Below are 51,391 nucleotides of genomic sequence, written 5' to 3' on the forward strand. Positions count from 1 at the left end.
GACGCCGGTTTCCCCCTGGATGAGTATAGGCAGGGTTCGGTCATCATGGTACCGCCTGGCTTGCGCGACAACATGCCACATAGCGTCGGAAAAAAAGCCGACATTGTCCAACCCCGCCTGTTTGGCAAGCAGACCGCGGAGTCTGGAGAGTTCGGCCTGGACATCGTGTGTTGCCGCAGCGACTTCTTCATCAAATTGTTTCGTCAGGCGGTCGTTTTCAGCCAAGAGCGACTGATGTTCGGCCACACGGTTCAATACGGCGCCAAGCTCTTCCAGGTTGATCGGTTTGGTCAAGTAGTCATAGGCACCGGCACGCAAGGCTCCAATGGCAAGTTCAAGATCGGCGTGACCGGTATAGAGGACGACATCCGGCGATGTCGGACCGGGAAGCGCCGTAATGTCGCGCACCAACTCGATACCGGTTCGACCCGGCATAGAAATATCGGATAGGACCATATCAAAGCCGTGGTTGCGGCACAGATTCAAGGCACGCATCGCATCGGAACAGGAAGAGACGGCATGGCCGAGCAATGTGAGATATTCGGCCAACGCGGAACGCGTTGCGTCGTCATCATCAACAAGAAGAATACGCATGATGGTCTCCGCCTTCTCTACCACGCTGCTGGCAGCACAACGCGTAACAGCGCGCCGCCTTCGGGACGATTTTCACAGGTGATGGAACCACCTGCCGCCTGAACAATTGTCTGAGCGATGGATAGGCCTAGCCCCATGGACGTCCCCGTTGATTTCGTGGAAAAAAAGGGTTCAAACACGCGATCTGTAAGTTTAGGATCAAATCCGGGGCCATTGTCGGCTACTGTCAATTCCACACGGTCCGCTTCCACGGGAATCACTCGAAGAGAAATGAATTTATGCGCGACAGAGGTATCGTCCAGGGCTTGCATAGCATTCGCCACAAGGTTTGCGACGAGTTCTTCGAATCGAATGCACGTGCCGATCACTGGTGGAAGATGTGGAGCAATGTCGAGTTCGAGGGCGATGTCGCGGGCTCGAATCTGGTTGTTCATTAAAGATAGAGCAGCCTTGACGGCATCTCCAAGGTCGCACGGGTCGGAGGAACTTGCCTGGTTATGACGTAGATGTTCGCGCAAGTGGTTGACGATGGCGTCTATCCGGTCGACCTGCGCGGCAACATCACGCAACATACGGGCAATTTCATTTCTTGGTGCATCAGGACGTTCGTCAAGGAGCAGTGCCGAGGCAACGAGTAGCCGGATAGCACTGAGCGGTTGATTGATCTCGTGCGCAATCCCGCCGCCGATTACGGCCAGGGTCGTCACACGGCTGGCGCGTTCCATGGCTGCGCGGGCTTCGGCCAGTGTGGCTTCGGCCTGTCGTTGCGCGGTGATATCTCGTCCAACAGACTGATATTCTAATACATTCCCGTTGTCGTCGAAAATGGCTCGTGTGACATATTGCACATATCGCGTTCGTCCGTCCGGGCCGGTATAACTGGGTTCTGTGATGGCTTCCGGGTGTTCGGGAGACAGGGCAAAAACCTGACGAACGATATCATCACGTTCTTCAGGCAACAATAAGTCCTGAAAAGACGTGTTGAGCAATTCGTCACGGCTTATGTCGTAGAATCGGCAGAAGGCACTGTTCACGAAAGTTAACCGACCATCGGGACGAAATCGGCGGATAAGTTCGGTTTGATCTTCGACAACCGCACGATAAATGGCATCCGAGGGTGTCATCCGTTATGTCTCCCTGGAATATCCGGGTTCTGCCAATTGGCGTGCACTCTGTTGCCGTCGTGACCCGGCGACATGTTGCAGGTTTTCCTTGGTGAATACGCGTAGTGCGTCAGCGGGACAAACCGCAACACATGCCGGCGTGTCATGTCCGGAACACAGGTCACACTTATATGCAACGGGGAGCGCGTGCTCTCCGGCAACGAGTCCGATCTGCATTGCTCCTACGGGACAAACGGCCAAACAGGCTTTACAACCACAACACAATGTACTGGTAATAGTGACGACGCGGCCATTCGAGGTCACCGCTCCGGTGGGACAGGCTGCGGCACAAGGAGCGTCTTCGCATTGCCGACATTGAATGGGGGCGGTGACACCAGCTTCCCGTATCAATGTGAGGCGTGGAGAAAATGGCAGGCTGTCTTCCATGGCCTGTCCCATGTCGTGCTTCATATGCGCGGCCACACAGGCGATTTCGCACGCCCGGCATCCGATACAGCGTGCTGGATCAGCCAGGACAAAGACATGCATTATTCGTGACCCTCCGTGTCGTCGCCATAATGGGTATGCAACAACGTATGGGGACGATGCCCCAAGGGTTTCTCCAGAAAGTTTTCATAGAGCGCGACAACGGCCGGGTTTTTGTGGGAGGCGCGAACGGGCAATTCTTTGTCGTGTCGTTGCAGGCTCGCTCGTCGGCGCGCGATGGCGTCGGCTTTGTCGAGACCTGGCAACAATTTGGGTTGCCCTCCTCCGGCAACACATCCTCCGGTGCAGCACATCACTTCCATGAAATCGAAATCTGCCGTGCCGGTACGGACGGCTTCAAGCAACGGCCGTGCGTGGGCCAAGCCCGAAACAATTACGGCACGAATGGGCTTTCCGGCAATCTCCACCGTGGCACGGACCACTCCTTCGCCGGCTGGTGTAAATTTCACGCCGCTTTCACAGACGTCGTTACCGCTGGTCACAGCAATGGCCGTACGAAGTGCCGCTTCTGTGACACCGCCAGTGGCGCCGAAAATGGCTCCAGCACCGGAATAGAGTCCCATGGGGACATCAAAGGTTTCATCGGGAAGTGTTGTCAGATCAATACCGCGTTGTTTGAGCATGGCCGCGAGTTCGGTCACCGTCAAGACGGCGTCCACATCGCGTTCACCACTGGCATTCATCTCCGGGCGAGCGGCTTCAAATTTTTTGGCCGTGCATGGCATAATCGAGATGCTGGCAATATCTTTCGCGTCGATTCCGGCGAGTTGTGCACCGTAGGTCTTAAATAGTGCGCCAGCCATTTGTTGCGGAGATTTGCAACTTGAAAGGTGTGGCAAGAGATCGGGCCAGGTTGTTTCCACGGAGCGCACCCATCCGGGACAACATGAGGTGAACATGGGGAGTGGACCGCCCGATGCAACGCGCTCCAATAATTCGGTGGATTCTTCCATAATGGTGACGTCAGCGGCAAAGACCGTATCATACACGGCGTCGAATCCCAGGCGTCGTAATGCCGCGGCTAACTGACCCGGCGTCAGCGTTCCGGGAGCCAGTCCGAATTCTTCGGCAATCGATGCGCGAACGGCGGGAGCGCACTGGACCATGGTCGTTTTCGATGGATCGGCGAGCATAGCGGCAACATCTTCTCGGTGGCTTTGGAAATGCGCTGCGAAAAGTGGAGAGGGGTCGTTCTCCGGCACACCTCTCGTACGACGTATGGTCGCCGGATCGAGGTCGATATCGTCAAAGGGCGAGAGAAATGCCGAACACATTTGTACGCATTGTCCACATATGACACATCGTGCCGTATCGATGCTCTGTGGTTCATGTTCATAACCGATAATCGCATCGACTGGGCAGACGGACGCACAGCGGCGGCATCCTGTACACAGTGCGGGATCGATGGAAATGATGGGGGTGGACGTCATGACCATTCCTCTCCTGGTCTCGCGCCAGCTCCGGCTAAAGCCAAAGCTGCTTCGAGATTACGACGTTTCTTAATTTTTATAGGATCGACCAGGGTTAACGCCTGATTCGGGCACGCTGCCACACATGCCGGACCGGCTTCACGTTCATTGCACAGGTCGCATTTGCTTGCCAGGAGGGCTGGTTCGATAGAAAATTTTTCCGGATCGTCCGGATCAACAACACGCCGCATAGACGGCTGACCATTCTTCCAGACCGTCGCCATTTCCATGGCACCAACGGGACAGGCGGCAATACAGGTCTTGCATCCCACACAACGGTTTGCGTCAACGAGAACACCCGCGTCCGTGCGGCGTATGGCTGCATTGGGACAGACCGTAATGCAGGGGGCGTCTTCGCAATGTCGGCAGCCGACGGGAACACAGACATGCTCGGCGCGAGTCAGGTAGAGGCGAGGCACCAGTGGGCCACGCAGGCTTCCCACTGTGGAGCCACTCGGAACATGGGCAGCGGCACAGGCCAATTCACAGGCTCGACAACCGATACATTTGGCGGCAGTTGCCAGGATGAAGGGATTCAAACGTGGAGACATGACGTCTTCTCCTTGGCAGATGATGACGTTACCGTTTCGGCATCGTCGATTGGACGGAGTGCCACGGCGCAGACTTTAAACTGTGGCGTTCCGGCTAAGGGGTCGGCAGCGGACGTCGTGAGGATATTGGCCGAGCTTTCCGTAAAATGAAAGGACATGAAGACCAACCCTGGACGCACGCGACGCGTGACCCAGGCCCTGGCACGAACAGCGCCTCGGCGGGTACGAATCTCAACACGGTCTTCGTCGATAATACCGTACGTTGCAGCATCGTTGGGATGGATTTCCACGCGCTCTTCGGGCCAGGTGCCGTCCAGGCCGAAACATCGTCGCGTCATGGTTCCGGTATGGTAATGCGCAACCACACGGCCCGTCGTGAGGGTCAACGGATACTCCGCATCGGGGAGTTCTGCTGGTTCCCGATACAAAAGCGGAACAAACCGTCCTCGCCCACGGGCACAACTTCCTACATGGAGAATCGGCGTTCCTGGATGAGATTCGCTCGGACATGGCCACTGTATGCCGTCCGATTCAAGCCGTTCATAGGTGATACCGGCGTGAGAGGGCGTGAGCAGGCGCATTTCGTTAAAGATATCCTCGGGCGTAGCATAGCGTTCGGAGCGACCGCGGCGGGCAAGCAGATCAGCCAGAATTTGCCAGTCAGGACGACTGTTTCCCACAGGAGAAATAGCTTGTCGAATGCGTTGCACGCGGCGTTCCGTACTCGTGAACGTTCCATCTTTTTCGGCGAAACTTGCGCCGGGTAAGACGACATCGGCAAGCTGCGCTGTTTCGGTGAGAAAGAGGTCTTGTACCACAAGAAAATCGAGATGTTTCAGGCAATGTTCCACATGAGAGACATCGGGGTCGCTCCGCATGGGATTTTCGCCAAAAACGAACAGTCCTTTAAGGGTGCCTTGCGCCATGGCATCCAGCATTCTGGGAATAGTCATACCGGGCGTTTTTGAAAGCGGAACACCCCATGCCGTTTCAAATGTCTTGCGGACAGCATCGTCTGTCACTGGCCGATAGCCGGTGAAGATATGGGGGAGCGTCCCCATATCGCACGACCCCTGTACGTTGTTCTGGCCGCGCAAAGGATTCACGCCGGTTTTCGGGCGACCGAGATTTCCGGTCAATAACGCCAGATTGGAAATAGACAACACATTGTTTGTCCCGGCGGTATGCTGGGTGATGCCCATGGTATAATAAAACGCCGTATTGGCGGATTTGCCAATAATCCGTGCAGCCTTGCGGATGTCATCTGCGGGAACATCGGCGATGGACGCGACAACATCGGGATCGAATTCCGACAGGCTTTCGCTAAAGGCGTCGAAATCTTCGGTCATCGCAGCAATTGCAGCAACATCGACCATACCGTCATCATACAGAACGCGCGCCATAGCAGAGAACACGGCGGTATCCGTTCCTGGGCGTAAACGCAACCAGACATCGGCATGACGAGCAAGATCGATTTCGCGAGGATCAATGACGATAAGTGATGCACCGTTGCGTTTCGCTTCCATCATGGCCAACCCGATGACGGGGTGGCATTCGGTCGTGTTGGAGCCCGTGACACACATGCAATCACCGTGGCCCATATCTTCTATCTCCCGAATGGAATTCGTCATGGAGCCGCTTCCCAATGAGATGACCAGACCAGCCATCGTGGGGGCGTGTCAGAGCCTGGCACAGTGATCAATATTATTCGTTCCGAAACCGGCGCGAAGTAGTTTTTGAAAGAGGTAGTTTTCCTCGTTCGTACAACGGGCGCTGCTCAATCCGGCGACTGCATCGGAACCGTTTTGTGCGACAATGGAGGACAGCTTGTGGATTACAAGGTCCATTGCATCGTCCCATGAAGCAGGAAGGAGATGTCCATTATGGCGAATAAGGGGTGTTTTCAGCCGGTCGGCATGGTGGACAAAATCAAATCCATATCGGCCTTTGGAGCAGAGGGCGCCGTGGTTCACCGACGATTCCGGCCCAGGAGAAACACTCACAATGCGGTCGTTCTCAACATGTAATGAAAGGGAGCATCCGACACCGCAGTACGGACAGATTGTGGTGATTTGTTGCATGACCACCTCCAAGCATAGGATATGCCACATTCTCGTAGATGTGTATGGTTTTTTATTTTGTAAAAGCAGTATGATATGGGATTGAGATGCGGAGTATGGACATCGTTGCCAAGAATTGCACGCAATGATTGCGTGCAATAGGAGTATTTGCGTGCAATAAAATTGATGTTTGCGAATATCTCAGGATTGTGTGCATTCCGACTTTTTACGCACTCAAATTTCTTATTACCATCGTTGTAGAATTATTGTGTCGTCCTACACCGTCTTTTTTTGCATATCGTGAACGATTTTCATACTATCATAAGAGACTTTGTGTGCGAAAGCTCATGAGAATTATTCGTTTGAAAGATTGTCTTGTGATACTCCAGAACTGCCTTTGCGTTTTATACCGTTGAAGAAATTGTTCATTGTGACATTTGGCGTGGAGTATGTTATTTTCCCATCCTCTGAGGTCCTCGTTTTTTCATGGAGGGACAAATGGACGTGCAAAAACGATTTTCGTTGCAATGTGCTGGATTGCCAGAGGATACGTTTTCCGTCATCAGCTTCACAGGAACGGAAGGACTCTCGCGTCCTTATGCATTCACTCTTGAGCTGGCCTCTGAGGCACGCGACGTGGCCATGCATGATATCCTTGAAGAACGTTCAACACTGCGTATTGGTGGTGGGTTTCGTCCTGATATCTCTATCCATGGTGTGTTGGCTCGTTTTGAAGAACAACATGCTGTTCGGCAGCATACATTTTATCGAGCGGTACTTGTACCACGTCTGTGGTGCTTGGGGCTTACCTGTCATAATCAGATTTTTCTTAATAAAACCGTTCCGGAAATCGTTGCCGCAACACTCACCGATATTGGTGTGTTGACGGATAACGATTTTGAATTTCGTTTGTCTCGCACATACCCACAACGTGAATATGTTTGTCAGTACCGGGAAAGCCACCTCAATTTTCTTTCGCGATGGCTCGAACGTGACGGGTTGTATTATTTTTTTGAGCAGACGGATTCCGGTGAAAAAATGATCATCACGGACAATCGCATCGCTCACGTTCGTTCGCCGGAAAGCATTCCTCTGCGCTATGTCAAACAACAGGGGTTGGATGTTGGATCGCATGACGACTGGGTGATGAATTTTGTGTGTGAAGAATGCCTGGTTCCCAAACGGGTTTTGCTCAAAGATTACAACTATCGCATCCCCAACGTGGACCTTTCCAGCACCGCACCGATTACGGAGCAGGGACACGGCCAGTTCTATATGTATGGCGATAATTTTAAAGACCAAGAAGAAGGGGAATATCTCGCTGAAGTTCGGGCTGAACAGATTCGCAGCAAGCAGAAGATGTTTTCCGGACATAGTTCGGCATCGTTTCTTCGGCCCGGTTATTTGTTCTCGTTGATCAATCACTATCGCGATGATTTCAATACAACGTATTTGGTCGAGGAACTGCGCCATGAGGGGAATCAGACCAAAGCGCTCCTGTCGGGGCTTGGCCCGTCGTTATCCGATCATGAATCCAAGATGTTCTATACGAATGCGCTTCGCGCCATTCCCGCCGATACGCAATTTCGACCCGAGCAACGTGCTGTCAAGCCGCGGTGTTACGGAACGCTGAATGCCAACGTGGAGGCCGACGGCGATACGGATTATGCGTTTCTTGACGAGCACGGCCGGTACAAGGTGCGTCTTCCGTTCGATATCGGTGGCGAACCCGAGGGGAAAGCATCGTCCTGGCTTCGTATGGCCCAACCGTATGGAGGCGCAGGGCATGGTATGCACTTCCCGTTGCTGAAAGGAACGGAAGTCTTGCTTGCCTTTATTGATGGCGATGTGGATCGACCTATTATTTCTGCTGCTCTGCCCAACCCGGAACAACAAAGTATGGTGGACAGCACCAACGCACCGGCCAACGCCATACGGAGTGCCTCAGGGAATCAGCTCGTGATGGGCGACAAAAAAGGGCAGGAATTCATCGGCATGTTTTCGCCCCATGCAGACAGCGGCATTGCCATGGGATCGCATAAACCCGGTGGTGGTGGCAGTATTGCCATTTCGACCAAAGGAATCATCGATTCGCTCGCCGTTGGAGGGCAGGTCAGTATCGTTGGTGGATCGGATACGAGTCTTGTCGCTGGCGTGAAAAGCGATGTGACCGTTGGTATGCAAAGTGACGTGAGTGCCGCTATTCAAACCGAGGCGGCGCTGACATCGAAAGTCTCTATGGTCAAAGGGAAGCAGGTCGAATTGGGTGATGAGGCCATGGACTTGAAAAACACCATGTATGTCGTTGGTCTGGATACCGTGGAATTGAGCGGAGGGATCGGACAACGCGTCGATACACAGGTGAAAAATGCCAAACGCGCTTTGAAACTCGGTATTGCCGCAAGTGTACTCAGCGGGCTTGGTGTAAAAGCGATGACCTTGCCGTTTGATCAAACCTTCAAAAAAAACGCCAGTCTTGAATGGGTGGCGCCCAGTGAAGCCGCCGGTGGATTGTCGACGGTTGCTGGACTTACCCTGGCGGGATTTTGTGCCAAAAATATCTTGAAAGTGGCCAAAAACTATGAGGAAGCGTCAGAGAACGAAAAAACGTCGGTCATCAGTATGGATCGCAACGGCATCAAGGGCGTGGTCAATTACAATGTTTCCGAGAATGCGCTTCTCCATTTTGAAGTCAATAAAAGCTCCATGCGACGCAATATTCACGGGCAAGCGCAAGAACAACATCGTGTGAAGAAGAAAACAATTTTTGAAATGACGAAAAAGGGAACGGCCATAGAGCTTTCCAGTTTGGATCTCCAAGCAAATTCGAAGAGCGACAGTGCGAAAGCAACATTACAGAACGGCAATGAAATCAAATTGGCCGTGACCAAATGGCAGGAACAGCCTTTGAGTCTGACCATCAACCAACAGACCATCGGTCTTTTGGCTAAAGCAAAAGGAGGACTTTCCTTATCCGATACGGAGGCAAAACTCTATTTTGCCACGGGAAATAACGCGGGGAATGTTATCGCAAAAACCGATGAAGCTGTCGTCTCTGCGGGGAATAGCAACAAGATGAGTGTCAAAGGGGATGGCGTCACCATAACGTGCAGTGTCGGAACCATTAATTCGAGCGGAAAATTGACTCTAAAAGGGTCCACTGTGGAAATCGGGTAAAGGGACGTTTACGTCATGATCATACTGAAACCCGACACCTTGGCTCTGCTCTATAGTCTTCAGCCTGCATCTGGAGAAGACACAGACACCTGTGATCTTGTTCTGGCCTGTATAGCGTGTTTCCCGTTTTCTTCCCAGGTTGAAGCGTTGTTGCCCGAAGACGAGTTGTGGGATTGTGCCACGGCCGCGTTGCCGGAGGGAACACCGCTGGATGAAGCTTTGCCGAAACCGCGTGCTGAATTTTTGGTGTACGGATCGTGTTATGCCTTGTCTGGAGAAATTGCAGGAACCCGAGCGCGGTCCGTGGATGTTCGGGTTGGGACATGTTGCAAAACGCTGACCGTGTTTGGTGATCGTATTTGGTTGGGGAATGTCCACAGTGATCCACAACCCTTTTCCTGTATCCCCATAACGTGGGAGCATGCTTATGGCGGGCAGGACTATGCGAAGAATCCCAAAGGAATGGGGCGACAGTGCCGAGACGATGGCACCCTGCCGTTGCCGCATGTCGAGATATGCAACGAATATATGACATCACCCGATGTGCCGGGAGAGCCGGCAGGACTCGGCGCCCTTCCACCGTCCTCTCCATGGAGGTCTTTACAGGCGGGAACATACAATGGGCACTGGTTTCTTCATCATTGGCCCGGTATGCCACATGATGTGGAACCTGAATTTTTTTTATGCGCTCCGCGTGATCAACGTCTTCCTGGTTTTTTTACGGGAACGGAAGATTTCGCCATAACCGGAATGCATCCAGAAAAAGATACGGTTGGCGGCAGTCTGCCGGGTATACGCTGTCGCGTGTTCGTCCAGCGTATTCTGGACGATGGATATGAGTTTGAAGAAATTCCGACACATGCCGATACCTTGACCTTGTTTCCTGATTGCGAAATTGGCGCGCTGACATTTCGTGCGCAAACATGGACAATGAATGAAGAATGTGCGGACATTGGCGCGTTACTGACTGTTTTCGAACCGTCCAATATCCCACTGGAGTCTTTGGACTATTATCAAAAACTGTTGCGTGAACAAGTGTTGCCCTCTGAATCTCAAGAACCTGCGGAGCCTTCCAGTTCATCATCGGAAACCATATCTCCTCCAGAAAGACGCGAAACACAACCGGAACCTTCCGCGTCGTTGTCCGAAGTGACACCGGTAATGGGGGCGTTACAGCAAACCATTGCTGCACTTGAAGCCGAGTCGCAAGCGCTTTTAAAAAAAGCGGGGATTCGTGCGGAGGAGGCAGACGACTTCCTTGCTCAGCTCGAACGCGAACAGAGCCATTTGGAAGCCGATAGTGTCGCTGAAGGCACGGGTGATTCGTTGGACGAAATACGAAACATGGCGGTTTCATTGGATGCGCAAGCTCGGGATCTGCTGTTGCAAAGCGGAAAAACTGAAGCAGAAACGGAAGAGTTTCTTCGTTCCTGTGAACAGATGGATGAGCCGCCTGACCTTGGGAAACATTTTGCCGCATCGTTGGCTGATCCGACGATATCGGAGAGTGTGAAACGCGGGATGCGCAAAATGATTGCTGCGTCAGAGAATTTGGCGGCGTCTTTTGCCGCATTGCAACGCTATGCCACGGAATTGGGCGCAGCAACGCATCATGAAGCCCCTTCTCCTGAACCGACTGTTGATTCCGCTGTCGAAGCCGAACCGGTGGCACTGACGGTGGAGCACGCATTGCAGTTGTATCAGGCTGGAGAAAGCCTGGCTGGGAGAGATTTGAGCGGCTTGGATTTCCGGGGGCAGGATTTGGCGGGGGTCGATTGTCGCCATGCCATCTTGCGAAAGACGTGTTTTGCCGGCTGCAATCTCAGCGCGGCACGACTGGACGGTGCAGATTGTACCACGGCGGATTTTACCGGATGTCATCTGGACGGAGCGAATTTGTCTGAAGCACGATGTGAAAAGGCCATGTTGCGCAATGTGTCTGCTCCTCAAGTGCTTGCGCCAGGTGTTTTTTTGTACGACGCCGATGCGACGGAAGCCGATTTTACCGGTGCGAATCTGGACGATGCGGATTGCAGTCGAGCCATTATGGAGAACGCACGATTGTGTCAGGCACAAGCCGCACGGATTCGTTTGTATGGAGCCAATCTGCGTGGATCGGATTGGACTGGAGCAGAGCTTTTCAACTCCCGCGCAGATGCCGAGACCTGCGCCGACAAGGCAATATTTCATGATGCTGTCATGACGTTGTCAGGCTGGCGAGGCGCTTGTCTTCAGCAGGCCAATATGAGCAGTACGAACCTTGAACGTGCTGACTTGAGTCATTGCGATATACGCGGGGTGTGTTTCAAAGGGGCCAATGCTCGGGGTGCCCGTTTTTTTCAAAGCAATGCTGAAAGCGCGAATTTCTCGCAGGCCATGTTTGAAGACTGTATGTTCCGGCGTGCTTGTTTAGTGAATGTCAATTTTTCAGAAGCCAATTTGCGCGGCGCCGACCTCTATAAATGTGTGGTGTCTGATCCGGATATGACGGGGGCGGAGCGACGCGATACACTTCGTGATCCGGCGTTGTATGCGAATTTTATTGAGTAAGCAGCGGGGTGCAAGGAGTTCGTATGAAGACAGCCAAAACATTGCCATTTGAGAAGCACGCCGAAGCTTCAGTCAAAAATTCTCACCACAAAAGACATGTTGTGCGTGTCGTTTCCGAACGAAAAGCAACCAATACACTGGAGACTGCTCGCGTACTCACCCGGAAAGACAACCGGTTTCAACTGGTGATTGATGGACAGCATCATGAAGCCAAGCAGGCGGCAGGGTGTCTGCTTGTCCCTGAATCCGGTGACAAAGTGCTTGTTCTGCGTGAAGGGGAGGCAGAAACCTACATCCTTCATGTTCTTGAAAAGGCGGCTGGTCCGAGCACCTTGGAATTCCCCGATACGGTGTGTGTGCGTGCTCCGGAAGTGCAGGTGGAAGGAACGTCTCGCCTTGCGTTACAGGGTGCGGAAGTTGTCGTGCATGGTGTCAAAGGGACGGTATCGTTTCTTCGTCTTGATGTGTGTGCGCGAACCTGCGTGGCGCAGATCAACACGGTTCGTGCCGTGATGCTGTCCCTGGTGCAACGTATGGAGCGGTGTTTTCGATCTGTACGCAACGAGCGGGTGCGGGCTTCATCCATAGACGTGCGCGCGGAAGACCGTATGTCGATGCATGCAAACGATGTGGAAATGATCGCACATCGCGAGGTGAAGGTGGACGGCGAACGCATCAATCTCGGCTGATATAAAGAAAGGCTGTGAGGTGGAAGTATGCAAGCGGCAACCAAAGCGGGTGGTATGGCATTGAGCGAAGTGGACGTGTGCAAGACACAAGTCGGTGATGCCGTGGTGCCGATTCCTTATCCGAATACGGCTGAGTTGAATAAAGCGGAAGGGGTTTCAACCAAAGTCAAGATTGTAGATCATGAGGCCGTAACGCTGGCATCGTCTGTGCCGTCGTCCATAACGGGGCCTGCCCCCGGATTGATCGGAGGAGTGATTTCCAACACGCTGAATGGCAAATGCAAATTCATAGCCGGATCACTGAAAGTCAATATCGAGGGGCATCCGGCCATTCGTTTAAACGATCCGACAACGCAAAACAAAAAAAATTGTGAGGGTTCGGTCGCCGTTCCGAGTCAGCTCAAGGTGATCATCAACGGGTGAAATGTCTCGCCCGTGCTGGGAGAAATATAGACAGCGGCTTCCAGGGCATGAACAAGGAGAGACGCGATGAACAATTTTTTGGAAAAATATTGGTCCCTGTTGGTGGCGGCGGCGTTTTTCCTTGTAGCCATCGGCATGGTGTCCTGGCTTGCCTCGTCCAATCTTCCGGGCAGGGGGTTGCTGTTCAAACTCGTGTCGAAGACACCGCTCGAAGTGAACGACGCGACCGATAATCCCCCCATGGATGTCTATATTGGGGGAAAGCCTGTTGATTATCCGTATTTGACGACGATTATCGTCAAGAACACCGGCAATATCCCTATTGCACGCTCGGATTTCGAAACACCGGTGAGTGTGACCATCACCAACGACTCGAAGATTGTTCAGTTGTACTATGAGTTTCAGCCGGAAGATATCAGTATGAAACTCCACTATACCCCGAAAGAAGTGACATTATCCCCAACGCTGCTCAATCCGGGTGATAATGTATTCATCCAAATTTTCACCATAGATGTTCGGCCCGAACTGAGCATTCGTGCACGCATTTTGGGCGTCGACAGCCTTATCACCAATGAATGGAACGCTTCTGAACCCCAATGGGGCAAAGTCGGATGGCTCCATTTCTCTTTCTTTTTTCTCCATGTGTTTGCATTCCTTGTTTTTGCCGTCCTCCTCAATTTTGATGCCCATGCCCGTTATATTTTCATGATACGGAAAAAAGCCATTGCATTCTATTTTGTCTTGGGTGTCATTGCCATGCATGACTACTTTACCCTGTTGGTGAACCACACCCGGACCGTCTTCACCTCGCAACTTCTCCTGTTCGCTGCGGTCATCCTGGCCATTGTGGCGGCGTGGAAGTTCATACAAGATGAGGATCGATCGTCAGGGTGAGGTGATGCATGAAGGTAAAAACGTTTCCCACCCCATAACAAATGGGCTGTGAGGTTGCCCTCACAGCCCACGAATTCAGACACAAGACAGTTTAAACTTGAGGATGAAGCAAGAAGATTTTCATTGCCCAGACGCCAAAGGCGCTCCTCAGTCTTTGTCGTCTTGATTTATTATTCTTCAACCTTCGCGATAATCGCATCGGCCAAGGTGCGGCCCATTTCGACGCACTTTTTGAGTATTTCGTGGTCGGGGACGTATTGGACTTTAATGGGGTCGACGGGGGTATCCATACCCATATTTTTGAGATGCTCGGTCAGGATGTTCACGGATTCCCCGCTCCATCCGAAGGAACCTATTGCAGCACCGATTTTTTTCTGAGGACGCAAGCCCTTCATGTAGGTGAGGCAATCCGCCACCCTCGGCATGATACCGTTGTTGTGGGTGGGAGAGCCAACGATGACGGCGCCCGCATCCCATACTTCTTCCATGACATCGCTGTGGTTGTTGGCCTTGAGATAGAACAGCTTCACACTGATACCTTTTTCGGCAAGGCCGGAGGCAACGGCGTTGGCCATTTTTTCCGTGGAATGCCACATGGTGTCATAGACGATGACGGCTTTCTTCTTGGGTTTTTGCAGAGCAAGTTCCCGGTACTCATTGAGGACGTTCGGTACATCGTCGCCACGGATGAGCAGACCATGGTCGGGCAGAATCATATCGATTTCGATATTCATCTTCTCGATTTCATCAAGCTTTTTGAGAACCATGGGGGAATAGGGCATGATGATGTTGTTATAGTAACGGCGCAGCAGGCGGGTGAATTCGCTTCGATCAACTTCATCGGCGAATTTTTCGGAGGTAGCCCAGTTCTGGCCGAAGGCATCGCTGGAAATGAAAAGCTTGTCTTCGGAAACATAGGTTCCCATATTATCTGGCCAGTGCATCATGCGCAGTTCGACGAAGGTCAAGGTGCGGGAACCGATGGAAATGCTGTCGCCGGTTTTGACCGGGACAATAGGCCAGTCTTTGCTTTGGGGATAGATCTTCTGGATGTTTTTGGCACCCATGGTCGAGCAGAAAATCTTTTCCGGCTGGGTCTTTTCAACCAGTAGGCTCAAAGCACCGGAGTGATCCTGTTCGAGGTGGTTGACGACAATGTAATCAACCTTTTCCGGTTCCATGACGTGAGCGATATTGCACAGCATCTTGGGACCATATTCGGATTTCACCGTATCGATAAGGACATTTTTTTCGTCCTTGATAAGAAAGGCATTGTAGGTCGTGCCTCGCTGGGATGTGGTGTAGCCGTGAAAATTTCGGCAAACCCAGTCGACAGTTCCAACCCACCATACATCTTTTTTAACTTCAAAGGCTTCCATTATATTCCTCACTTCAATAAAAATCACGGGACGATGCCCTGTGAAAAAAGAATGGTCCACCAGCGACTCTGATGGACCTGATTTGTTATCAGAAAAGGGAAAGTGTCTTAGGCTTCCTTGCTGAATTCGTCCTTTCCAGCGCCACAGACGGGGCAAACCCAATCTTCGGGAACGTCCTCAAAGGATGTTCCGGGGTTGACGCCGTTATCAGGATCGCCAGCTTCAGGGTCATACTCATAGCCGCACACGTTGCAGACATATTTATCCATGGTGTTCTCCTGTTATTGAAAGTGTGTTGTTCTTGTAACTCGTTATGTCCTCATTTTAGCCCTCAGCGCCGAGACATTAGATATGTCCCTTGCCTGAGCGGCAACGAGGGAAAAACAAAACTAAAGCGAACCGTCCTGCTTTTAGTAAAAAAAGCGGGTGGTTCGGGTGAGGCAACGCGGTAGACCGAACTCCGTCGGCAGAAGAAACAGTCCTTGGCGTAGCTGACTTATACTAACAAGCTATTTATCCGGCTTTGTCAAGCGGTGATGTCTCGATCAAAGAAAGAAATGGAACAGAAACAATATATCAGATGGTATTTGAGATGGCGGTGTTGGAAACGAATCGTTTGACCAGTATCTTCTACTTCGTGGATCTATCTCGCCGTTTTTTAAAAATTATTGGTTGTATTTGAAATCTCGAAATATCCTCTGGCAAGACGCGTTTGCTAGCAGTTGTTGGGATTGTTCTCGTTATCACCGGTGACATAGGGATGGTACATTACGGCGAACCACGATTATGTCGACTCCCTTCCAGAGATGAACAGTGTCGCCGTAGGTCGTTTCTTCTTTTGGTATCATAGAAAATAACATGGGACGGTTTGCATTGTGCAAATCGTCCCATGAAAGGTCGCTTGGAAAAGAGTCGTCGTTTACCAGTTCAGTGTCGATGTAAAGGCGTGAGCCAGTGTTTCGACAGGGCTTTCAAGCAAAGTGTCATTGCTTCGACGAATGGTGAGAGTCTCGTCGTCGGAAACAACCCCTATGCAGGCGATGTCGTTTGCGGAGAAATGCGCTTCAAACTTGTCCTTGTTGGCAGGATTGACACAGGCCAACAAGCGACCAGCGGACTCACTATACAGGATTTCCAGGTCGCTTAATGGAGCGTTGGTCACGACGGAGTCGAGATCGACGCGTGCTCCAAGTCGGCCGGCCAGCGCCATTTCGGCCAGCGCCACGGCAAGGCCGCCATCGGACAGGTCGTGGCAGGCCGTGACAAGGCATTGTTCAATGGATGCATGAAGGCTCTGGTAGCGGCGCAAGTTGGACGCGCCATCGACCATAGGAACGCTGGCTGAGACAGCGCCAAGTTCCGAAGTCAGCTCGGAGCCACCCAGTTCGGCTGCCGTGGGGCCGAGAAGATACACCAAATCTCCTGGAGTTTTGAAATCCGAAGTCACGGCTTTGTTGACATCATCCATGACGCCGACAACCGTGTACAGCACGGTCGGAGGAATCGAAATTTTAACACCACCACCGGTGTAGTCGTTCTTCATGGAGTCTTTGCCAGAGATACATGGTAATTTGTATGTCAGACAAAAACGGGAAAGCGCCATATTGGCACGTACGAGTTGCGCCAGTTTATATTGACCATCCGGGGTTTTTTCCGATTGAACCGGATCGCACCAACAGAAGTTGTCTACCCCTGCCAGGCGCGAGGGATCGGCACCGACGGCAACGGCGTTACGTACGGCTTCATCAATACATAATGCCATCATCCAATAGGTATCGTAGTCGCTGAATTTAGGACAGATACCGTGTGACACGACAAGGCCTTCGTTGCGGTTGAGCAGGGGGCGCATGACTGCCGCATCGGCCGGACCGTCTCGCTTGACGCCGACAAGCGGTTTCACGACGCTTCCACCTTTGACCTCATGGTCGTATTGCCGGATGATATATTCTTTCGAGCAGATATTGAGTCGGCCGAGCATGCGTTCAAGCAGTGCGCCATGGCCTTCTTTCGGCAGAACCAGGGGCTCACTTTGAAAACTCGGGCGTTCCCATACCGCATTGAGCTGCATGACGGGCGCACCATCATGAAGAAAGTCCATGTCGACATGGGACACAATGGTATCGCCGAACGTGACGTGGAAATAGCCTGAATCCGTAAATTGACCCAATTCCGTGGCTTCAACATCCATTTCTTTGGCCAGATCCATGAACTGACCAAGCTTGTCCTGCGGAACGGCCAACGTCATACGTTCTTGCGCTTCCGATAAGAGTATTTCCCACGGGCGCAGGCCATCGTATTTGAGCGGGGCTTTGGATAAATCCATATCGCATCCGCCACTATCTTGCGCCATTTCACCAACGGATGAGGAGAGTCCCCCTGCACCGTCGTCCGTAATGGCGTTATATAAACCAAGATCGCGGCATCGCATGAGGAAATCATACATTTTCCGCTGGGTAATGGGGTCGCCGATTTGGACGGCGGTGGCCGGAGAGCCTTCATGGAGTTCTTCCGATGAGAAGGTTGCTCCATGAATACCGTCCTTCCCGATGCGACCGCCTGTCATGACAATGGCATCTCCGGGCAAGGCTTTTTTCTCATGGCTCGGTTTGCCGTTGATCGTGAGAGGCATCATGCCGATGGTGCCGCAGAATACGAGTGGTTTCCCCAGATAGCGTTCATCAAAGACAAGGCTACCGTTGACAGTGGGGATACCGGACTTGTTTCCACCGTGTTCTACCCCTTCGCGTACTCCCTCGAGCACTCGGCGAGGGTGAAGCAAACGAGGTGGGAGTTCTTTGTCATAAAAGGGCGAGGCAAAACAGAAGACATCGGTGTTACAAACCATGTTGGCGCCGATTCCTGTTCCCATGGGGTCGCGGTTCACCCCGACAATACCGGTCAATGCACCGCCGTAGGGATCCAGTGCCGAAGGGCTGTTGTGCGTCTCCACTTTGACACAAATGCTGGTGTCTTCCGTGAAGCGAATGACCCCAGCGTTGTCTTTGAAGACGGACAGACAAAAATCGTCGTCGCCGAGTTCGTTTCGGATGGTTTCGGTACTGCCCTGAATATATGTCTTGAAGAGGGATTTAATGGTTTGTTCGGAACCCATCTCCGTGTCAACATAGTTGATCGTGGCCGTAAAAATTTTATGTTTGCAGTGTTCCGACCAGGTTTGCGCCAGAGTTTCTATTTCTGCATCGGTCGGCATATCGGGCAAACCGAGACGTTTGCGTTCGGCCATGACTTCAGGGCGACGGTAATAATCACGAACGGTCTGCATTTCTTCCAGCGAGAGCGCAAGCGTATTTTGCCGGCTGAAGTTCATAAGATCGTTGTCCGACATGGCTGCAAGGTCGACATGAGCGACATCGGCACACGGTTCTCCCGTCACCTTGGCGGCTTTGGCAGGAAAACCGGGAGATGCATCCCATTCTTCGCGGCTTTTCAGGTCGATACGTTGAATGAGATCGTTGGCGAGCAGGTCTTTGCCGATGCGCTTGGCATCGTCGCGGCTGATATCGCCGGAAATGAGATATTGCGTCGAGGTGTACACGGCGACGTGGTCGGCTTTCGAGGGATCAATGCCCAGAACAAGTAGTGCCGTGGAGCGGGCGGTTCTCCCTTCGTTGTCCGTTACTCCAGGTCTGAGGCCTACTTCCAGAACGTAATTGAAGTCACCCGACGCCAACGGTACCGTTGAGGAAACCGTATGCACAACCGGATCATGGAGAGCAGCGGCATCAATAAGCACGGCAATATCGTTTTCGGTGAGACCGGCAATGGTATAGACCTTCACCACAGAAATAGAGCGAACGTCCAGTCCCAGTTCTTCATGGATTTTGCGGGCCGTTCTGAGGCCAACGACATCGCGCACATGGGGCAACAACCCAACTTCCACCCGGATAGGCGTCGTCATGATATAATACTCCCGACTCGTTTGAAGCGTTAATGGTGATGCGCAAAAAAGCGATCACTCTGTATTTTTCGCCCAGACTATCAGGCCGCCGCCGCGTGACTTGGCTTCATAGGATGCTTTGTCGACACGGTTGAAGAGGTCTTTTCCCAATTCTCCCGGGAGTAGACTGGCCAGCCCTGTACTTGTGGTCAATTTGCCGCCGAAATGTTCTTTGATGGCTGTTTGGAGACGAAGAGCCATCGCTTGGAGCTGTTCCGGTTCGATTTCCGTGGCAATAATGGCGAACTCGTCGCCACCATAACGGCATGGGAAATCCATGCCCTGGCGAATTTTGGTTTTCATAATTTCGGAGACTTTGATGAGTGTTTTGTCTCCGACTTGATGTCCCAATGTGTCGTTTATCTGTTTGAATCCGTCAAGATCGAAAAAAACGAGCCCCATACGGCGTCCTGTACGGCGTGCCCGGTAAATTTCTCGATCCAAGATGGTTTGAAAATGGTGATAGTTGAACAGTCCGGTCAAGCCGTCGGTAATGGCTTGGCGTTTGAGCTTGTCTTCAAGTCGTCGAACCGTGGTGATGTCGCGTCCCACCACAAGAAATTCACCAGCGGCTCCCGTGGGAGACGGAAGCGGCGTAATAATGAGTTCAAGTTTGAGCGTTCGGTCTTTTGTAATCGGTAACTCGACTTCTACCGGAGCGGAAGAAAGCGTCAGATAATCCGGATTCCATCCCTGTGGCATGGAGGCTGCTGCTGACGTCAGTTTGAACAGATTCTTGCCGATAACCAGCGGGGCAAATCTGGGAGACGCAAACGTGATGGTGCCGGTAGAATCAATTGTAAAAACGATATCGCGCATATTGGCGATGAGTCGTTCAAGAAACTCGCGCTGTCTGATATTACGCATTTCGAAATACGTGATATCCGTCACATCTTCGAGTTGAAGAATAACTTCACCGTGACCGGGCGTTCCGCGTTTCCGAGCGAACAGGTAATAACATGTGCCCTCGGATTCTGGGGTTGAGCGTTTGCAAAAGATTTTTTTTATCGACAGATGCGTGTTGTCTCGAAGAAATGTATTCCAGGCAAAATCGACGGAGAATCCTTTCAGATTGGAAATCAGCGGCCAGATATCACGTCCTGTAACATCTTCTTTAATATCAAGCAGTGAACGAAGGCGTTCGTTGGTCTCCATGATGCGGCCTTCGCTATTGAGCAATGCAATGCCGACGGGAAGGCTGTCGAGAGCAGAAGCTTTTTGTTCGAGCACAGCCTGTCGCATCATGTATTGTTCATAGGCTTGATTAACGAACATGAGATAGAGAGTCAGTTCGTCACGGGCTTCTTGAGAAACATTGGGATCGATCAGGCGGAATTCTCCCACCTGTTCGCCCGACGCCATAATGATATGTCCCGTCTCTGTTGATCGCCAGAAACGATGCACTTCTACCGCGGTGACGTCTTTGGACTGTACTCCCCTTTCGGCTTGAGCTTGAAAGAAGGTCCATTGTCTGGAACGTGGTATTTTTAGGCTCAAATCAAATGATTCGATGTTGAAACGCCATTTGAGATGTTTGGCCAACATAGAGGCGATTGAAGTCAGTCCCCCACCCGCATTCGCCAATTGCATGCTCAAAATATAGAACTCTTCCATCCGTCGGAGTGAATGGTTGTAGTACCGCTCTTCGGGAACAGATTCGGCGATATCGAGTGTCGCCAGATACGCTTTGTATATCTCGGTACACTCGTTTCGTAAGGAATTGAGCTCTTCTTTCTCAAGTCCAAGCATGTTTTTGAAGGTGGTATTGAATTCGACCACGGCAACAGGATTGGCATTGCCGCCGACTTCGAGTTCCGCCCAACGTGTTGCGAGAATGACAGCTTGCGTAAATGGGGTGTAGTTCAAGATACCACTGAAATCATGGTGATTCTGCACGGCTCCCGGTTCAGGTAAAGGGATTTCCCAGCCAGCAAGAAGTTCAGCGGAATGTCTCGCATGTTCGGCAAGAGTTTGTTTACATGCAAAACGTTGCGCCTCGTTTCCGTCTACGCAGACAAGTCTCGCTAACTCATCGATGTCTTTGAGTAACGTGGTGATGTAAACAGCATGTTCCTGGTCTGGACACAGTTGGTGAGCAAGACGCTGCGCTGCCGTTGCCGACCACACCATACGCCGCCAGAGTTGGAAGTAGCTCTCGGTGTCAGTGTTTTCCGAGACTGTCGAGTTTGTTTTTAAAGCTGAAAACAGCGCAATTTTGATGACCTGGTCGATACCCATGGTCATCACAGCGCGTTTGATATCAACAACCTTGCTCCGCGATCCAAAAAAAGCAGAATTGGCCAGGCTCAGAATTGTCGATGTTAGAACCGGGTCAAGTCCCAAAATGTCGGCCATTTCGTCGACATCGGGAGCAGGGCTGACCGCCATGGTCATGAGCCGCATAACAACCGGGGCAAACGGCGGAGGCAGGCTCGTTCTTGGAGAAGCGGTTTGTGACGCCATGTCAGGCTCGCTTGAGGTCGAAGGTTATTTCTCCCGATCAAGCATCGTTTGCATGGCCAGGCGCATAAGTTCACGTTCGGGAACATCAGGCAGGCGAGAGAGCGCACTCACTGCTTTATCGAGATAGGTTTTGGCGATACGACGTGTCGTGTCCGCAAAGCCACCTTCCACCACGGCCGAAACGAGGGTAGCGATAGTCTCGTTATCCAATGCATCGGTTTCGAAGTCTTGTGTCACTTGCAGGCGTTGTTTTTCGGGGAGACTTTCGAGGTAGGAAATAAACGGGAGTGTCAATTTACCTTCTTTCAGGTCGCCGCCACTGGGTTTACCGGAAATTTCTTCATTTGATGTATAGTCTAACGCGTCGTCGACCAATTGAAAGGTAATGCCAAGGTTGAGGCCAAATTCAGCCAACGCTTCTTCCATGTCGGCTGGTGCGTCTGCAATGAGGGCTCCACTCTGACACGCCGCCTGAATGAGATACGCTGTTTTACCGGTGATGATGTCGAGATAATCATCGTGCGATAAATCCGTTTTGCGAATATGAGCGATTTCTTTAATTTCCCCTGTCGCGGTGCGCAACAATGCTTCGGATAAACATGCTGTCAGACGTGGCTTCCCATAGTCTGCGACAAGTCGATTTGCCAATGCGAGTAAGGCATCGCCAACCAGTATGGAAGGCGTGAGTCCGAAAACTTCGTGAGCTGTTTTTTTTCCGCGTCGTAAACTGGCGCCATCCAGAATGTCATCGTGCAACAACGTGGCCGAGTGCAAGAGTTCAATAGAGCAGGCCAATGGATAGATATCATCATTGTGATATCCAGCAACGCCAGCCGATAAAATGGTGAGCAGGGGACGAAGTCGCTTGCCGCCAGCCATGAGGACATGGTGCGCTACCGGAGCGATGGTGGGGTCGAGTCCGGAGGCAAGGTTTTCGAGAAACTGATTGATGGAAGGAAGTTCTTTTTGAACAAAGTTCGCCAGATTGTTCATTGTGCTGTCGTACCCGCTTTTTGAGACCCAAGGCAAGGAGGGACGAAAGGTGGGAGCGATTCGTCCGTCAACTGTCGCAGTATGGAGAGCGCTTTCTTTCCGGCCGATCCCATCAAGAGGGACAGGTCGTTGACGTAAGCGCCAAGATGAGCGGCAATGGTTTCGCGGTCTGTTTCCTGGGCAAAGGCCTGAATGAGCGGGAAAACCGCATTCGGATTCTGACGCGATGCCGTCAGACTTTCGGCAATGGTGCGTCCGATGCGCGCGCACAGCCGGTCTCCCAAGCTGCGGGAAGCAACAATGACGCCAAGAGGAAACGGAGTGTCGCCGGCTGTTTCCGTCCAGTAATGACCAAGGTCAAGGACAAGTTGGAGATTGTGCCGGGCAAAAACAAGTGCGGTTTCATGAATCAAAAGACCAGCATCCACCTGTCCTGAAAGCACCGCGTCTACGATCTTGTCGTATCGTACGAAAATAAATTCCGGGAACTGGTTGTTCTTGGCTAAAGCAGCTTTCAGGACCGCAACAGCTGTTGTGTTCAACCCCGGAACGGCAATGGTGGACGGGATGTCCGGGCCTTGTGGAGCGCGGACGAGTTTGGGACCATTGCCAAACCCGAACGCTCCCCCTGAAGGAAGAATGGTCGCATTATCGCCAAGACGAAGCGCGGTTGCCGCCGAGACTTTGATGACGTCAAACTCTCCGGAGAGAGCCTGAGAATTGAGTTCTTCGACATCGGCGAAAACAAATTCCGCTCGGGGAGCCTGCTTTCCGACGAGCCCAAGAATCCACGGACCAAAAATAAATGTGTCGTTGGGACAAGGAGATATGGCAACGCGCAAAAGTGTCATGAGACTATTTCCCAAAAAAGGCGTTGAAAAGGGTTTGGCCGACACGCGATAAACCCGCCAGCGCATCTTTAATACGCCAGTCGGATTTTTTTCGGGAACCGACGCGATTGGAGATGGTGCGGACTTCAAAAAAAGTGGTTTTCTGCACACAGCAGGCTAATGCTACCGCAAACCCCTCCATATTTTCCACAAGCGGATGATGCATGGTTTCAATCTGTTGAGCGCGTTCCGGATCGGCACTGACACCGGCAACGGTGACACTGGAACCTCGATGCCATGATTGTGGCAATGAAAATTCCAGTTGTGCAGCGTTTTGCTCAGGCTGCAATGCTATAGTTTGACCAATATGAACGGATGTATCGTCGTACTGATTGAAGCTGAAATGCTCCGTTGTAACCCCGGCTGATGTTGCCAAGCCGAATTCAGGATATATTTCCTCGGATACACAGACGACGTCACCCAATGCGGCTTCATCCAAATCAAAACTTCCGGCAATGCCAATATTGAACACCACATCGACATCAGGATGCAGTGCCAGGAATTTTCCGGTTTCCATTCCGGCATTGACCGGACCGATACCTGTCACAACAAGATACAAACGGCCCGATTCCATATCCAGCGTTTGGCTCCCTCGATCGGGAATCGTCACATTGCGATCCATTGCCGCAATGACGCTGTCCATTTCTTTGGCGGTAGCAGTGACAAAAGCTATATTCATGGGCCGTATTTTTTTAAAACAAGTAATCGTTTGCCATCGGGCAAGTCGGTTTCGTCAATGATCATTGTATCGCGTACACGAGCAATCCGTTCGATTTTCTCGCGTTGATTCGCTGTTATGACAACTTCGAGAGTGTCATTTCGCGTCATGGACAGGAGGCGGGAACTCGCCTCCAGAAAACCCTTTCAGCAATCCTCGGCGCATGAAATACGCGTTCGGTCTCTGTCGGCGTTCATGACGTTCCTTCATGTCGAAAAATTTCAACGTGACTATAATCGCCAATACCACATTCTGGACCCGATAAAACGCTCATGATCAAACATCCCGCGTATATCGAAAAGAGGAAAACGATCACCCGATTTAAACATGGAGTCGATGCGTGCAGGTGACATTGCGGCATACGATGCATGCGGAACAGCAAAAATAACGGCGTCGAAGTCGGTCAATTCCGATTCCGGTGCAAGGGAAATGCCGTATTCCTCTTGTGCTTCCGTTGGGTCCGCCAAGGGGTCATGTACAATCGTTTCCACGCAATATTCGCGAAGTTCTTCGATGATGTCCACTACTTTGGTGTTTCGCAAATCGGGGACGTTTTCTTTGAAGGTGAGCCCCAATATTCCTACACGAGCGCTATTGACTGTTCGACCGGACTGGATGAGTCGCTTGATGACCATTTGCGCCACGTAGCGTCCCATAGAGTCATTGATGCGTCTGCCGGCAAGAATCATTTCCGGGTGAAAGCCCATACTCTGTGCTTTGTATGTCAGATAGTACGGATCAACCCCGATACAATGTCCTCCAACCAAGCCCGGTCGAAATGGTAAAAAATTCCATTTTGTTCCAGATGCTTGGAGGACTTCCAAAGTGTCGATTTCCAGCTTTTCAAAGATGAGCGCCAGTTCGTTCATCAGCGCGATATTAATGTCGCGTTGGGTATTTTCGATCACCTTGGCTGCTTCGGCCACTTTGATGGACGATGCTTTGTGGACACCGGCTTTGACGACGGTTGAATAAAATTGCGAGAGGAGTTCCAACGTGGCTTCATCTTGGCCCGAAACAACCTTTACAATCGTTTCCAGCGTGTTGACTTTGTCACCGGGATTGATGCGTTCCGGCGAATAGCCGACAAAGAAATCTTCTCCAGCGCGGGTTCCGGACTCGCGTTCCAAAATGGGAACGCACAATTCTTCGGTTAAACCGGGGTACACCGTGGATTCATAAACGACCACTGCACCGGGCCCGAGATTCTGCCCGACAAGCGTTGTTGCCGAAACAACCGGAGTCAGGTCTGGACTGCGGTGTTTATCGATGGGAGTCGGGACGGCCACCACAACAATGCCTGCGTCTTTGATGCGCGTCGGATCATTGGTGTATTCGATAACCGCCTGGCCAAGGGTGGTATCATCCACTTCGCCGGTCACGTCATGACCGTCTCGAAGTTGTTCGAGGCGATTGACGGAAATATCGAAACCAATGACCGTGAAATGCCGGCTCAAGGCGACGGCCAGTGGCAGGCCGACATAACCGAGCCCGATGACGGCAACAGGTTTTTTCCCGGCCGCAAGCTCTTCAAACGTTGTCATGGTATTTCCTCCACTTTGGAACATGCAAAACGGAACTCGTACAGAAAAGCGCGTTGCTATTCAAGACGAAAAGGAATGTGGACAGACGAGACATGCTCGGATACACCAGCGCCATGAACTTCGATTGGCGTTTCTTTCTCACGGCGTTGGGGCTGGCATTCATTCTGGAAGGGCTTCCGTATTTTGTTGCGGCTGAAAAAATGCCCAAAATCCTGAAAATGATGTCTGAACGCCCACCCAGCGCGTTGCGTGGTGTCGGCATTTCCGCCATTGTCGCAGGACTTGCCGTGATTTATCTGGCCCGGACGTTTTTCGGGTAACGGCAATACCATTCTCCCGTTTCCCGCCTCCACAATGCGTTGAGACCAGTATTGCCGTGCACTACGCCTGATTGCCGATGCTCGTTTGTCGTCGGTGCCTTGCGTCTTCTACGCTTTCGGTGCTTTTTGGCCTACATGAAGATAGACGATACCTGATGCCATCGGAAGATAAAAGACACGATGAAATCCGGCATCGTAGAGTTCCGTGGCCAATTCGCTCTGACTGGGAAATCCCATAATCGTATCGGCGAGATAGCGATAAGCCTCCCTGTCACCGGACAATCGACCGATGAGCGGAAGCAATCTGTTGAGATAAAAATTATACAGCCCTTTCCAAATCCGTGTTTTTCCGCTTCCGAATTCCAGAATACAGAATCGTCCACCCGGTTTGAGTACCCGAAGGACTTCCGCATAGGCTGCCTGCCGTGGCCGGATATTACGGATACCAAATGCAATCGTGGCTGCATGGACGGATTCGTCTGCCAACGGCAACGTGCGTCCATCGGCCAATACCGGATGAATTCGACCGGTACGCGTGCCGCGGATTTTACGTGTACCGCTTTGCAACATGGGCAATGCGAAGTCGGCAGCAACCACAAAAGACGTTGGATGACGATCGGCGCTCAAACAGGAGACGTCCATAGTACCTGCGGCGAGATCGAGAATAGTCGGGTGTTCTTTCCCGGCTACACCGAGATGGGCCACCATGCGTCGGCGCCACCACAGGTCCAAACCTGCGCTCAAAATATGATTGAGTGCATCGTACCAGCCGGCAATGCGGCCGAACATGGCGGCAACGCGCCGCCCGTGTTCGACATCGGCTTTCATATCATTCGTTGTCGTCTGCATCGATAATGGAGCGGGGAGAGGCGTTGGTGGAATTGGGCGTATCGGTCATGATGGTGCGCAGCACTTCATAATAGATTGGGCCGAAGTGTTCGGAGAAGTTCGTCGGAGAAATTCGTCCGGTTTCCACGAACTTGACTACGATTTCCTTAGCTACCTGTAATGCGTTCTGTTTGACTTTATCCACGTCGTCTCCTTGGCCGAGTCTCATACGCTGGGAAAAACCCGCCCGGGGGGAAATGACCTCGACCAATGAGAATCAAACCGGGCGGGAGCAGGGAATATCCGGTAAACATCCCCTGTTTTTTGAGGGGGTCTATCATGGCCGGTCCAACTCGTCGAGTCGTCTGATATACGGCCTGTAGCGCCCTGTTTTTCGTCGTTGAAAAGAGGATACACGCATCATTATATCGTGTGATGTTCCTCTTTGAAACAGATAAATATGGTTAACGCGATATGCCTCGTCATTAAATACGCACGAGTTCGTACTGTGATGACCCTAAACCGATTTCTTCGGCATACGAAATTTGGAGATCACCCATGGTGTTATCCCATACGCCTTTGAATTTGTGTTCGCCCGGATGATGGTTCGCTTTCAGGTGCGTGCCGGCAATACCCATCTGGGCATTGACGAGATCAAGGCTTGCTTTGTCCAAAGCAACGGGATCATGGCTGCACAAAATGCCGATATCCGGGACAATGGGGGCATCGCTCCATGGCACGCAGTCGCAGTCCGGGGTGATATTGAGAAGGAAATTGAAAAACGCGGTACGGCCGGCTTTGCCCTGTATGACGCCTTTGGCGTATTCGACCATGCGCTCAGTAAAGCCTTCCATCTCGGTTTTCCAGTTTGTCATGATCGATTTATTCTGACAAACGGTCAAACATTCCCCGCAACCGACGCACAAGTCGGTTTCGATTTTCGCTTTGCGCTCATTCACACTGATAGCGTTTTGCGGGCAGACTTTGACGCATTCTCCGCACCCGACGCAACGGTGGTGTTCAACGAAGAATCGGACGCAATGTTGCGCTTTTTTGCCTTGTCGGGGGGCGCATCCCATAGCCAGATTCTTAATGGTTCCACCGAATCCGGCAAGTTCGTGGCCTTTGAAGTGGGACAAGGCGAAAAGACTATCGGCATCAACAATATCGGCCGCCAGCTTCACGCTCGAAAAATGTTTCCCTGCAATAGCCACCTCTCGCATATTGTTGCTGCGCAGACCATCGGCAATAATAAGCGGGGCACCGGTGACCGCATAATCGAAACCATGTTCAATCGCCGTGATGAGGTGATCAACAGCGTGAAAGCGCGAGCCGGAATAGAGTGTATTGGTGTCGGTGAGAAAAGGTTTGCCGCCGGCTTCTTTAATTTTATCGATCGCTGCCCGCACGAGTACGGGGCTGAGAAACGTATCGTTTCCCCGTTCGCCAAAGTGTACTTTAACCGCGGTCAATCCATCGCGGACGACAGTATGTTTGAAACCGGCTTTATTGAAGAGTTTGGCAATTTTTTTGATCTTGCTTTCTTTTGCCTTTCGCGCGCGCAGATTGGCAAAATAGACGGTGCTTGTCGTTGGTGTTTCCATGGTCTTCCTCCTTCATTCCGCCTCAGTCTGCCTGGTTCTTTTTGCCGCCGGTGGTCGCGTTGCGGCCGGCTTTTTCCGCAATCCATTGGACTTGTCGGCAGATACCCATGAGCAGGTTGAATTCGTTTCGTTTCAGGTGAACGCGTTCCACAAATCGCCGAAATGGGAGCATCCAATATTCGGGATTGTCCGCATGGAGAAAGTCGATGGCCAAGAGGGTATCGCGGACCGTATTGAAAAGCGTATCGCGTTCGCCGTGGGTAGCCAGGCGCGACGACGGGGGGCCCGCCGGCCGAAACGGTCGGGTTCGCCTCGCCTTGGCGCATTCGTACAGCACGACGAGCACGGCTTGAGCGAGGTTGAGTGAAGAGGCTTCGTCGCTTGTCGGTATGGTCAGCAATTGGCTACAGATGCATGTTTCGTCATTGGTGAGTCCTTGATCTTCGGGGCCGAAGACAACGGCGACTGACCCGCCAGCCGTGAGGGTTTCCACGACACTGGGCGCGGCAACTTCTGGCGTGATGACACCTTTGCGCCATCCTCCCGTGCGGGCCGTGGTTCCGAAGACCAATTGAAAGTCCGTCAGTGCCGGCGCGAGTTCGTCAACGAACAACGCCTGTTCCAGGATGTCGATTCCCTTCGGCGTGGCCAGAGCTCGCGCTCGATTTTCATCGTAATGGAGCGGTGAAACCACAATGAGCCGCTTTGCCCCCATATTCGCCATGGCTCGTGCAGCGGAGCCGATATTTTCGGAAAATTTTGGTCGAAACAGCACGACGGCAAGATCATCAAGCATAACTTCTCCATATCAAGACAGCATTCAATCAACGTTGCGACGTGAAATTCAGGCACGAATCCTTGCTCCAGGCCTGTGCCTCCTGGTGTTCCGGTCTTGTTCCGTGCGGCCTGTCGTGGTAGGCCTCCCCAAGCCAGACGTCAAGGAGCAATCATGATCGATTTGTCCACAAAAAATATCTATCTTATTGGGCCGCGTGCCAGCGGAAAAACTACGCTCGGGACGCGACTTGCCGAGTCGTTGCACTGTCCCTTTCTTGATCTCGACGAAGAATTCCGGATACGCGAAAATCGCACGATAGCCGATCTTGTCGAAAAAGAAGGCTGGGATGCGTTTCGAGCCAAAGAACGCGAAATTCTTGCCGATGTCCACAAAACACCGGGTCGGGTCATTGCCACGGGGGGAGGGGTTGTCCTCGATCCGGCAAACCGTGATCTCCTGATCCAGGGCTTGACGCTCTATCTTCAGGCCGATCCCGATACTTTAGCCAAGCGCCTTGCCAGTGAACTGCTTCCCGAGCAGCGCCCGAACCTGACATCGCTTGATCTCGAAGAAGAAATCAAGCAAACCCTCAACGAACGCGAACCGCTCTATCTGCGGTGCAGTGTCGCCAATCTTCCCGCCCGTCCCATAGACGAGCTCGTCACCATGGCGTTGAAAGTGGTGGAGATGGTGTAAGCGTTAGGGGGAAGAGGGCCTCCGGCGGCTGGGGAGGATTATCCTCCCCAGACCCCACCTTCTGGACACATGAAATGGGGACGGAGTCTGGAATTGCTTGTGGTTCATGGAACGTTGTCAAGAATGTTTTAGCTCTGACTACACGAAATACACTGTACCCGTTAAAAGTTTTTGAAGAGGGGATGGGGTCTGGGGAAGGGGGGAAACTTTTTCCAAAAAGTTTCCCCCCTTCCCCAGCCGTCGGAGACCCTAATAAGACGCCGGCATTATAGGCGGAAATGTCGAGACTTTGAGTTGTCCGAAAAAGGCGGCGCCCCAGAGGCCGCTTTCTTCATTACAGTTGAGATAGATCGGAATATCTTCGAGCATGAAGCCGTATGTGGGCGAGTTGATGAACTCTCGGGTGAACTCGGGATGGGTGAGCATAGACGGGTTCTTGGCGGCCAGCCCACCGGCAATGTAGACCCCGCCCAAGGCGACGACACACAGTGCATAGTTGCGGCAGGCACGGCCATAAAATCGAGCGAACATGGCGAGCGTCTTTGAATTTTTGTGGAAGGTCGCGGCCACTTCGGCGGGATTGAGCTTCTCACCGGTCAGATATTCGTGCAGCAGGGTCAGGCCGAATCCGGTGACGATAAAATCACCGAACGGGTAGGGGTGCCCGGTGCGTTCGAGAACAAAGGCCTCATAGGCGTTTTCTTCATCCCCGACAAAGCCGAACGACGCATGACCGGCTTCCGAGGGCACGGCAATAAACCCGGCATGCTCCACCGGCATAAGACAACTCTGTCCAAGACCGGTACCCGCACCGATGACAGCGAGGGGACGATCCTCTTGAATGACGCCCTCTTTGATCAGTCTGGCATCGGAAACGGCTTGCGTGCGGCAGGCATAGGCTTGCGCCACAAAATCGTTGATGAGAAAAAACGATTTGACGCCAAAATCCTGCTTGGCGTTGGAGACGTCGATATCCCAAGGAATATTGGGTGGCTTGGCGTAGGTTTGTCCTTTAATCGCACCGGGTACGGCAATGACGGCTGCATCACAGTCGGCAACTTTGAGAGGAAAGTCGCTCTCGTCAAATGTCTTGAGAAGATCGGGGAAGGATGACGCATCCTTGGTGGATAACCAGATGGAATCCTTGAATTCAAGCTGGTTGCCATGGACTTCAAATCGACCGAAACGGCTATTGGTTCCGCCGATGTCTGCTACGAGAATTGTTTCCATAGAGTGATAATAGCTGGTTTTGAAGGTGCTGTGCAATATTTTTTTCGCATAATTCAGTGCGGTTGATGATATATTGTCATATCATTGCAAGATGGAGCATGTATGACAAATGCACGTCAACAGTTTACGGTCAACGATATGGTGGCCTACTTCACGTCCAGTCATTCCTGGCCCATTCGCGCACAGGTTGTGGAGGTTATACTGCAGCCTGAACAAGAAATATGTTTACGGATTCAATTTGAATCGGCAGGACAGATGATTGAACGGTGCGTTGCAGCAAAGACTTGTCAGCCCATTGGCAACGATGACAATTTTTTCTCCACAATCCGTCGAAAGAGGACAAAGCGCGTCTCCTCACAATGTTTCAAACAACGGAAGTGACCACGTGTTCGATCAATTCACTCAAGTCGCCGCTACACTCTCTGATTCTCCTGTGCTTCAGGCCTGTTTGGCCGCGGTCAGTACACTTATTCTTGAAGATCCGACGACCATCGGCTGCGGTTTTCTCGTGGCGCATGGCAATATGTCCTATTGGGCGGCGTTTTGGGGGCTGTTTCTTGGCATTGCGGCGGGCGATTTCACGCTGTTCATGTTCGGGCGCTTCACGGCGAGTCGATTATCCAAAGCCGGTGTCACCGGCGGGGACCGATTGGCCATGATTGGGAAATGGTTTCAGACGAACATCGTCTTTGCCGTGCTTGCCGCCAGAGTTGCGCCGGGAACCCGTATGCCGACCTATATCGCGGCCGGTGCCTCCGGGGCCAATGCCTTTGCATTTTTGGCGACCACCATTGTTGCGTCGCTCGTGTGGACTGTCATCTTGCTCAATGCGAGTATTTATTTCGGTGAAAATGTCTTGAGCGAACTCGGTCCCTATAAAGTGCCGCTTGCTATTGTCATTGTTGCCGGGTTCATTGGATTGCAATGGCATTTGGCCAAACGACGTGCAAAAAACGCCAAACAGAAGAAACCGCCCGCGGCCTCGTATTTCGAATTCTGGCCAGCGTGGTTGTTTTATATTCCCGTGGTTGTCTGGTCGTTTTGGCTCGGCATTCGGTATCGTGGCTGGATGCTCCCCACGGTCGTCAACCCGCATATTTTTTCCGGCGGCATTATCGGAGAGTCCAAAAGCGAAATTCTTGCGCAACTTCCCGAATCCACCGCGTCGTATGTCGCCCCGTGGGTGGTGGTGCGTAAAACCGACACATTGCATCTGGTCGATCAGATCGAGCAGGCGATGACCGCCCGTGGTTTCGGGTATCCCGTTGTGGCCAAGCCGGACGTCGGGCAACATGGTGACGGAGTTCAACCCATTGATTCACGGCGACAGCTTCAGGACTATATCGCCGCTTTTCCGGACTCTGCCCGCTTCCTTGTGCAACAACGCGTTGCCTACGAACATGAAGCCAATGTGCTGTATATGCGTATTCCCGGCGAGGAGCGCGGGCGTATTTGTTCACTGACCCTCAAGCGATTTCCCACGGTGAAAGGCGACGGCGAAAAAACATTGCGCGAGCTTATCATGGCCAACGAGCGGGTTCGGGGGATTCGAAAAGCGGTGTGTCGACGTTTCTCCCAAGAAGCTTTGGATACCGTTGTTCCCCTGGGCGAAAGCATCAGACTGGTCTTTACCGGGAGCCATCGGCAAGGTGCGCAATTTCGAGACAGTAACAACCAGATCACGGACGAGATGACCGCTGTTTTCGATGCCATCGCCGCATCCATGCCCGAACTCTGGTTCTGTCGGTTCATTATCCGATTCGACACGGTTAAAGCGCTCAAACAAGGTCGTGACTTCCTCATTCTCGATATCAACGGCGCTGCCGCCGAAGCGACTCACATTTGGGACCCCAGAACTACGCTGCTCGGTGCCTATCGCGATCTGTTTGCGCAGTGGGATATGGTTTACCGCATCGGCGCTAAGAACCGGGCGCGAGGGTTCAAACCCATGAAATGGGGAGACTTTTTCAAGACGGTAAAGACCTATCGCCGGATAGCGAAACGGTATCCGGAAACAATGTAGAGGAAGAAGTTCCCGTTTTGGGAACTTTTCTTGACAGTGCACCTTATACCACGTAGATGATGCCCGTGCGGATATTGAAGCGAAAGACATTGTATATTTATTGCGAGAAGTACTCCGATGCAAAAAGCAGCCTTCTCGCATGGCATGACCTCGTCTCTAAACGACAATACGATAACCACGCTGACCTCAAAAATGACTTTCCGACGGCCGATTATGTGGGCGGAAACAGATACGTCTTCAATATTAAAGGGAATCGCTTCAGATTGATTGTTTCGCTGAACTTTCACGTCAAATTGGGCTACGTGAAATGGTTCGGCCCGCACGCCGAATACGAAAAAATCAATGCAGGAGAAGTCAAATATGCTGATCCGTGTCATTAAGACGGATGCTGCCTATGAAGCGGCCCTGGCTTGGGTCGAAGAATTTTTCGATGCCGAACCCGGCACCCCGGAACATGAAGAACTGGAAGTCTGGACAACCCTGATCGAGGCCTATGAAAACGAGCACTACACACTTCCCGCCCCCTCGCCGATCGAAGCCATCGAATTCATGATGGACCAAAAGGGCCTGAAACAAAAAGACCTCGTCCCATACATCGGCTCCAAAAGCAAAGTCTCCGAAGTCCTCAACGGCAAACGGAAACTCACCCTCAAAATGATCCGCGCCCTGCACGAAGGCTTGGGTATCCCGGCGGATACGCTTTTGCAGGATACTGGTGACGTCATTCCCGTGAGCTATAGCGTGGAGGGTGTTAAGGCGTATTGTTAGTTTGGTGGAGAGGGGGCCTGTTGTTTTTCTAGTTCGGCGAGTTGTTCTTTGATTTTTTTCTGAAGATGGTTAGGGAATGGTGTGGTGCCATCGGGGCATTGGGCTTTGTCGAGGAGTCGGAGGCCTTGGAGTTTGATTTGTGGGCTTTCAGAGCAGTAGAGCCATAGCCGAGCGCTATTGGCGATGGAAGTCGTGTTTATGCCTACTTTTTTGTTGTTGCAAGCAGTATCTATGAGTGCTTGTATGTATTTGGGAGCAAATTGAGTTGGCGTCAGACTTTGTCCCTTCCAGCCTAAAGCTTGAATTTGCTTTTCATCAATCAGACAGTCCGTGAGAACGACCGAAGTGGTTGGCGATTCTCCCATGTACTCCTGATATTCAAAGCTTTTTTTGAGGTTCTCTGGTAAATCCTTCGCGAGAGATTGAATACCTTTTTCCCATTCGTTTTGACTTAAAGGGCCAAAATTTGTGTCGCGGAGATCGACGAGTTTGAAAGAAGCGGGCAAGCGTGCGCCTCGTAAATTTGCTCCTGTCATATTACAGCCTCGAAAATTTGCCCCCGCCAAGTCAGCACCATTGAGGTTTGCCCCGGTCAAGTCAGCACCATTGAGACTTGCCTCCCTCAAAATTGTTAAGTCTACGCCGTCAAGGTCTGCCTCCCGCAAGACCTCCAAGTCTACATCATCGAGATCTGCCCTTCCAAATCTTGCTCCTTCGAGGGCTGCTTCCGTCAGGTCAGCACCATTGAGGTTTGCCCCGGTCAAGTCTGCACCATTGAGGCTTGCCCCGGTCAAGTCTGCACCATTGAGGTTTGTCTCTATCAAAATTGCCAGGTCAGTACCATTACGAGCTTCCCGCCTCAAAATTTCCGAGTCTACACAATGAAGGTTTGCCCACCCCAAGTTTGCGCCCTCGAGGTTTGCACCCGTCAAGTCAGCGCCTTTGAAGTTCGTCTCTGTCAAGTCTACGTCTTCGAGATTTGCCTTTGTCAAGTCTACGCCTTCAAGGTCTGCCTCTATAAAGTTTACCCCAACAAGCTTTGCCTCCGTTAAGTTAGCGCCTTTGAGGTCTGCCCCCGTTAAGTCCACATTATTGATATCTGCCCCCATCAAGTTCGCGCCATCAAGCTTTACTCCTTTCAAGTCAGTGCGCTCGAGTTTTGCCCCCGTTAAGTTAGCGCCTTTGAGGTCTGCCCACCCCAATCTTGCGTCCTTGAGATTTGCCCCACTCAAGTCAGCGCCTTCGAGGTGTACATTTTTCAATCCTGAGTCTTCAAGGTTCCCCCACCACGTGGCTTTGCCTTCGATGTCAGGGATCCTCAAAACTGTTTCCAAGAAGTTTGTTGGCTCCAAATTTGCTTTTTCGAGGTTTGCCTTCGCCAAGTCAGCTCCTTTGAGGTTTGCCCCTGTCAAATATGCGCCTTTGAGGTTTGCCTTCTCAAGAGAAGCAACGATAAGTTGACTGTTATTCAAGTTGGCCTCTTCTAATTTTCGTTTATTGAGATTGAGACCAAGCTGATGTTTCTTTGCATAGTCGGCAACGCGTTCATTATATTGTTCTTGCGAAAGGTTTTCCCCCGTGAAGAGATCGGCAGGAATTTCTTTTTTCAAGAGAAGACGGTTTTGAATATCCAAGTTCCGCGGTACTGATGGGAGGCGGTCATAATATGAAGCCCAAGAAGGAATACTATCATTGCCTTTTTCTGGTTTCTCACTGTCCTTCGGAATAAATGATTGTAACGATTTTTCAATATATCTCGTCTCGTCTGGAAGTGTAAGCTGGAAATTGATCAATCCAACAGTAATGATTAAAAGGCCCATGGAACCAAATTCTAGGGATAATGCAAGCCATCGACGATACGAATTATCAAATATATTGTACCAGAGATACAGCATGGTGAAGGCATCAAAACATAATGCTCCGCGTTGAATCCAGGTCACTTTTGGGTCATGATAGGCCAAGAAATACCATTGAAAGAGACAGAGAAGGACGAGCGGGGCAACCACACTGATAGCCCACAGGGCGATATGGCTGATAAATCGTAACCCCGTGGGCATATCTCTGTCTAAAAAGAGCGTTGTCAGCAAAAAATTTGCATGCAAATCGCGCTCGTAGCATTCTTTACCCTTTTTTCCATTCCCATATTTCTGGCAGAGTGCCGCATCGAGCCGCTTCAGATTGATGGATAAATAATAGTATTGCCGAAGCAAATTAAGGTGGATGACGGTCAAGGCCAGAGGGCCAGCCAGAAAAAACCACCAGAGCGGCAATTGGATATTGAGTAACGGAACAGCTTTCGCTGTTTCGCGCAGTAAGTCTTCATGTGTTGTGCTCGTCACCGCCACAAAGAAATAGATGAGAATAGCCAGATAGGCGAGGAAGTTGCCTTGCGCATGGACACTTTGTTGATGGATGGCGTCGCGCAGTTGGTTGACACAGACGGTATCACATCGTGTTGCATCCGGGCGGTGTTTTTGTGGCAGTCGGATACGAGAGAAGATCGTTTGAAACACGGATTTATGAGATTTCGGCATGCTGATTCTTTTATTTGTTTTAACGATGAAAATTCATCATTTTTCATCGCGCATTGCGATGTATTCGAGTCTCTTGAGCTGTATTCGTATTTGTATCGTTTCTTTTTTATGTACCTTAGAAGATTTTTTTGCGGTTTGGCAATGCTGGCTTCATAGGAGGTATGGTTCTCGCATTGAAAGGTATGAAAATCGATTGCAGCATGTGTGGTCGTTCTTTTCGCAGGGGGGCAATGCAAACAAGGAGTTGTATGATGCGAGTGTTGAGAACGATGGTGATAGTTGTGGCTCTCTTCAGCGTGGCGCCATGGGGGGGAGCGGTCTGTCACGCACAAACGAACGATGACGATGAGCTGATGTTGCTCCTCATGCCGGTGATGTCTGCGGCTGCGCAAACGGGGATGTTGTCTTCCATCGGAGAAACCTCGGCGCAGTTGATTGAACCCCAAGTCGTTGCGGCAGATCGAAACGCGGTGCTGAATTTTGTGAATGCCTATCCCGTGGGAACCGCTCCGGCATCGTGGGAGCTGTCCACGACGGATGGAAGCTGGAATTCCGTTGGACTCGGGTATACCGAAGGCGTCGATACCTCCAACTATGGCGCAGCAATTCAAGCGGTCATTGGTGGTGATCAGATTGGAGTTATCGGCAAAGTCAATGCCGGGGGGTTGAAGGCGGAATCTTTGTCGGGCTGAAATATCAACGCACCAACTGGAGTTCGTATAATATGTAACGCATCCATGTGGTCTTGAGTTTGAAACGAAATGTTCACCGTCGTTCTGTATATCGGGCTATATATTTTTGTACTCTGAGAACGAATATCAGTGTAGAAAAGCTATAGCCCACATAATATTATATCGAAACGATGAGCTTGTCGTGTTGATATGGAAGAAATTCCATCGACGTGATATTTTCCCTCCCTGAATGTGATCATTCCATTTTTTTCTTTCCTTCCTTCTTCATCACATTGTACACAATATATCCTTCATCTTTGCGCTCCTGTAGCCAGTATCTCGTGGATGAAGAATGAATGGTGCTACTTCTTTTCTTTTTTGACAAATGTATACAGCTTCGCTATGAGTTCAAGAATATGAAGAATCCTCATGAAAAAGTAGTATTACTGTTATATCTAAAAACATAACGCTTTATAGGTGGGAGACGATTTATGAAGAGGCTCAAATCGTTACGATTTACAACAAAGCTGTTTGTTGTCTTGTTCCTCCTTCTCGCCGCGCTGCTGACAATGCTCGTCTTCAATATATCGAAATCATATCAAGATAGTGCAAAAATGATTGAGCTCTCTCGTATGGATGATGACTATATCCATTTAGTTGATCTTGCCAGAACTGCTCAAGTCACCTTCAAAAAACAAGTTCAGGAATGGAAGGATATATTGTTACGTGGAAATAACGCTCAGGATTTTGCGAAGTATCATAAGAGTTTTTTAAACGATGAATCAATGCTCTTGTCACATCTTGATGAAATCGTTCAGATGCAACAACGAATGGGATTAGAGACTTCGGGTGCGAAGAATCTGAAAACGGATTTCATACAACTTGGAGAAGAATATAAAAAAGCCTTGAAGAGCTACGATACAGCCGATCCGGAGTCGGGAAAACGCGTCGACAAAATGGTACGAGGAATCGATAGAGCACCGACTGATGCTCTTGATGTGTTGGTTGCGGACATTCTTCAGGCTTCAATAACCGAGAGCAAGCAGCGACAAGAAAACATGGAAGCCGAAACACAACGCGAGACAACCGTGATTATCGTCGTCTCCAGCATTTTTATTGGATTGTGCATCCTCGCAAGCTGGCTTGTATTTCGGGAATTGAGCATCGCACTTTCTCGGTTATTGGCCTATTCTCACGAAATTTCACAAGGAAATTTACATGCTGAAATGTCTTTTTCATCATCCAATGAATGGGGGGATTTGGCCAAGACCATAACGGCGATGGTGACGGCACTGAAAGAAAAGCTCGGATTTGCGCAAGGCATTATGGATGCGATTATCACCCCGTGTGTGATTTCGAATGTGGATTGTAATGTTATCCACGTCAATCAGGCCGTTATCGATCTCATTGAGATTGGGGGGACACCTGAAGAGTATGTCGGAATACACGCCGGAAAATTCTTTTATAATGATCATACAAGACCAACGGTGACGGAAAAAGTCTGTTCAACGAAGACGGTCATTGCCAATGCCATGGCGGAAGTGAAGACGAGAAAGGGGCATAGCTTGCATTGCAAAGTCGATGCAGCTCCTGTTGTGGATTTGGATGGCAACGTGGTGGCGGGCTTGGCCCTGGTGACCAATATCACCGACATTGTACGCCAGCAGCATCAAGCCGAAGAACAGACCGCAAAAATTGCGGAAGTCGCCAATAATGCCGATGTGATTTCCCGCACCATTGCCGAAGCCTCTGCCAATGTTGCCCATCAGGTTGAGCAGGCCTCCGAATCCGCCTCGGTGCAGCAAGCACGTATCGGAGAAGCCTCAACCGCCATGCAGCAAATGAGTGCCAGTATTCTCGAAGTGGCGCGCAGTGCAGGCTTGGCCGTTGAAACCGCAACCAATGCCAAAGAAAAAGCGGCAAATGGAGCCTCTATTGTGGGGGACGTCATTCAAGGAATTGAAGCCATTCACCAGACATCTATTGGGCTCAAGGACGATATGAGCGCGCTTGGCAAGCAGGCAGAAGCCATTGGTCAGGTGATGAATGTCATCTCCGATATTGCAGATCAAACCAACCTCCTTGCATTAAACGCGGCTATCGAGGCAGCCCGAGCAGGGGAAGCCGGACGCGGGTTTGCTGTTGTTGCCGATGAAGTGCGAAAACTGGCAGAAAAAACCATGAATGCGACCAAGGAAGTCGGGGACGCCATTCAAGGCATTCAACAGGGAACCAAGAAAAACATAGAAAATGTCGAACGTTCCGTGACGAAAATTGAAGAAGTCAATACGCTGTCCGGCTCCTCGGGAGAATCGTTGCGCGAAATCGTTTCCTTGGTGGACGAAACCACGGACCAAGTTCGGTCCATCGCCACGGCTGCCGAAGAACAATCCGCAGCGAGTGAGGAAATCAGCCGTTCCATTGAAGATGTGAGTACACTGTGTGCCGAAACAACCCAAGCTATGGTGGACTCGACGCAGGACGTTGACGCCCTGGCTCATCAGGCCCAAGAACTGAACCAACTGATCGAGACCATGCAAGGAGCCGGTTCGTGCGAATCCGTTCTCGCGCTGGGTACATGACGGTCTTGGAGAGTGCTCGATAGACCTTTTTTCAAACGGCCGACGAACATTGTCGTTGGCCGTTTGATGTTGCTCCAGGCGCTGTTCTAATGTGGTGTATTCAGATCGAAAGCAAACCGTTTGCTTGATACGTTACGTTGTGCTTGGTGATACATGCTTTCTTTTTTTTTGGTATGCTGTATGAATGAAGTACTGCTGTCTTAGGCGTATCATCACAAAAGTGAACATATTGCATGGAGAGTGATTGTGCTACACCGTATTATTCTTTGTTTCATAGTGCTTTGGATATTGGGTGCGCTACCCGCGTTGGCGGCAGAGACGGCCGACGTCATATATTTCGGTGGACCGATTGTGACCATGGTGAGCGATGGTGCCCAGGTAGAAGCGCTTGCTGTTGCAGATGGAAACATTGTTGCCACAGGCAGCAAGAAGGATGTGATGGCCCTCAAGGGAGACGAGACAAAACTCGTCGACCTCAAAGGTAAAACCCTGATGCCCGGGTTTATTGATCCGCATTCGCATGTGTCATTGCAGTCTGCGAAGTTTTCCACCGTTAACCTTGATCCCGTTCCCATTGGCGATGTGAAATCGATTGCCGACATTCAACGAAAATTGCGCGAATACATTGCAAAAGAGAAACCAGCGCCCGGAAAATGGGTTTTCGGGTGGGGCTATGACGATACGAATCTCAAAGAAATGCGACATCCGAATCGGAAGGACCTGGATGCGGTATCGACAACCAATCCCATTTTTCTCATTCATATCAGTTGCCACCTTGGAGCGGCCAACAGCCTGGCGCTGAAAGATGCTGGTGTTACGGCGGAAACACCCGATCCTGAAGGCGGTCGATATCAGCGCGAACCCGGCAGCAAGGAGCCGAATGGCGTTGTGGAAGAAGCGGCTCTGATGAAGTTTGTTGCCAGTGTGCCGCCACCGACAAAGGAAAATGCGTTGAAGATGTTGCAGGAAGGGCTACAAAAGTACGCCGCCTCCGGGATAACGACAGCATGTGACGGTGCAAGTTCAGAAGATGTGATGAATCTGTTTCGCGCCTTGGATGCGCGGGGTGAACTGCCGATCGATATTGTTGCCTATCCACTGTACAAGAGCGCGAAGGATTCCACGGTTGATGATATTGCGAAAAATTGGCGGCATCCTGCTCGGCTTCGTCCCGGTGGCTTGAAGCTCGTTTTGGATGGTTCCATTCAAGGTTATACAGCCTACTTGACGCAGCCGTATTATAAAGAACTCAAAAATGGAGAACCCGAGCCGGACTCCTGTGAATCCGATGCCGTTACGGGATTGTTTTATCAAACCGCGAACAATACCAGTCATGACACGAAGCCCGAGGAAGAGCACCAGAATACAGATCGTGGCTATCCGGGCATGAGCCAGAAAGATGTAACGCATTGGGTTCAGGTGTGTAAGGACAGGCAGATTCCTTTTCAAGCCCATTGCAACGGTGATGCCGCTGTGGATATGCTTCTGACAGCCATAGAAGCCGTCTACAAGAATGATCCGCAACCGGATTTACGCAACATCATCGTTCACGCGCAAACCATTCGTGAAGATCAACTCGATAAAGCGGCGAAATACGGCTTGGTTCCGTCCTTTTTCCCCATTCACGTGGTGTTTTGGGGAGACCGACATCGCGATATCTTTCTCGGTCCCAAACGTGCAGCTCGCATTGACCCGAGTCGTTCGGCCTTGAATCGTGACATGAAGATCACTCTCCATCACGATGCGCCTGTTGCCGGTATAGGCATGCTTCCGGTTGCATCGGCGGCGGTGAATCGTATTACAAGCAGCGGCAAACTTCTCGGCCCGGATCAACGTATCACGCCGTACGAAGCCTTGCGAGCCATTACCAAAGATGCCGCCTGGCAGTACCACGAAGAGGACAGAAAAGGGACGCTGGAACAGGGTAAGCTCGCGGACATCGTCATTCTGGACAAGAATCCGATGACCGTAGACCCCAAAACAATCGGCGACATCCAAGTCCTTGAGACAATCAAAGAAGGAAAGACTGTATATAAGGCAGAATAGGAGAATAGGGGGGAGCTTGCCTCCGACCTCTGCACTCACTTTTTGAAAATTATTTTCAAAAAGTGAGTGCAGAGTCATCCCCTCTTCAAAAACTTTTAACGGTTTGACCTTGTTATGTGCTGCCAGAGTTGAAGCTCTCTCGACAACGTTTCACGAACCACAGATCATTTCAGCCCCGGTCCTCATTGCATGTGTCCAGAAGGTGGGGTCTGGGGAGGATAATCCTCCCCAGCCGCCGGAGGCAAGCCTTTCAGCGCCGAAGGCGCCCCTTTACCCCCTCTCTCTCTTTTTTCTCTTCTTCCTACACGACTTGGCGATCCATATTTCGGTAGTTCAATGCTTCGGCAAGGTGAGGGACGCTGATGTTGTCGACACTTTCGAGGTCGGCGATGGTTCGGGCGAGTCGGAGAACGCGAGTGTGGGCGCGAGCGGAGAGACCGAGACGGCGGACGGCTTCTTCGAGAAATCGGTGCTCGTCATCGGTAAGCGGGCAGAATGCCGAGAGGTGACGGCCGGACAGGTGACTGTTGTCCGGGATGGGCAGACCGCTGTAACGCTCGACTTGACGGGCACGGGCTTCTTCAATGTGCGATCGCATCGTGGCGGAATCGATACTGCCCGTATCTTGCCGGAGGTCCTTGTAGTCTACGGCCGGGACTTCGACTTGCAGGTCGATACGGTCGAGGAGAGGACCGGACAGCTTGGAGCGGTAACGCTGGATTTGCATCGGCGAGCAGGTACACTCGTGCCGTGAATCGCCGAGATATCCACATGGGCACGGGTTGAGCGCCGCAACAAGCATGACATCGGCCGGATACGTTATGGAAATGGCCGCGCGGGAAATGGTGACAGCCCCCTCTTCGAGGGGTTGGCGCAAGACTTCGAGCACGGTCTTTTTAAACTCAGGAAGTTCGTCGAGAAACAGGACTCCGGAATGCGCAAGGGAAACCTCTCCCGGCTTGGGATACGACCCGCCGCCGATAAGGCCGGCATCGGAAATGGTGTGATGGGGAGAGCGAAAAGGGCGCTCGGTGACAAGCGCTTTTCCCAGGGGGAGGAGGCCGGAGACGCTATAGATTTTTGTCACCCCCAGGGCTTCATTGAAGGTGAGCGGTGGGAGTACGGTCGGAATACGGCGGGCGAGCATGGTCTTGCCTGAACCGGGAGGACCAAGGAAAAGCAAATTGTGACCGCCGGCTGCGGCAATTTCAATGGCGCGTTTGGCGTGTTCCTGACCTTTGACTTCATTGAAATCAATATCGAAATCACTGGCGATGCGCTTGCCGAAATGTTCGCTGGGCAGCGTCGAGGATAGGTTGGATTCCCCGGTAAGAAACTGGACGACGTCGAGAAGGGTGTTGGCTCCGTAAACCAGAGCACCTTGGACAACCGCAGCTTCGGCCGCGTTTGCTGTCGGGACGATGATCCCTTTGGCGTCCATGTCACGGGCCATGACGGCCAATGGCAGTATGCCGGGAACGGGCTGTATTGCGCCGGACAGCGAGAGCTCGCCAGCGATGACAAACCCTTCGAGACGTTCCGGTGGGATGATTTCCAAGGCCGCGAGAAGGCCGAGGGCCAGGGGCAGGTCGTAGGCGCTGCCCCCTTTGCGGACATCGGCCGGGGCGAGATTGACGGTGATGCGGGCTGGGCTGAGCTTAAAGCCGCTATTTTTCAGGGCCGAGAAGACGCGTTCCTTGCTTTCGCGGACCGCGCCTTCTGCCAGGCCGACCATGGTGAAGGCGGGCATGCCCTGTCGGGCGAGATCCACCTCAAGATGAACGGCGAATGCGTCGATGCCGATCAGGGCGGCCGACGTCACCCTGGATAGCACAGGCTACTCCACGAGTTTGCCGATACGATTCCAGCGCACGTGGGGAAAGCCGTCCCAAGACCAATAAATAATAAGGGCTTTGCCTTTGATTTTTTCGCGGTCAACGAACCCCCAGAATCGAGAGTCGTACGACTCATCCCGGTTGTCGCCCATGACAAAATATTTCCCTTCGGGAACAGTAATTTGAGCCATGTTGTCACGTCGACCAACCATGTTGGGGTCGGTGTGTTGGACATAGGGTTCGACGAGCTTTTCACCGTTGCGATAGACGTCTTTATTCCGGATCTCAAGGGTGTCGCCGGGCAGACCGATGACACGTTTAATGAAGTCTTTTGAGGGATCTTCAGGAAATTCGAAAACAATGATATCTTCATGTTGGGGGTTGTCGATATCGACGAGAATGGTATCGGTGAAGGGGATTTTGAGACCATAGATGAATTTGTTGACAAGCAGATGGTCACCAATTTGAAGCGTTTCCAGCATGGATCCGGACGGTATCTTAAAAGCCTGAACCACGAAGGTTCGGATAATAAGAGCGAGAACAAGTGCTACGGCGAGCGCTTCAATGTATTCAAGGAGAACTTTTTGCCATCTGGGATTCATGCGACCCTCCGAGGGGAGACGTCGGCCAAGGCGTATCTGCGCGAAGCTGACCGGCATCCCACGGAACCAAGTTTGTATTAATTGATACGTTGATAGGAAAACGGAGATGTTTACCGTTGAATGCGTTGCATTGCAACCTCAAGTGTTCCGTTTGGATAAACCGCGGTCATGACGGAGAAAGAAGCGATCAAGACTCATGTCGATCACGTCGCCGTCCTTGGGAAAATACAGCCTCCCAGTCTACGGGAGTGAGGCTGCGCCGATTGCGCTCTTGGAGGATGGGCCAACCGTCATCCGGGATGTGTCGTGTCAGGATACGGTTGACGAATTGCCGACCGGCATCTCCACAGCATTTACATGACCATCCGCAGATATCACAGGTGCATCCGCCGGTTTTAAACATTTCTTTCAGTGTTCCGGAGCGATCACAACACGCGTCGCACAAGAGCAGAACGGATTCGTGAAGAGCAGCGGTATTAGACATAGGGACGAAAAAAAATGTCCTGAAACGTCGTGACGACGTTTCAGGACAATAACTTTAAGGTTTAGAGTACACGCAGGTGTACAATGGGTGACATAATGAACGGCATCGCGCCGATTTCTTCCAGGGCTTCGGCAACATCTTTTTCGCGTGCGCCATGCGTGAGAAAAACGATAGGAACGGTACCGTTCTTGGGTTCTCCTTTTTGCACGGCCTGGGCAATGGAGATATCTCGTTCCCCCATGACGCGAGACAATGCCGCCATGACACCGGCACGATCTTCGACATTGAATCGAAAATAATGGGGTCTGGAGGCCATTGCCGGAGGCATGATGTTGGCTTGTGGCAAGCTCGGGTCATCGAAACCGAGGTTATTGACGCACGAGCCTTCGCGTACAAGCGCCATAATGTCAGCCAAAACGGCACTGCCAGTGGGGCGTGCTCCTGCGCCCTTTCCTTGAAAGAGCACCGCTCCAACGGCATTGCCTTCAACTCGAACCGCGTTGAAGGAGCCGCATACCTGCGCGAGCAGATAGGTTTTTTTGACAAGCATGGGGAATACGCCGGCTTCAAGCTGACCGTCCTCGTCGACCACGCGGCCTATGAGTTTGATCTCATAGCCGAGTTCCCGAGCATACTCGATATCGATCGGATCGATGTCGGATATACCTTTGACCGGGAGACGGGCCAGGGGATAATCCTGCCCGAAAGCAAGCCGGATAAGGACAACGAGCTTGTGCGCCGCGTCGATTCCTTCGATGTCGAACGTGGGGTCGGCTTCGGCAAATCCGCGGTCTTGAGCACCTTTGAGCGCATCTTGAAAACAGACGCCCTTGTCGGCCATTTCCGTCAGGATGAAGTTGGCCGTTCCGTTGAGGATACCGACAATGCCTGAGATCCGGTTTCCGGCGAGGCCTTCCTTGAGTGCTTCGACGATGGGGATGCCACCGGCCGCACTGGCTTCATAATAGAGACCACGCTTGTGCTCGGCGGCAAGCGCAAACAGTTCGGGACCGCGTTCGGCCAACAGGGCTTTATTGGCGGTTACGACATGCTTGCCAGCCCGAATGGATCGCGTGATGAGTTCATGAGCGGTTTTGATGCCACCCATGAGTTCGACCACGATATCAATTTCGGGATCTTCGGCCATCGTGAAGCAATCGCGAGTGACCTCGACGTCGCTCGGCGGGGTCCAGGCACGGGTTTTGGTCGTATCGCGAACGGCAACGGTCTTGATACGGATATGGCGCCCGAGACGGCGCGCGATCCAGTCGTCGTTTTCGTCCAAAATAGTGGCCAGGCCACAACCCACAGTGCCAAGACCGGCAATGCCGATACGAATCGGATCGTTGTTCACATGTTACCCCGAGATGACTTTTTTCAGGCCGCGTATAGCCTGATTGATACGATGTCTGTTTTCCACAAGTGCAAAGCGGACGCGGTCGTCGCCGTAATGGCCGAAACCGAGTCCGGGGGATACGGCGGTATGTCCTTCTTTCAGCAAGAGCTTGGAGAATTCGACCGATCCCATTTTTTTGAATTCATCCGGAATTTCCGCCCAGACGAACATGGTTGCTTTGGGGGGCGGAACGTCCCAGCCAATACGATTGAGCCCCTCAATCAACGCATCGCGACGATCTTGATAGATGTCCACGATTTCTTTGACACATTCTTGAGGGCCGTTCAGTGCAACCGTGGCCGCAATCTGAATGGGCTGGAAAATACCATAGTCGAGATAGCTTTTGATGCGGGTGAGGGCATGCACCATGTCCGGGTTGCCGCAGCAAAAACCGACACGCCAGCCGGCCATGGAGTAGCTTTTGGACAGGGAGAAGAATTCGACGCCCACATCTTTTGCGCCTCTGGCCTGCAGGAAGCTCGGTGGCATGTAGCCATCGAACCCGAGATCGGCGTAGGCGAAGTCGTGAATGACGTACATATTGTGTTCTTTGGCGAAATCCACGATTTTTTCAAAGAACTCAATGTCCACAACAGCCGTCGTCGGGTTGTGGGGGTACGAAAGAATAAGCAATTTGGGCTGAGGCCAGGTCTGTTTTGTTGCCAAAAGCAGATCATCAAAAAAATTGCGGTCTAGTCCGATAGGAATACGCCGGACATCTGCCCCGGCGATGATGCTTGCGAAGGGGTGGATGGGGTATGCCGGATCGGTGGCGAAGACAACATCGCCCGGGTTGAGCATGACCATGGCAAGGTGAGCCAGGCCTTCTTTGGCACCCATCGTGACCACAACTTCCTTGTCGTGATCGAGCTCCACGCCAAACCGACGAAGATACCAGTTGGCGATGGCCAGGCGCAAACCGTGAATACCCTTGGATGCCGAGTAACGGTGGTTGACTCCCTTTGCCGATGCTTCAACAAGCTTATCAACAATATGCTGAGGTGTCGGGATGTCTGGGTTGCCCATGCCAAGGTCGATGATGTCTTCCCCTTGACGACGCATGCGCATTTTGAGGTCGTTGACGACCGCAAAAACATAGGGGGGAAGGCGATTCATTCTCGCAAACTTTTCCATTGGACCGTGTTCTCCTTAAGAACAAAAAGTGACGTTTGGGATCGCGCGAATCTATCCGTGTGACCCTGTCCTGTCAAAGCCGGAAGCAATTTAGGTATAAAAGACAGGATCAAATCCACAGAAAAAGACTGCGAACCACTCAAGTTGCGGGGGAGCCGACACCGCTTGTTGTGACTTGCTTGGACGAACTCGTCAAGAGGATGATTTTTTTGTTGACAGAAATTTCCTCAGTGCCTATATACCCCTCCTCCAGGCGGTGACGCCAATCATGCGGAGAGGTGTCCGAGTCGGCCGAAGGAGCTCGCCTGCTAAGCGAGTATGGGGGGTAGACCTCCATCGAGAGTTCAAATCTCTCCCTCTCCGCCACAAGGCTATAATTCCTGGGTGTTAGCGGGAGCTAACATCCAGGTTTTTTTTTCATACGTCGTGTTCACCTTGTGACCCGACCAATTGCCCCCGTTTATGAGGTGAAGCAGCATTGGCAGGAGCAATTCTCGCGTCGCTGGTACGCCCGTCGGTACTGCCTTTTGAGGTTGATGCGCCGGTAAAATCAGCACCGTACCAGGTTGGAAAATGGTTAGCGTCAGATCAGCAGATATTAGACGCCTGGGCAGATGAACTTATATTAGAAGCTAAGGTCGAGGAGGCGAGACCTCCCTTGGCGCCCGTGCTTCAAGAGTTCAAAGAACTTATAGAAAACGATCCTGAATTGTACATGCTCTTTACGGAGATGTTTCTTCAGGTACCGCATACGCCCGAGTTCGCCCAAGACCCCACCGGGGGCCCGAAAATCAGAGATTACCAACATATGTTGGAACTCATGAATGTGATTTTGACACGGGCACCGGAGTTCAACACGACCGGTTTGGTCGGCTTTCCCTTGAATGCCATTTTGAATTGGGCGATGGGGACACAAGCCGGCACAGCGGCGTTTCTGAATCAAAAGGTCAATCAGCAGCTCAAAAAAATATTGAATGAATGGGCCAAATTTCTCGAGTCTCCGGAATCGCGCTATGTTTTGACCGAAGACCCCGAGCACGGTTGGTTTGGCCGCGACGCGCAACAGGCGATGCCCACGTTTGTTGAAGATTTTGTCTGTGATCCGACGGCACCGTATTACGGCTATGCCTCGTGGGATGATTTCTTCACTCGAACACTGCGTGAGGACCAACGCCCTGTGGCTGCGCCGGAGGACGATACCGTCATTGCCAATGCATGCGAGTCAGCCCCGTATCGGTTGGAAACGAAGGTCAACTTTTGCGATACGTTTTGGCTCAAGGGGCAGCCGTATTCCTTGGCGCACATGTTCGATGGAGACCCCATGGCGAAGCAATTCGTCGGCGGGACGGTCTATCAGGCATTTCTCAGCGCGTTGAGCTATCACCGATGGCATAGCCCGGTCAGCGGGACGGTGGTTCAAACCAAGTTGATCGAAGGTTCCTATTACGCGCAAGCCCAATGCGAAGGCTTCGACCCTGCCGGCCCCAACCTGTCGCAGGGATATATAACGCACCTGGCAGCCAGAGCGCTCGTCTGCATTGAGGCTGATAACCCGGACATCGGTTTGATGTGTGTCCTGTTTATCGGCATGGCCGAAGTGTCGTCCAATGAAATCACGGTTGTCGAAGGGCAACATGTGAAGAAGGGTGAACAGCTCGGCATGTTCCACTACGGTGGTTCCACGCATGTGTTGCTGTTTCGTCCGGGCGTGGAACTTGAATTTGATCTGCACGGCCAGGAACCGGATGTCCACTCCCATAACATCCTCGTGCGCGAACGTATCGCCACGGTGAAAAACGGACGCGACACCGGAAAACATATCCCTGTCGATTGACATATATCATCAAGCTCAGCTGGGTCTGGGCGTCACGTTTCGTGCAAGATTTTACCCTTCACGAGAGCAAAACGGCCGCTTTATGCGGCCGTTTTTGCGTTGGAAATAAAGAATCGTGTTCACCTAAAGAGTCTATTGGAGAGCTCAGGAGGATTCATTGAGTTTTTGGAGGAAAGAACTTGCATTATCTTTGTGTACAGCGATATAGTTTGTTGGAGTCTTATCCTCTCTATCGGGTTCAAATCGTTGGATTTTGGTAAGAGCTCCGTTGAACTGTATTTGGTATACATTGTATTCATGCTCAACAAAAAAATTTTCAAGCTTTCTCAGCTTTTGCTCCCTGTACTCAACGATATCATTCTGTAATTTTTCTTTCGTCACACGAAGGAAATGATTCAAGATTTCAAAAACAATGTAGGGTGAACATTTTGTTATAGTTCCGGAAAACCCTTTCAATACCTCGAGTTCTCCACCTTCAACATCAATTTTGATGGTAGCAATTGGGGATTTAATAAACTCGTCGACAATTTCATCTCCACGGGTTCCATAGACGCATTTCGAATAGGTGTGAAAACCATCAGGCCTGTATTTGGAATCAATAGAAGTCGTTGGGTCACAGTTTAGCTTGCGATATTGCAACATAATTGGACCTGTTTTATCGGCAGCAGCAACAGGGATAATGTGATGGTTTTCAAGCGCGTTGGCATTGATGAATCTCTTGGCAAGGAAACACGATGTGATATCAGGCTCAAAGCCAACATACATGGCATTGAAACCAAGGCTATAGAGTTTTTTTATTGTTTGTCCAACATTTACTCCTACGTCAATAAATGCACCATCATGATTTTTGATGAGAAAAGAAAATACAGAATCGAGTTCTGGCTCATAGTTGTCTAGTGATAATGCTATAGAGATATCTCCATCTTTAGAAATGTAGATTGGATAATGATATTTATTGTTGTTTGTGAATTTGATAATATCAATGCTTAGTGCCTTTGCTGTCATTTTTAGTAATTTTAGAAATGGTCTTCTCATAAATCCTCACGATGTTTTAGTTTTTAGCTTTTTGAGAATGTTTTTGGTAAAGAATAACATATAACAATAATTTTTTTCCCATATGTTATATGACAAACGATTGCAATGGTGTATGTTCCTTCTTGCATGGTCGTATTTGGATGCAATGTGATGGTAAAATATTGAATAATATAGATTTAAATGTTCAAAATCTTTTCCGTCAGGGACATGTCCATTTGTTCTGATTTGTCTTATTACTCCTTTTCTAGTCTGATTATGAACGCTCACCTGCATCGAACTCGACAATCATGATATCTGTTTGATGTAGATGGTTCGTACTTGGGCCAACTTTGCATAGCCGGGGAGTGAGAGTCCTGCGTACGGCGATGGAGACCACTCCTTTTCATTGGCGTACGAATAGAAAATATAATGTTCAACACAACGGACATTCGGCATCAATAGTGAAGTTATCGCTACGATGACGTTACCGCAGAAGACGAGGCGAATGCGGTGCGGTTGTTTCACGTTCACGCTTCAATTATCGCACGCATTCTTGCTCATTACTGACAGAAACAGGAAATTTTGATGGAAAAAACTTTTAGCGGGTAATATTTCCCAAATTTTATGTTCACTCTACAGTACGTTGCGCACTAAAATCGTAGCTCTGGCCGATTGGATCTGATAGGTAAGAAAAACGAGCATCAATTCAACCTGCAACTCCACGAGGCGAACATGCGCGTTTTGTCTCTCTTTACCCTAGTACATAGTATAATTTAAAATTTCGGATATAGGCGCTTTAACTTGATGCGCGCATCCTTGGTCGTAAATCTCCAGTCGACCTGTGACTGGCGGTTGTTTCTATCTTCGTTCCATGCCTGGACTTGGGTACGCATTCTCTCAATACAATCAATCCGGCCGGCAAGGCACTGACGTTTCAAGGCGCTCAATTCTATTTCAGCAATGTTCAACCAACTCCCATGCTTGGGGGTATGGTGTATTTCAAGGCGTTGCGCAAGGCGTCTGGCTTCTTCTGCGGAAAACGCTGCGTAT

Annotated in this window: 43 protein-coding genes and 1 tRNA gene (1 of these 44 cut by a window edge); 17 read left to right on the forward strand and 27 right to left on the reverse strand. The window is 51.3% G+C overall.

Translation table 11 applies throughout. From position 1 onward, the window contains the following. The 6 genes in view from G451_RS0124365 to fdhF are tightly spaced (at most 17 nt apart) and all read right to left on the reverse strand, a layout consistent with a single transcriptional unit that may run on beyond the window. A protein-coding gene (locus G451_RS0124365; RefSeq protein WP_027186283.1) for a sigma-54-dependent transcriptional regulator crosses the window boundary here: on the reverse strand, positions 1–594 show its start. It extends 867 nt beyond the left edge of the window; the window shows 594 of its 1,461 coding nt (coding positions 1–594); its start codon is at positions 592–594; the stop codon falls past the left edge of the window. A 17-nt stretch (positions 595–611) separates the two neighbouring features. Further along, positions 612–1,718 carry a two-component system sensor histidine kinase NtrB gene (locus tag G451_RS31510; protein ID WP_051261863.1) on the reverse strand — a complete coding sequence of 369 codons (1,107 nt, stop codon included), beginning with the start codon at positions 1,716–1,718 and terminating at the stop codon, positions 612–614. Between the two features lie 3 nt (positions 1,719–1,721). Continuing rightward, positions 1,722–2,246 (reverse strand): 4Fe-4S dicluster domain-containing protein, encoded by a 525-nt coding sequence (locus G451_RS0124375; protein WP_027186284.1) that lies wholly within the window; start codon positions 2,244–2,246, stop codon positions 1,722–1,724. Beyond that, positions 2,246–3,634, reverse strand: coding sequence for a [Fe-Fe] hydrogenase large subunit C-terminal domain-containing protein (locus G451_RS0124380; protein WP_027186285.1), 1,389 nt, complete (start codon positions 3,632–3,634; stop codon positions 2,246–2,248). Before G451_RS0124380 ends, G451_RS0124375 begins: the two co-directional genes overlap by 1 nt. Further along, entirely contained in the window at positions 3,631–4,224 is a 594-nt protein-coding gene (locus tag G451_RS0124385) for a 4Fe-4S dicluster domain-containing protein (protein WP_027186286.1), read from the reverse strand. The genes G451_RS0124380 and G451_RS0124385 overlap by 4 nt, the downstream gene beginning before the upstream one ends. Beyond that, a complete protein-coding gene (fdhF, locus tag G451_RS31515; RefSeq protein ID WP_084448761.1) occupies positions 4,209–6,305 on the reverse strand; it encodes a formate dehydrogenase subunit alpha in 2,097 nt (698 codons plus the stop codon). Before fdhF ends, G451_RS0124385 begins: the two co-directional genes overlap by 16 nt. A gap of 477 nt (positions 6,306–6,782) precedes the next feature. Between fdhF and G451_RS33325 the strand changes: the two genes are divergently transcribed. The 5 genes from G451_RS33325 (at position 6,783) to G451_RS0124420 (ending at position 14,017) form a co-directional block, all read left to right on the forward strand. Further along, positions 6,783–9,461: a type VI secretion system Vgr family protein gene (locus G451_RS33325; RefSeq protein ID WP_051261865.1), complete on the forward strand. Its 2,679-nt coding sequence runs from the start codon at positions 6,783–6,785 to the stop codon at positions 9,459–9,461. 15 nt (positions 9,462–9,476) lie between these two features. Then, a complete protein-coding gene (locus G451_RS0124405) occupies positions 9,477–12,011 on the forward strand; it encodes a DUF2169 family type VI secretion system accessory protein (RefSeq protein ID WP_027186288.1) in 2,535 nt (844 codons plus the stop codon). Between the two features lie 23 nt (positions 12,012–12,034). Further along, complete coding sequence (locus G451_RS0124410; RefSeq protein ID WP_027186289.1) at positions 12,035–12,700, forward strand: DUF3540 domain-containing protein; 666 nt, start codon at positions 12,035–12,037, stop codon at positions 12,698–12,700. Between the two features lie 27 nt (positions 12,701–12,727). After that, positions 12,728–13,123, forward strand: coding sequence for a DUF4150 domain-containing protein (locus tag G451_RS0124415; protein ID WP_027186290.1), 396 nt, complete (start codon positions 12,728–12,730; stop codon positions 13,121–13,123). A gap of 66 nt (positions 13,124–13,189) precedes the next feature. Further along, positions 13,190–14,017, forward strand: coding sequence for a hypothetical protein (locus G451_RS0124420; RefSeq protein WP_027186291.1), 828 nt, complete (start codon positions 13,190–13,192; stop codon positions 14,015–14,017). A gap of 170 nt (positions 14,018–14,187) precedes the next feature. Here G451_RS0124420 and G451_RS0124425 read toward each other — a convergent pair whose 3' ends face one another. The 9 genes from G451_RS0124425 to G451_RS0124465 form a co-directional block, all read right to left on the reverse strand. Then, a complete protein-coding gene (locus G451_RS0124425) occupies positions 14,188–15,396 on the reverse strand; it encodes an FprA family A-type flavoprotein (protein WP_027186292.1) in 1,209 nt (402 codons plus the stop codon). Positions 15,397–15,503: 107 nt separating this feature from the next. Then, a complete protein-coding gene (rd, locus tag G451_RS33910; RefSeq protein WP_084448763.1) occupies positions 15,504–15,665 on the reverse strand; it encodes a rubredoxin in 162 nt (53 codons plus the stop codon). A 650-nt stretch (positions 15,666–16,315) separates the two neighbouring features. After that, positions 16,316–19,315, reverse strand: coding sequence for an AIR synthase-related protein (locus G451_RS0124435; RefSeq protein WP_034643917.1), 3,000 nt, complete (start codon positions 19,313–19,315; stop codon positions 16,316–16,318). 54 nt (positions 19,316–19,369) lie between these two features. After that, positions 19,370–21,817 (reverse strand): sensor domain-containing diguanylate cyclase, encoded by a 2,448-nt coding sequence (locus tag G451_RS0124440; RefSeq protein WP_027186294.1) that lies wholly within the window; start codon positions 21,815–21,817, stop codon positions 19,370–19,372. Positions 21,818–21,841: 24 nt separating this feature from the next. Beyond that, positions 21,842–22,810: a polyprenyl synthetase family protein gene (locus G451_RS0124445; RefSeq protein ID WP_027186295.1), complete on the reverse strand. Its 969-nt coding sequence runs from the start codon at positions 22,808–22,810 to the stop codon at positions 21,842–21,844. Continuing rightward, the gene (locus G451_RS31525; RefSeq protein WP_051261866.1) at positions 22,807–23,661 is read right to left on the reverse strand and encodes a 1,4-dihydroxy-6-naphtoate synthase; all 855 of its coding nucleotides are present in this window, start codon (positions 23,659–23,661) and stop codon (positions 22,807–22,809) included. The genes G451_RS0124445 and G451_RS31525 overlap by 4 nt, the downstream gene beginning before the upstream one ends. 4 nt (positions 23,662–23,665) lie before the next feature. Then, positions 23,666–24,379: a futalosine hydrolase gene (mqnB, locus tag G451_RS0124455; RefSeq protein ID WP_051261867.1), complete on the reverse strand. Its 714-nt coding sequence runs from the start codon at positions 24,377–24,379 to the stop codon at positions 23,666–23,668. Then, on the reverse strand, positions 24,376–24,528 hold the full coding sequence (locus G451_RS34445) for a hypothetical protein (protein ID WP_156921806.1): 153 nt from the start codon (positions 24,526–24,528) through the stop codon (positions 24,376–24,378). The genes mqnB and G451_RS34445 overlap by 4 nt, the downstream gene beginning before the upstream one ends. A gap of 120 nt (positions 24,529–24,648) precedes the next feature. Next, complete coding sequence (locus tag G451_RS0124465) at positions 24,649–25,962, reverse strand: nucleotide sugar dehydrogenase (RefSeq protein ID WP_034643922.1); 1,314 nt, start codon at positions 25,960–25,962, stop codon at positions 24,649–24,651. A 113-nt stretch (positions 25,963–26,075) separates the two neighbouring features. Here G451_RS0124465 and G451_RS0124470 point away from each other — a divergent pair, with 113 nt between their 5' ends. Beyond that, positions 26,076–26,282, forward strand: coding sequence for a DUF2065 domain-containing protein (locus G451_RS0124470; protein WP_027186298.1), 207 nt, complete (start codon positions 26,076–26,078; stop codon positions 26,280–26,282). Positions 26,283–26,390: 108 nt separating this feature from the next. On the opposite strand, the gene G451_RS0124475 is transcribed toward G451_RS0124470, so the two are convergent. The 4 genes from G451_RS0124475 to G451_RS0124490 all read right to left on the reverse strand — a co-directional run bounded on the left by G451_RS0124475 (position 26,391) and on the right by G451_RS0124490 (position 29,510). After that, on the reverse strand, positions 26,391–27,110 hold the full coding sequence (locus G451_RS0124475; RefSeq protein ID WP_027186299.1) for a ubiquinone/menaquinone biosynthesis methyltransferase: 720 nt from the start codon (positions 27,108–27,110) through the stop codon (positions 26,391–26,393). Between the two features lies 1 nt (position 27,111). Further along, entirely contained in the window at positions 27,112–27,315 is a 204-nt protein-coding gene (locus tag G451_RS31530) for a hypothetical protein (RefSeq protein ID WP_034643928.1), read from the reverse strand. A 280-nt stretch (positions 27,316–27,595) separates the two neighbouring features. Further along, positions 27,596–28,714 (reverse strand): DUF362 domain-containing protein, encoded by a 1,119-nt coding sequence (locus G451_RS0124485; RefSeq protein WP_027186300.1) that lies wholly within the window; start codon positions 28,712–28,714, stop codon positions 27,596–27,598. Positions 28,715–28,736: 22 nt separating this feature from the next. Beyond that, complete coding sequence (locus tag G451_RS0124490; RefSeq protein WP_027186301.1) at positions 28,737–29,510, reverse strand: RNA methyltransferase; 774 nt, start codon at positions 29,508–29,510, stop codon at positions 28,737–28,739. A gap of 153 nt (positions 29,511–29,663) precedes the next feature. Between G451_RS0124490 and G451_RS0124495 the strand changes: the two genes are divergently transcribed. Then, positions 29,664–30,188: a shikimate kinase gene (locus tag G451_RS0124495; RefSeq protein ID WP_027186302.1), complete on the forward strand. Its 525-nt coding sequence runs from the start codon at positions 29,664–29,666 to the stop codon at positions 30,186–30,188. A 249-nt stretch (positions 30,189–30,437) separates the two neighbouring features. Here G451_RS0124495 and G451_RS0124500 read toward each other — a convergent pair whose 3' ends face one another. Beyond that, complete coding sequence (locus G451_RS0124500) at positions 30,438–31,418, reverse strand: glucokinase (protein WP_027186303.1); 981 nt, start codon at positions 31,416–31,418, stop codon at positions 30,438–30,440. 102 nt (positions 31,419–31,520) lie between these two features. On the opposite strand from G451_RS0124500, the gene G451_RS34725 reads away from it, so the two are divergent. The 4 genes from G451_RS34725 to G451_RS35235 are packed head-to-tail and all read left to right on the forward strand — an operon-like array spanning position 31,521 to position 34,209. Continuing rightward, positions 31,521–31,799, forward strand: a complete 279-nt coding sequence (locus G451_RS34725) for a hypothetical protein (RefSeq protein ID WP_027186304.1) — start codon at positions 31,521–31,523, stop codon at positions 31,797–31,799. A 4-nt stretch (positions 31,800–31,803) separates the two neighbouring features. Continuing rightward, positions 31,804–33,441: a DedA family protein gene (locus tag G451_RS33330; protein WP_051261868.1), complete on the forward strand. Its 1,638-nt coding sequence runs from the start codon at positions 31,804–31,806 to the stop codon at positions 33,439–33,441. A 59-nt stretch (positions 33,442–33,500) separates the two neighbouring features. Continuing rightward, positions 33,501–33,821: a type II toxin-antitoxin system HigB family toxin gene (locus tag G451_RS35465; RefSeq protein ID WP_425387528.1), complete on the forward strand. Its 321-nt coding sequence runs from the start codon at positions 33,501–33,503 to the stop codon at positions 33,819–33,821. Beyond that, a complete protein-coding gene (locus G451_RS35235) occupies positions 33,802–34,209 on the forward strand; it encodes a helix-turn-helix domain-containing protein (protein ID WP_051261870.1) in 408 nt (135 codons plus the stop codon). Before G451_RS35465 ends, G451_RS35235 begins: the two co-directional genes overlap by 20 nt. Here the strand turns inward: G451_RS35235 and G451_RS33335 are convergent. Beyond that, a complete protein-coding gene (locus tag G451_RS33335) occupies positions 34,206–36,743 on the reverse strand; it encodes a pentapeptide repeat-containing protein (RefSeq protein WP_051261871.1) in 2,538 nt (845 codons plus the stop codon). The genes G451_RS35235 and G451_RS33335 overlap by 4 nt on opposite strands. Positions 36,744–36,991: 248 nt before the next feature. Here G451_RS33335 and G451_RS0124530 point away from each other — a divergent pair, with 248 nt between their 5' ends. The 3 genes from G451_RS0124530 to G451_RS0124540 all read left to right on the forward strand — a co-directional run bounded on the left by G451_RS0124530 (position 36,992) and on the right by G451_RS0124540 (position 42,042). Beyond that, positions 36,992–37,435: a hypothetical protein gene (locus G451_RS0124530; protein ID WP_156921808.1), complete on the forward strand. Its 444-nt coding sequence runs from the start codon at positions 36,992–36,994 to the stop codon at positions 37,433–37,435. 470 nt (positions 37,436–37,905) lie between these two features. Further along, positions 37,906–39,996, forward strand: coding sequence for a methyl-accepting chemotaxis protein (locus tag G451_RS31550; protein ID WP_051261872.1), 2,091 nt, complete (start codon positions 37,906–37,908; stop codon positions 39,994–39,996). A gap of 246 nt (positions 39,997–40,242) precedes the next feature. Continuing rightward, the gene (locus tag G451_RS0124540) at positions 40,243–42,042 is read left to right on the forward strand and encodes an amidohydrolase (RefSeq protein ID WP_027186307.1); all 1,800 of its coding nucleotides are present in this window, start codon (positions 40,243–40,245) and stop codon (positions 42,040–42,042) included. Positions 42,043–42,343: 301 nt separating this feature from the next. Here the strand turns inward: G451_RS0124540 and G451_RS0124545 are convergent, their stop codons facing one another. Then, positions 42,344–43,876: a YifB family Mg chelatase-like AAA ATPase gene (locus tag G451_RS0124545; RefSeq protein ID WP_027186308.1), complete on the reverse strand. Its 1,533-nt coding sequence runs from the start codon at positions 43,874–43,876 to the stop codon at positions 42,344–42,346. A 3-nt stretch (positions 43,877–43,879) separates the two neighbouring features. Next, positions 43,880–44,479 carry a signal peptidase I gene (gene lepB, locus G451_RS0124550; protein WP_027186309.1) on the reverse strand — a complete coding sequence of 200 codons (600 nt, stop codon included), beginning with the start codon at positions 44,477–44,479 and terminating at the stop codon, positions 43,880–43,882. Positions 44,480–44,675: 196 nt separating this feature from the next. Between lepB and G451_RS34450 the strand changes: the two genes are divergently transcribed. Continuing rightward, the gene (locus G451_RS34450) at positions 44,676–44,840 is read left to right on the forward strand and encodes a hypothetical protein (RefSeq protein ID WP_156921809.1); all 165 of its coding nucleotides are present in this window, start codon (positions 44,676–44,678) and stop codon (positions 44,838–44,840) included. A 184-nt stretch (positions 44,841–45,024) separates the two neighbouring features. Here G451_RS34450 and G451_RS0124560 read toward each other — a convergent pair whose 3' ends face one another. Both G451_RS0124560 and G451_RS0124565 read right to left on the reverse strand, forming a co-directional pair. Continuing rightward, entirely contained in the window at positions 45,025–46,317 is a 1,293-nt protein-coding gene (locus tag G451_RS0124560) for a homoserine dehydrogenase (protein WP_027186310.1), read from the reverse strand. Positions 46,318–46,320: 3 nt separating this feature from the next. Continuing rightward, positions 46,321–47,493, reverse strand: a complete 1,173-nt coding sequence (locus G451_RS0124565; RefSeq protein WP_027186311.1) for an aminotransferase class I/II-fold pyridoxal phosphate-dependent enzyme — start codon at positions 47,491–47,493, stop codon at positions 46,321–46,323. Between the two features lie 272 nt (positions 47,494–47,765). Here G451_RS0124565 and G451_RS0124570 point away from each other — a divergent pair. Next, positions 47,766–47,859 (forward strand) — tRNA-Ser (locus tag G451_RS0124570). A gap of 112 nt (positions 47,860–47,971) precedes the next feature. Next, positions 47,972–49,327, forward strand: a complete 1,356-nt coding sequence (locus G451_RS31555; RefSeq protein WP_211236388.1) for a phosphatidylserine decarboxylase family protein — start codon at positions 47,972–47,974, stop codon at positions 49,325–49,327. 144 nt (positions 49,328–49,471) lie between these two features. On the opposite strand, the gene G451_RS0124580 is transcribed toward G451_RS31555, so the two are convergent. Together G451_RS0124580 and G451_RS0124585 are read right to left on the reverse strand one after the other, a co-directional pair. Then, entirely contained in the window at positions 49,472–50,362 is an 891-nt protein-coding gene (locus G451_RS0124580) for an FkbM family methyltransferase (protein ID WP_084448764.1), read from the reverse strand. 752 nt (positions 50,363–51,114) lie between these two features. After that, positions 51,115–51,391: transposase (locus G451_RS0124585; protein WP_027186313.1), on the reverse strand; the 277-nt coding region annotated here is incomplete at its 5' end.

Source organism: Desulfovibrio inopinatus DSM 10711 (assembly GCF_000429305.1).
In the GTDB taxonomy this organism is placed as follows: Bacteria; Desulfobacterota; Desulfovibrionia; order Desulfovibrionales; family Desulfovibrionaceae; genus Alteridesulfovibrio; species Alteridesulfovibrio inopinatus.

Coding starts and splice junctions, on each gene's coding strand:
- G451_RS0124530 (WP_156921808.1), top strand. CDS start 36,992: ATGATGCGAGTGTTGAGAACGATGGTGATAGTTGTGGCTCTCTTCAGC.
- G451_RS0124415 (WP_027186290.1), top strand. CDS start 12,728: ATGCAAGCGGCAACCAAAGCGGGTGGTATGGCATTGAGCGAAGTGGAC.
- mqnB (WP_051261867.1), bottom strand. CDS start 24,379: ATGAATATAGCTTTTGTCACTGCTACCGCCAAAGAAATGGACAGCGTC.
- G451_RS0124425 (WP_027186292.1), bottom strand. CDS start 15,396: ATGGAAGCCTTTGAAGTTAAAAAAGATGTATGGTGGGTTGGAACTGTC.
- lepB (WP_027186309.1), bottom strand. CDS start 44,479: ATGAATCCCAGATGGCAAAAAGTTCTCCTTGAATACATTGAAGCGCTC.
- G451_RS0124495 (WP_027186302.1), top strand. CDS start 29,664: ATGATCGATTTGTCCACAAAAAATATCTATCTTATTGGGCCGCGTGCC.
- G451_RS0124490 (WP_027186301.1), bottom strand. CDS start 29,510: ATGCTTGATGATCTTGCCGTCGTGCTGTTTCGACCAAAATTTTCCGAA.
- G451_RS0124405 (WP_027186288.1), top strand. CDS start 9,477: ATGATCATACTGAAACCCGACACCTTGGCTCTGCTCTATAGTCTTCAG.
- G451_RS31510 (WP_051261863.1), bottom strand. CDS start 1,718: ATGACACCCTCGGATGCCATTTATCGTGCGGTTGTCGAAGATCAAACC.
- G451_RS0124385 (WP_027186286.1), bottom strand. CDS start 4,224: ATGTCTCCACGTTTGAATCCCTTCATCCTGGCAACTGCCGCCAAATGT.
- G451_RS0124580 (WP_084448764.1), bottom strand. CDS start 50,362: ATGAGAAGACCATTTCTAAAATTACTAAAAATGACAGCAAAGGCACTA.
- G451_RS34450 (WP_156921809.1), top strand. CDS start 44,676: ATGTCGATCACGTCGCCGTCCTTGGGAAAATACAGCCTCCCAGTCTAC.
- G451_RS0124470 (WP_027186298.1), top strand. CDS start 26,076: ATGAACTTCGATTGGCGTTTCTTTCTCACGGCGTTGGGGCTGGCATTC.
- G451_RS0124445 (WP_027186295.1), bottom strand. CDS start 22,810: ATGAACAATCTGGCGAACTTTGTTCAAAAAGAACTTCCTTCCATCAAT.
- G451_RS31550 (WP_051261872.1), top strand. CDS start 37,906: ATGAAGAGGCTCAAATCGTTACGATTTACAACAAAGCTGTTTGTTGTC.
- G451_RS0124485 (WP_027186300.1), bottom strand. CDS start 28,714: ATGGAAACACCAACGACAAGCACCGTCTATTTTGCCAATCTGCGCGCG.
- G451_RS0124500 (WP_027186303.1), bottom strand. CDS start 31,418: ATGGAAACAATTCTCGTAGCAGACATCGGCGGAACCAATAGCCGTTTC.
- G451_RS0124565 (WP_027186311.1), bottom strand. CDS start 47,493: ATGGAAAAGTTTGCGAGAATGAATCGCCTTCCCCCCTATGTTTTTGCG.
- G451_RS31525 (WP_051261866.1), bottom strand. CDS start 23,661: ATGACACTTTTGCGCGTTGCCATATCTCCTTGTCCCAACGACACATTT.
- G451_RS0124375 (WP_027186284.1), bottom strand. CDS start 2,246: ATGCATGTCTTTGTCCTGGCTGATCCAGCACGCTGTATCGGATGCCGG.
- G451_RS0124465 (WP_034643922.1), bottom strand. CDS start 25,962: ATGACAACGTTTGAAGAGCTTGCGGCCGGGAAAAAACCTGTTGCCGTC.
- G451_RS0124410 (WP_027186289.1), top strand. CDS start 12,035: ATGAAGACAGCCAAAACATTGCCATTTGAGAAGCACGCCGAAGCTTCA.
- G451_RS0124420 (WP_027186291.1), top strand. CDS start 13,190: ATGAACAATTTTTTGGAAAAATATTGGTCCCTGTTGGTGGCGGCGGCG.
- G451_RS0124440 (WP_027186294.1), bottom strand. CDS start 21,817: ATGGCGTCACAAACCGCTTCTCCAAGAACGAGCCTGCCTCCGCCGTTT.
- G451_RS0124435 (WP_034643917.1), bottom strand. CDS start 19,315: ATGACGACGCCTATCCGGGTGGAAGTTGGGTTGTTGCCCCATGTGCGC.
- G451_RS35235 (WP_051261870.1), top strand. CDS start 33,802: ATGCTGATCCGTGTCATTAAGACGGATGCTGCCTATGAAGCGGCCCTG.
- G451_RS33325 (WP_051261865.1), top strand. CDS start 6,783: ATGGACGTGCAAAAACGATTTTCGTTGCAATGTGCTGGATTGCCAGAG.
- G451_RS34725 (WP_027186304.1), top strand. CDS start 31,521: ATGACAAATGCACGTCAACAGTTTACGGTCAACGATATGGTGGCCTAC.
- G451_RS33335 (WP_051261871.1), bottom strand. CDS start 36,743: ATGCCGAAATCTCATAAATCCGTGTTTCAAACGATCTTCTCTCGTATC.
- G451_RS0124380 (WP_027186285.1), bottom strand. CDS start 3,634: ATGACGTCCACCCCCATCATTTCCATCGATCCCGCACTGTGTACAGGA.
- G451_RS34445 (WP_156921806.1), bottom strand. CDS start 24,528: ATGACGCGAAATGACACTCTCGAAGTTGTCATAACAGCGAATCAACGC.
- rd (WP_084448763.1), bottom strand. CDS start 15,665: ATGGATAAATATGTCTGCAACGTGTGCGGCTATGAGTATGACCCTGAA.
- G451_RS35465 (WP_425387528.1), top strand. CDS start 33,501: ATGCCCGTGCGGATATTGAAGCGAAAGACATTGTATATTTATTGCGAG.
- G451_RS0124475 (WP_027186299.1), bottom strand. CDS start 27,110: ATGAAAGCCGATGTCGAACACGGGCGGCGCGTTGCCGCCATGTTCGGC.